Below are 56,077 nucleotides of genomic sequence, written 5' to 3'. Positions count from 1 at the left end.
CTTGCAACCACGCGCCTTCGCAACGCCTACCATGCCCTATGTCAAAAACTGGGGCTACCATGAAAACTTATGATTTTAATCTTCGCGCGAGTGGTATATTCGCCGACGGTTTCGTCGATCGCGACGGCAAACCCGTCCGCGACACCTTCGTCTACCAACTCCGAGCCAAGATGATCGGAGTTGGCGGCCTCAATTGGTCAAAGGCACAGAATGCTGCGCTAGCCAAAAGCCTCTCCAGCACAGAAATGGATGCCATCATGTCGCCCATGGACCATCCACATGTGCAGGTCGAGTACAACACCAGCTACTACGGTGGCAATCACTCAGGCCAAGACATGTGCGTCCATGTTCCGGAAGCACTGATCGACCTGGCCAATGGTGATGTGGTGGCAGCCTTCGCCACGATGACGCGGATTGACCCGGTGCACGTTCTTGGATATTGCTCCGATAGGCGTTTTGATGGTGACGGGACAGCACAGAATGAACCTGAGTCGCCGGCCCCACCCTGCGCATAGAAAGCCTTGCTATCGTGTTGGGACTGTCACAATCACGATAGATTCATACGTTGAAACCGCGCAATGACGAATAATTATATTGATCGCTGCGCGGTTCGACGGCAATGGGGCTGAGGGCAGACCCCCAGGAAGGACTGTGCCTGCCTGGCGCCTAACGCTTTCTTACATCCATTGCCGCAAAACTTCTACGCGTTCCGCCAACAGCTCTTCCAACACCAATACCCCGAGGCGAGGGGCTTGTATCATCCCGTCAAGCATTGCTCCACCTAGCTTAGCAAGTTCCTGATCATTTCCGGAAAATGTGTCCGGGCCCATCATCGCCGAGAATTTTTGGTCCGCCGCAAGTGTCTGTGCCAGTGTCATGGCCACCACCAGGTTCTGGGTAACGCCGATAGCCTTGAGATGAAAGCCTGGCTCCCCCCTAAGACGATCCGCCAGACGCTCGTCGCCCATTAAGGTGGCAGTCTCACGAATCATCGTTTCGATGTGATGATGGGAAATTCGGATGTCCGCGAGCGCGGCATTCACTGTTGTGTTGTGCATAATTGGGATTCGAAGAACAAATTCCTGGCGACCGGCCAGCACGGTGCGCCAGGTAGCGCGGGGTTATTCATGTTAGTCGTAGACGGGGGGGACATCGCTGGCCAGGCACCTCGCCCGAACTTTTTAAACGCCCCATGGTGTCTGGGGCGCCAGTTGAAGTATGACTTTAGCGGCTGCTGTAGCTTTCTCCACGCACGCTTTCGCCTTCCTTGTAATCATCGCCGGTCCGTACGCCGCGCGTGACCCTTTCCACGTCCCCCCGGCGCATGTCGCCGGCAGTAACTCGAGACTGCGCAAGTTTGTGGCTATAGGCGAAGTCGTGCACGTCATAGCCACGCGAGCCCATGTGTTCGACTGCATTCACGAAGGTGCTCCGCGCCGATTCAAAATCGGTCTGCGACTTACGCTGCTGAGCGCGCGTAGCAGCCAGCTGCTGCTGTACACCACGGCCATCTGGATCGAGTACCGAGTCGTCAACAGCTTGGTCGGCAGCATATATGGATCGCGCGTAGCTGTCTCTTGCGGCCAAAAATGTACGCTCCAAGGCCACCAGCTTCGCGACTCTATCGCCGCCAATCTGCGTTGTACCACTCTGCAATACTTGCCGCTCCACGGTGCGGCTTTGAAATCCACTCGCGTCAGCACCGGGTACGCGGGTATTACTCCAACCCGACGATATCACGGGGCCTATCGAACCAATGTCCCGGCTTCCGCGGGAACGGCTTACGGGCATGGACTCCTGCTGCTGTAATGCTTCAGCGGCCCAAACACCTGCAGCGACGCCGGCGGCCGCTGCCGCTTTCTTGCCATTGCCGCCGCCAAACTGGCTACCAATCGCACCGCCGACGACACCTGCGAAGGCATCTGCAGCAGTTCGCATCACTTCGTTATTCTGCGCGGCTGCAGGGGGCGGCGCCACCGTCAGGGCAATCGCCAGGCTTGCGAAGACAACGGACGCTCCAGTAGTCATGCGCTTGACCAACTCCGGCTGGCGCGCGACCTGCAGCGCTGTCTCTGACATTGCGGATTTGAATGCACTTGTGAAAGCGCGGGACGCCTTGTTCGACATAGATATTCCTTCAGTTGTGGTTTTGAACATGATGATCGTAAGCAAATGCCAAATGCGTGGTTGCAAACGGTTTTAAGAGAAGATCAAATATCATCTAAGAGTTTTTAAATGTTCTGTATTATAGTTATAACAGCAAACAATCCTGAAAGGAATCAGACAGCATGTTTTTCAAAAACGCACAAATTTATCGCCTTCCACCAAATTACGATATGACCGCCGAGCGCCTTTCTGAGGTGCTGAAGCCTCAGGAATTTCGTCAGGCCACAAGCGCGGAACTGTCCACCATGGGTTGGGCATCGCCAACGAAGGATGACACTCTGGTCCACGCAGTAAACAGACAACTCTTGATCAACCTTCAAACTGAGAAGAAATTACTTCCGGCAACTGTCGTTAATCAGGTCGCGAAATCCCGGGCACTTGAAATGGAAGAGGCTCAAGGGTTCGCACCCGGCAAGAAGGCAATGAAGGAATTGAAGGAACGTGTAGCAGATGAGCTCCTGCCCCGCGCATTTTCACTGCTCAGTACCACGGCCGTTTGGATCGACCCGATTAACGGTTGGCTCGTCGTTGATGCGGCCAGCCCAGCCAAGGCTGATGAGGTGGTCAAGTTACTACTGAAGGCGATCGAGAAGCTGCCCTTGGAAAGCCTGCGGGTGATGCGTTCGCCCGTAGCGGCCATGACCGAATGGCTTAGCTCGGACGAGGCGCCAGCGGGCTTCACTGTCGACCAGGATGCGACCATGCGCGCCACAGGTGAAAGTAAAGCTGAAGTGGCTTACAAACGTCACACCCTGGAAGCAGACGATATTCGGCGCCACATCGCCGCCGGGAAGCAATGCACGCGCCTCGCCATGACCTGGAACGATAAGATCAGCTTTGTGCTAACTGAAAACTTGGCAATCAAGAGTATCAAACCCTTGGATGTAATCCGGGAAGGCGAAAATGCTGCCCGCGATAATATCGAGCGATTCGACAGCGACATGATGCTGATGACTGCGGAATTGGGACGGATGTTTAATGACCTGGTGATCGAGCTCGGCGGCGAGGCCAAGGCCTAAATGAAACTACTCGGCCCTTTATTCCTTACTGCTGGCCTTGTGGCCGGCGGCGCTGAAGCCGCGCGCATCGACGCTGTCTACATAGACAAGGGACTCCTTGGTCCGCGCACGGCAGAGGCCGGAGCGCTAGCACCGCCGTTCCTCGAAAGTAAATTGGCGGCGTTATTAACCGATGCGCTAGTCAAGCGCCGAATACCAGTGATCGAAGCGCCCCTTTCGCCAGATCCGCGCCTCTTCACAGCGAGCACACTTTACTTGTCACTGTCCTATGCTCGAATACCCGAAGGTACCGTAGGTCCACAACGGTACCGCGGATATGCTCTCTACGTGTCCCAGCATGATCCGCGTTTTGAGCAGAGCCTGGCGTGTTCATGGCAGATCGGGAACGCTCTGCGCAATGCGGGTGAAGTCCCGTGGTCCCAACGCGTTGGAGCGGCGCCGATCTCGCTCGACCCCTCTGGAATTCGCGAAAATAGCTCGCTGACGGCACCGAAGATCGTTGAAGGCCCAGCAGTTTTCCTTGAAGCAGGTGTCCTTGTCGACGATGATGAGATTAAACGACTGGGACAGAAAATGGTGCTCAGCAAATTCGCTGACGCTATCGCAGAAGGCGTCGAAAGCTGTCGCCTCTAAAAAATCCGAGTCCGGTCGCACGATGCTTTCAAGCATCTGGCGCCGGACCAACTCAATAAACGGGGCCATGCTTCCTTCAAAAAAACACATTTAACGAGGATGATTGTTTTCTTCGTCACCTTCATCAAAGCCGCGGATCACTTCAGTAAAATAGCGGGTTAGATCACCTTTGCTACGTTTCGACCAGAGGGCAGCATCCTCAACCATCGTTCCCTGCTCTAACCGTCCGCTGCCGCGCCAGTCCTCTTGGCTCAGCCCGTTCAACTCAAGTACATCAGAAAGTAACACGCCGATCGTCTCTTTCTTCCCCGAACCTGGGATTTCGAGTTCGACAATAAAATCCATATCTGCAGTTTCTGCTGCTTGGGATTGTTGATGCTCCTTGGCCACCTCCTGAAAACTAAAGGTCTTTACGTTCGCTTCAAGGATAGCTGCAGTGTAGGCTGTGAAATCTCCCAACTTGTGACGTGACCACAAAGCATATTCATTCACGTACTGGTGTTGTTCGTTCACCGGTTCCTGTTCCCAAATATCAGCGCTAACACCATGAAACGTTAGAACGTCCTTCAGGAGCACGGAAACTGTTTTATCGTGACCATTTGACGACACCAAGCGAACGCGATAGTCCGGGATCGGCATGGGGGATGCTTCTAGAACCTTCCTATACTCCTCCCAGTTCGCGTGGCCGTTTTCAGAGGCGAGCTGCGCCAACGCAACCATATATGATTTCGCCTGGCCGGAACGTGTTCGTTTCTTCGCCTCGTGTTTGGCCAGGTTGACCGCACGCTCGTTCTTCACCATCACTGCAACCCAGTGAATTCAGTCATGGCGGAATCGAACACGACGAGTACGGTCGCGTAGTAAAAAATAGGGTGTTGGTTGATTGCTGTCATGGCGAGGTATTCCTTTTGATTAAGGTGAGTCGATTATGTAAAAAGGACCTCGGCGTGGTTGCAATCAATACATGCTCCCTCCAGTTACACGGTAACAATCACCCGCTACATGCATTTTTTTTGCAGCAATGGGAGCCACACTCTACAATGGTTGAATGCGAAAATTGATCCCTGCCGCCCAGCTTTGCCAGCAGTTAACCCATCAACTGCAAAAAAATTTTCCGCCCGCACTTACTGTGTTGGGTATTTGCGTGGCTCATATTCAGCTTTTCGAATTGCAGGTGTGCAAAGTCACAGAAGGATGCCAAAATGAATGATGGTGAGTTGATCCCCTATACGTATGTATCGTCAGAGATGGTCCCGGCCGGCGCACTTGCTAAGGACGACCTAAGTGCAATCGTGGCTTGGGTGGCTTCAAAGGAGAACTCAGCACATACTCGACGGGCATTTAGCCTCGAAGCGCGTCGTTGGTTGGCCTGGCTAATCTGGGTAAAAGCAGACCAACCTTTAGACCGGTGGCTCGATAAAGGGACCTCCTTGGACGCAGCCGTATACGCAAGATTCCTTTCCACTAAAAATATGCCAGCTATGCCTGTAACTGCGCTCGATCGAGCCGGACTTAGCCGTCAGCCGTTTAAGGTGGGCAAACAGCTTTCCTCAGCAAGCAAAGATCGAGCAATCAACGCACTTAAGGCAATGTATGCGGATATGATTAAGATGCGCCTAGAGGGGGATTACGCCATTGAAAAAAATCCATTTAATCTGTTTAAGGCCAGTTCCCCCGTCGACAATTGGTCCCCTCGAAAAAAGGCTCTGACTAAGCTCGAACGTAAGTACGTAGAAATGGCACTTTCGGAGCTTCAGAGAACCGGCAAAATCGTTGAGTACCAACAAATCAAGTGGATATGGACAGCACTACTTTGGAGCGCTATGCGACGGCACGAACTCGCGGAAGCGGTTGCGGGAGACGTTTACCAGGACATTGACGAAGACGGTGAGAGCACATGGATGCTCCACGTGAGGGGTAAAGGAAATGTGGTTGCTTCCGTTCCTCTGTCTGACGAATTCATGGACGGGATGCGAGAATATCGCGTGGCCAGGGGCCATCCGCCATTACCGGTGGGGACTTATGAAGGCAAGGATCAAACGCCGTTAATTTTGCCCTTGCGTGGAAATACAAGGAATGTTCATCCTGAGACGATTAATCGGTCAGTCAAAAAGCTCGTTGCGCTCGCAAGCGGGATCGCCCTTGCTGAAAACGACCCTTTTGCGGCCGGCCGCCTTGCAGGATTCGCATCCCACAGTGCTCGCCACACACAAGTCACAATGATCGTTGACGCTACTGGCGACATTACCTTGGGCCAAGATATGGCCCGTCACAGCTCGATTCTCACCACACGACGATATAAAGCGCCGTCAACATCACGTCTTAAACAGGCTCTCAAGAGCGTAAGCTCGAAGTAAACAAATCACGGAAGAATTAGGGTGCAACCACGCCCCATTCTCTTCGGCACCATGATCGCGAATCCACTGACGCGATCATCATGTACCTCGACCTTTTCCCATTATCCACGCCTCAACCCATCGGAACCTTTCATGACCTGACCATTTTTGCCGAAGGCCAGGTTTTTTTTCCTCCCCGCGTGCGCTCAATGTTGCTCGAAGACGATGACCGCTTTTCTGACCTGTGCGGTCGCACGGCAGCCTTGGTTATTCCGTTGCTCGACTGGCGTGGCCGGCGCCTCCCCTTCTGCGTGACAGCATGCCAGGGTGACCTGGTCGTTGCTGCGGCATGGGCCGGTTCAATTTCCAGCAAAGATAACGGCACCATTGGCTGCAACCTTTCCTTCGGTCTGCAACCCAGTGTTGCTGGCCGGGGCTTAGCCACACTATTGAGCGCGCTCGCGTACCAGCAATGCTTGGCGTCTACTCCAATGATGGAGTTTGTCAACGTTCAAACTGAGGCCGGGAATTACCGTGCACAAGCTGTCGCGCAACGACTACAACTGTCCCGCGCTCCTATGTTCGACCGGAATGCACCAGGTCCAGAATCGCGACGATACGTGACCTACCGTGCTGAAGCCGAGGTGGTCACGGCTCGATGCACGCAGATCTTGAGTAATTCGATGCTCACCGTCCGCGCCCGAGATAAAACCGTGCAACCACGCGTTGAGCTCAGTCCTACCATGCGGAGGTTACCCCATCATTTCATAGGTTCCCCAATGCCACTTCCAACCAACCAGCACAGCCACGGTTCAGACGAAACGGATTACGCCGCCACCATCAAGGCACTTCGCGACAATGTGACACTCCGCACCGCCTTGGATGGTCCACATGGCCTTCTTGCAGGTATTACCCTGATCGAAGAGAAGTTGAAAATTGCCGAGCGCCGCCACCCAGGCGACGTGCCGTTCCCCCTGGTCGGACGCGAGGCTAGCCTCTACCATGAGGCGTCTTATAACGCCTATGCACACAGTTTGGAGATGATATCAAGCCAGTGCATACGCGAGATGCACGACAAACTCGGAGCCGTCCCGTCGCGCGATGATGATGTTTGCAAACAGAATCTAATGATCGCTATCGCTCTTTTCGGCGAGTACGGTGTCACCAGCGGTGCTGCAATCATAGAGAAGTGCCTGCAAACCGCCACGCGTGGGTCTCATCTTGACTCGCCCGTTCCTTTGTCTCCAGAAGAGGGCAAAACATGGCACCGAGCCCAGCAGTCCGCCTATCAGTACGCCTTGGAAATGCTGTGTACGGGTAGACTGCAACGAATCGAAACCCAATTCTTGGCCTTGGTTCACGTAGAAGCACCCGTCGATGTCGATGCACCGGCTGCTCCAGCAATGTAAGGAGGACTCACTGTGCCTATGGACATTACCCCAAATCAACACCTGAAGTTTCTTATCACGATCGATGCCGCCGACGAAGTGAAGATCGATACCTCGATTATGCGGTCAGGTATTGCGCAAGCACTTGAGATCGCCCGCAACGAAGGTCTATTGACTGCCATCGACAATGAAACGACCTTACTCGGGTCGATCTCCGTCATTGATCCACCAAATGCCGCTGAATCACTGTTCCATCTTCTGGCGCCGAACCTGGTAGACACGCCCGATGCACGCCGTGCGATTGAGCTCGCCATCGCCTCCATAACCAGAAAGTTCGCGCGCGACAACATCAACGTTCTGACTAGCGATGAACGCCAACACCTCATCGACGGCATCGCTATAGAGCGCAAGAACTGGGAAAAGTCCGGTGAGGAGTGGATAAGCGAAATCGTTCATTATGGCTACGATGGTTATGCAGACGAAGCTGACATCGTGTTGCTCGAAAGCGCTTTCTGCGACAACCCCATCTTCACCAGCCTCGATGATGATTCCGCCCGCCTGGCGGTTCTCCGAATCCTGTCAAAACCGGAAGTGATTGACCTCATTTGTTCACCTGAACGGATACGCCCGGTCGTCGACTTAGAAGGGTTTGATCGAGAGATCCAGCATGCTGTAGGCCCGATGACTGCATCAAATCGAACCTCACGGTATGGCGACACTCTCGAAGCTCTACAACTGCAGGGTGTGATTCTATCGCTGCTGGAGCAGCGGCTTGGCGGGGACGATATGATCGATGACTCCGAAAGGCCCCGCTGCTAAACCAGTTCGAAGCGGAAAGTCTGGCTCAGGTATGCCTGTAGCCAGGCTTCAACGCTTTTCCTCCAGGGTGGAGCTGGCTGCCCTATAATCGCATGATTCCTTCGGTCGATACCTGCCAATCGCTATGCATTCCATTCCAAACACCCCTCCCAATATCACCAGCATCAGCTTTGAAGTTTTTCGCCTGGGCTCAACGCGTCCCGACAGCCAAGTGTTTCTGTACGACCCTGAAGAGAATGTCACTGGTGAGTCGCTTAACGATCCTTCGCTCGACTGCAACAAGTACCTGCAAAAGCTTGTTGTCGACCCATCTGTGAAGTCCGCGAGGACATCGATTTCGTTCGACCATAGCGTGCGCCCTCTCTTGCCTATTCCTGGCCAAGCGAAGTGTCCTCAGTTGAACAGTATTGGTGCTCTCATCGGATTGGTCGTGAGCATGATGAAGGAAAGCGGAGAATTCGCAGACTCGACACCGGAGAATGAACTGATGCTTCATCTCGCAGCATTGACGGGGTGCCACCTGGTGCGCCCAGGCGCAGCACAAGCGTTGTAACTTCGGCGCGCAGTTACTTTGTCTGGTTGACGAAGTAACTCTCGAATGCTTCCGCTCGAATCGTCCCAGTTGCACGATCGCCACTCTTAAAGTGCACCGCTGGCGCAAGCCGATCAAGAATGCATAAAGCCACAGTTTGGGTCTACAAAGGTCACGATTGTGCGCTTGCCATTTCCTTGCAAATTCATTACTGCGTCAATCAACTGCAGATCTGCGAACCTATAGCGTCGACCATCCAACATATTACTTAAACTTTCTAGCTAGTAGAAGCGCGCGCTGAGCATCTGTTCAGTGACGCCATCGAGGCGCGCCGAGTCGATCTGAACAAGCAGTAGGCCCTCATGGTGCGTGCGAATTCGTTTAAGAATGGCCGAACTGCACGGGTAGGCAGCCGAGCCCAGAACTTCGACAACCGCATCGTGCCCGGTGATCTCAATGGAGCCCGCCGCAGTGACGACTGATCGCTGAATCGGGAAGCGGCCACGTCGATGGTCCAATACGATGAAGGTGGTTTGTTCGCCATCGGCGAACTCAAAGTAATCGACAGGGATCTTTGTTGTTGTAGTGGTCATTGGCAATAGTTCCGCTGGACAACCTAATGATATATCATTAGACTAGGAGTTACGAATCTTTGCCATAATACGTAACAGAATCACTTTGGGCAACCTCCTTCTTATGCAACGCGAATCCCTCGATGACACGATACGCAGCCTCAATCACATGTCCGACGCCCAGATTGCGGCACTGACGTTCCCTTCGGGTGGCCTAAGAATCGAGACACCGCTCTGCATCACTGAACGTTACGCTGGATCATCTAAATTGCCCCCAGGGCCGCCCAACGGTATGGAATTACACACCGACGGACGCCATTATTTAACCAGGGTAGCAATTGTTCGCATACAGCCTGATGAGAGCCGTCATATGGCGGCAGCGATGATTAAACGAGGAATACGACAAAGCATCCTGATTGGCGTGGCCTGCGGCTTAGCAGTCGCTGCCGGCACCTTTGCTGCAATGACTTATCTCCAGGGTCAATCCGCAACCTTAGCTCAAGCAGCATCGGCGCCATGCCTCATATCTTTGATCAGCACAAAAGGAGTTGTCTGTCGCATTGGAGATCACCTGGTGCAGGTTGAAGTCAAAAAATTTTTTCCGGACGGCCGCTTCTTTCTAGATGCTGTTGATCCAGCCCAACACGCATTCACCGCAACAAGAATCACAGATCGCCTGACGATCGTTTTTCAAGCCGATTCAAACCATCCTATCCCACAACAAGGAACCATAGCAAAATGAACAACCAAAGTCTCCACTTATCCGATCTGCCGCCACTTGACACACCTCATTTGCAGCAGCAGCGTCCACCAGCGCAACCTACTCCGCGAGTGAGCAATTTTAATCCTGGCGGAAATCCGAACGAGTCCAGTTTCGCCGACCACGTCGGGAACGGCACAACTGCGGAGGTTCTTTGCGACACGCTCGATATCAGCATGGCTATCGGTTCGGAAGACGTAATCGACGGTAAAGTGCGAATTGGCGGAAAAAAAAGCCTTGTCATCCGCGGAACCGTTCTAGGCCATGTCGAATGCGCTGGCCGCGTTCTGATCATGCCGGGCGGCTCAGTCCAAGGGAATATCCGAGCAGCAGCCTTGTGGGTAGAGGGGGATGTCGGAGCCAACGGCAAGCCCGCAATTGTCGACGTCGGAGACCTGCACCTGGGGATCAATTCTAAGGTCGTTGGAGATTGCACCTACGACACACTCAGTGTCGCGGTGCCCAACCGTGGCATTCGTGGCCAACTTATCCCACGCGCGGAAGCGGACCATGCGTAATTGCACGCCAAAGCCACCGACGTATAAAGTGGCCGCTCGCATTGCTGTAATGGTCATGCTGGCTTCATTTTCAGCTTGCACTCAGGGCAGCGAGCCGCGTCAACTACTCAATCATTTGCCGCGTGAGGTGCGAGATGCCCATCCTGGTCTTCGCCCGGTAGGAGCCGACCAGGCAAATCAGGGCCCTATTCTCTCACCCGGCTCTCAATCCGATCAATATGCTGGCCAAGACGGAAAGCAAATGCGGAGTGTTGCGAACGTGGAGGACGTTTCAATCCCCAATCATCGCACCATAGCTCCGATTGTTCCGCCGATCAAGCTGGCCACGGAAAGCCAATCGCTTACGCCCAACGATCAACTGGGCGCCACCGAAATCATGGATACTGTGGACCCTCCGATCGCGGTCCAACATAAGGATTCGTTACGCATCCAGCCCAAGGTGGCTCCTGCTCCTACGGATAACACGGCCATACCCTACTTCCAGGTGTATGTTGGGATTATCGGAGTTGGCCTATTGATCCTGGTCCTCGCCCTGCTGCGTATTCGCGATCGTAAAACCGCCAAACTGGAACTAGCGAATGGACTTTCGCGGATCGAAAGCACACTCAAGGCGCACCAACAAGAAGAAGCTGCAGAGATCGAAGCACTGCGTCTCAAATCCAAAGAAGACGCACAAATCGCAGAAGCGGCTGCTAGTCAGGCTCGCGCCGATGAAGAGAAAGAACGCGCTTTGGCAATTGGTCTTGCTGCTGCGCAGACTTTCAGTGAGAAGAAGCAAGATCCGCGGCTTGAGGCAGCACAGCGCCTACTTGATTTGCTGCACCGAGCTGAGCGGGATGTCGAGCCATTCTTCCGATTGATTGGCGATGAGACTGGCGATGATCCACTGTCGAAAGCCCCACGCAGTGTCGTCGCTGCGTGGCACGAGGCAATCTTGAACACCCGAAACCGGTTGTCCGAAGCATTACAACACAACAATATGCCCTTTGAACTACAGGCCGTCGACCCCGCGAGCGACCTTCCAACTGCAGTTTCCCGTTTAATTGACCACGCCGCCCGAATGAGCTCATTGATGTCAACACAGCAGCAACCAGATTCGGCGATCCAACATTGGTCCCTTCAACTTCCAAACGCAGTGATTCGGCTGTTCTGGCATGCACAAACCGCCATGTATTCATCGACACTGACCAAACTACCGCGTGTACCTGATATACAAGCGCCTGCAGCTGTCACTCAAACTGCTCAACGCCAAGTACCCATCCAGGACAAAGCCGTCTTAAAGGCCATCCATGGCAAGCAACGCAGTGCAGTCCACAGCTAATTTTCTAATGGCCGCGGAAATGAATGAGCAGCACGAGGCCGGTAGGACTTCCCAGGTTTTGGACGAATACATTTGTACTCCCAAAGCAGCCATGCTCATGAATCTGTCCGCGGCAACACTTCGCAACTATTCCTGGCTCAACACGCTGAGTCCGGAAGAACGTGTGGCCCGTAAACTGCAGGATCCGCCTGCACGATTGCCCGTACCAGTTAGAAACCGTGGACGTCTCATGTGGCCATTAGCAATGGTCACTGAGTTTGTGCACCAAAAATCGAGACAGGTACGCGGGTGAATCAACTTAACCTGTATTGGGCCGAAGAAGCCCTTAACGAACCGTACCCCGTCCCAGACTTTCGGGCTATGAAATCTGCTCATCGACTCGGCCTGATGCTGGGCGGCGCAACGAGCGCACTGACAGCTGCAGCCCTTGTCGGGCTGGTGGTTCATCAAAGCATCGATCGATCCCACCACGTGACAATCGCCTCCTACGAGCTGGAAAAGGCGAAATCGATCAGCAGTTTACTGCCGAAAAAACTGCTTGCCGCGGCCCCCGCCCCTACAGCAGATGCTCACATCAATGAGGAAATGCCTACGACGGAAACGCTCACGCTCACGCCTAGAAAAACCGCCGATCACCCAGTTGAAGTGAAGACCCCTGATCCAAAACCATCCATTACTGCTCAAAAGTTGGTGTCCCGCACCCAAACAGCTCAATCTCGTCTTCCTGTGGAGCCGGCCACTAAGCTTGCTTTAAAACCGGTGAAATTAAGTGATACCGCAGTAACTCCTGCAACGGCTGGTCCCTTTAACAAGCCCCAAAGCACAACACAGAACACGACAATCGACCAAGTCGCGAGAGATAACCCAACAAAAGGTACCGAGTACAAACCGACCGATATAGCAAGTGGTGAGAAATTGGGTATTCGCGAAATCCTTGTGGACGGAATAATCATGCACAACGGCCGAAAGATCATTAACGGGCATGAGCTGCCCAACGGCGAGATTTTGATCCGCACCGATGTCGGAAAAGGAATGGCTGAAACTGACCGGCGTGTACTGGTCCTAACACCTTAGGAATTGCAACCGAGGAAAATACCGCGCCGGTTTGGCGCACCGTACTGGCCGGCCGCCAGATACTTTGCAAGGCCGCCTAGTTAGCGGGTTAAAACATGGAATACATCACTTCTCTCCTGAACAATCCAGCATTCTCTGCGCTGGTAAATACGCAGGCTTTCACCGCAATCCTGCTCGCGCTGATCGTGTATCGCCTCATGTCACCAGTCATCGACATTCTCAATCCAATCTTCATGCTGATCAGCATAATCAACAAGATCAAGACCGCACTGCTGCGCAACTCGCACACCACTGGCGCTGCGTGCTTACCGAGCGGTCGTGGTGGTGCATTGAAATCGACCAACTGATTACCGAAAAACGCCCAGTAGCACCACACGGCCCACATCGATGGGCTTGGTGCAATGAGAAGATCAGCACGGTGCTGGCCAGCGAGGACGCTACCGGCGCTGCAAGGCGCCACCGCACCGGCCGGCAGCCGGGATTCTAGAAAGCCCGCCTCGAGCGGATTGAGATAAATGAAAATTACGAAACAACAACGCGCAGCGAAAGCCAAGGCCGTGAATCAGGCAGCGGTTACGGCTATCCGTACACACTTCAAGGGGCCAGGAGCGCAAGCACGCATCATGCGTTTCACCGGCGACAGCTTGTACTTATCGTGTAGCTGGTTTGTGAAACTACTGTGCCTCGGCTCATGGAGCATCGTCGGTGGCTTGTTGATCGGACCTGAGCACGATCTACTCCTGTCTCAATTACATGCATGGTTGATCGAAACGCCAGTCGACCAGGTTTCGTCACAGTTGCAGTCCGGATTTATGTCCGTCGCAGAAGCATTCGTAAAGCTTAGTCTGCTCCTGGGGTTTGGTCAAAAACTACTGGCTGTGATTAAACCTGCCACAGAGGATGCCAAACGTTCCTTTTGTGAATCGCTGGCAAGTGGTTAACTTCGAATTGGAAAACGCTATATGAACGACAACCAGCTTGATGAAAGAATATTCGCTGCGATCCGCGAGGGAAACTGCAGCCGCGAGAAGCTGATGGAAATCGACGTGCTGAGAATGAGCACCTGGGCAGTTGTGGGCGGACGCCTGAAGGTGCTGACGAAGTGCGGCGTCTTGATTGCCAGTAAAGCCGGCTGGCGATTGGCTAAATAATTGGGTAAATCCACTGCTGAACCCCATGCCGCACTCGATGCGGTGAATGTCGAACAATTTTTCATCGGCTCCGATCCCCTGCATCCTGAAACTGTCCTCTAAATCCGAAAAATTCCGCGCTACCAGGCGCACCGTGCCGGCCGGCTGCCGGTGAATTAGAAAGGCCGCCGAGTAGCGGAACAGACCATGAACACTTGCAATTGCGCGACCGCTTGCCGTCCTTGCGGCTTGTTTCAAGTTATCGCTGGCCATCAGTATCCAGCGCCAAAACACCTTGAGAGCTGTGGTCTGTTCAAGCGTGAGCGCTTCGTCCGAGTCGAGTATGACGACGACTGGATGGTAGTGCTGCCAGGCGACGCCGAATCCATGCAAAGCGACAACGAGTACAAATACACTAAAACGGACGTACTTTTGACCCAAGATCAGTTCGAATCGCTGCCAGAGCATACCGGATTCTAACGAGGAAAATTTATGAAATTGTATTTAAGTGCCTTTATATTACTCTGGATTATTTCTGGCTGCGCGCCAAAAAACATCAAGCCAGAGGCAACTGCCACGAAATACACGGCACCTGATGAAAGTTCGTTGCCTCCAAGCATCCAGCACGTCGCGCCCGATATCGATATTAAGGAAACGCTATTTTACGCAACCGTGATAACCGATTCGCCCAACTTGGCAGTCAGAAAACTTTCTGAAGCCTTCAAGCCTATGAAAGGGCGGAGCTATGAGGTAGAAGTCAGGGTTATATCGCAGGGTGATGGTCAAAAATAGCACCACAAAAAATTCCCTCTCCCCAACTGCTAGGTTTGTTAGGCAGAAGGTCAGATAAATATACAAAATATGTCGTTGATTGCCACATTTACGTCAACGAATAAGGCCGAGGAATATTAATATGTCTCAGAACAGAGAGATTTTGGCACGCATGTTTGCTTTGAGCGCCATCGCCGACGCCCGCCGCGGCCCCCAACTGTCACCACATAACCAGCTGATGGCCGCATTGCTGGATGCCATAACTGATGCGCGTGAACGTCGAGATTTTCTCGTGGCTTCAGGCGATGCTGGTAGTCGCGCTTACCTGCAAATCAATGACCAAATCAGTCGGTGGGAATCAGCGCGCCGTAACAACCGATAAGTCCGAAAGTCGGCTGTAAAGCCCTATGCGGCAAAGGCATTGAAAGCTTAGCGTGGTGCTTGGCTTCGTCAGTAGGGTAGCCGGCGCCGCGCGCGAACACCGCGGTGGCCAGCACCAGGTCGACGGCGTGCTCCAGCTTCTGGTCAGCGCCTGGCCGGCGCCACCTTGTTCCTGCAGCTGATCATCACCCTGCCCTTCGCTGGTGCCGCCGGCGCACCGCGCTCGAGCACCGCGGTGGCCAGGACCACGTCGACGGCGCGCACCAGCTGCTGGCCAGCGCCTGGCCGGCGCCACTTTGATCCTGCAGCTGGTCATCGGCTGGATCCTCGCTGGCGCCATCCAGTTCCTGCAGCGGATCTCCGGCCGGAACCACCCGGGCGCCGCCGGCGCACCGCGCTCGAGCACCGCGGTGGCCAGGACCACGTCGACGGCGCGCACCAGCTGTTGGCCAGCGCCTGGCCGGCGCCACCTTGTTCCTGGAACTGATCATCACCCTGCCCCTCGCTGGTGTCGCCGGCCAGCCATCCCTCAACTTTAGTCGGTCGAATAATTTACACACGCCCAGAATATATACAGCGCGCTATACGCAGTCGTGACGGTCTAATTGACCGCATGCATCTAGCGGAAAACCCACCACAGGATTTTTGGGCGGCTACATGGTGCAATACGACATGCAAGACTTTTTGGAGATGAAAACGATGGGCAAGTTGATGAAAGTGGGACGCGTGCTGCGCGTATGGGCGGCGATTGGTGCCAACGTGGCGAAGATGTTGTATTACGTGGGGCGCGTGCTTGAAAAAGTCTAACGCCTCAGAATGAAGGCCACAGCCATTTTCCGGCCGGCGCCCCGCCTTAGCTACGAGGCTTGCGGCAGCTGCCGCACCGCCGCACGTTACCGTACTTGGGTCATTCCTGCCGGACTGCACAAAACGTTCTGTTGCCGCAGATTGTTTACCGGCTCTAAAGGTTTGCGATATACTGTACATTCATACAGCATATTGCGATCCAGCAACGGCAACGGCACATCATGATTGGCACTATATTCCCTTCCACTGCCGGCAGCAGCCCCAGCGATCCAGCGCTGTTGCCAGATATTTGGCGGGCAAGCGAGCTAGCCGTCTCGCGCGTGCCGACGATGTCCAGCGGCCATCTGGAACTGGATCAGGAGCTGCCAAACAAGGGCTGGCCGAGATCGAGCCTGGTGGAGTTGTTGTTGCAGCAATCCGGCATCGGCGAGCTCCAGCTGCTCAAACCAATCCTGAAAAAACTGTCGCGTTCGCGTCGCATCGCGTTGATCCAGCCGCCGTATATCCCGCATGCCAAGGCGTTGCAGGGCTGGGGCATCGAGGTCGACCGGCTGCTGTGGATGCGCGCCTCAAGCACCGGCGACGCGCTATGGACGGCCGAGCAAATCCTTAAAAACGGCAGTTGCGGCGCAGTCGTGCTATGGCAGACCAACGTCCGCGCCGAATCCCTCCGGCGCCTGCACCTGGCGGCGCAGGCCGCCGATACCCACTTCTGGCTGCTGCGGCCGATGGCCGGCCGCACCGAGGCCTCGCCGGCGCCGCTGCGACTCGGCCTGCGTCCTGCCCTGGGCGGAATCTCCATCTCGATGGTGAAGCGGCGCGGCCCGGCCGCCCAAGAAGAACTGTTCATACGACTGCCAGAAATGCCGGTCGGACGCCATCCATTCAAACACGATCATGCGGTTCCTCATCAGCCTATACCTACCCCTGCTATCGCTCGAAGCGCTGCGCCCCTGCTGGTCTGAACCCGGCAAGTTCGCCGTCATGGAGCATGGACAGGTGCGCGCCGTGTCGGCCCTCGCGGCCGCCGACGGCGTCACACCGGGGATGCGCCAGGCCGGCGTCGCCGCGCTCTCGCCCGACACCGTCACGCTCGAACGCAACCCGGCGCGCGAGGACGAAGCCATGAGCGCCCTGGCGCTCGCCTCGATGCGCTTCACGCCGGAAGTCGCGCCGCAGCCGGACTTCGGCCTGCTGCTGGACGTCGGCGCCAGCTTGCGACTGTTCGGCGGCCACCGACCACTATGCCGGCAAGTGCGCGAAAGCGCCCGCCAACTCGGTTTCACGGTTAGCTTGGGCGCCGCGCCGACGGCCGGCGGCGCCTGGCTGCTCGCGCGCGCACCGATCGGCCGGCGCCCGCCGCGCCGGCGTTGCGCGCGGCTCGACACGCTGGGGAAACTGCTCGACCGCCTCGGCGCGCGATCGCTCGCGGCGGCGGGGCCGCACCTCGATTGGCTGCGCGGGATCGGCGCGGCCGACCTGGCGGCGCTGCGCCGCCTGCCGCGCCCCGGCCTGCAGCGACGCACCGGCGCCCAGCTGCTGCAGGAGCTCGACCGGGCATATGGCGATTCGCAGGAAATGCATCGGTGGATCGCCGTCAAACCCCAGTTCGCGGAGTACATCGAAACGTTCGAGCGGGTCGAGCACGCGGAGGCGCTGATGCACGGCGCGACGGCGCTGATTCTTCAGATGACGGGATGGCTCACGGCGCAGCAGCTGGCGGTGGCGGCGTTCGCGCTGGATCTGGAACACGAGCGCGGCCGCGCGGCCGTGGCGCCGACCACACTGGAGATACGACTGGGCGAGCCGACGTGGAAGGAGCCGCACCTGCTGCGCCTGCTCAAGGAGCGCCTGGCCAAGGTCGAGTTGACCTCGCCGGTGATCGCGCTGCGCCTGCGCGCGCTGGACCTGCAACCGATGCTGCCGCCGACCGACCAGCTGTTCCCGGAGCCAGGCGGGTCGCCCGAGGATTTCACCCGTTTGCTGGAAGTCCTGTCGGCCAGGCTGGGGCCGGAGAACGTGCTCACGCCGGCGCTTGCGTCGGACCACCGGCCGGAGAATTGCAACAGCTGGGTGCCAGCGACCGCCAAGCCCGCGCGCGGCGCTGGCGATCCCGACCAGCTGGCCCGCCCGTCGCTGCTGCTGCCCAAACCGATCCGTTTGCTCATGCGCGATAACCGACCGTTTTACACCAGCGCGCTGCGCCTCATCAAGGGGCCGGAGCGCATCGAGGCCGGTTGGTGGAACGACCAAACCGTCGGGCGCGACTACTACATAGCGCAGGGCGCCGATACCACCTGCTACTGGATCTTCCTCGAGCGCAGCCAAGAGGCACAATGGTATCTGCACGGCCTGTACGGTTGAGCCATGGATTCCCCGACGATCTTACCAGCCTACGCGGAATTGCAGTGCGTAAGCCACTACACCTTTCTGCGCGGCGCATCGTCGCCGGAGCAGCTGGTCGACCGCGCCAAGGAACTGGGCTACAGCGCGCTGGCGGTGGCCGACGAGTGCACTATGGCGGGCGCGGTCAAGGCGCACATGGCCGCCAAGGCGGCCGGACTGAAACTGGTGATCGGCAGTCAGATGACAGTGACGCCGGCCGACGGCAGCGCGCCGTTCGCGCTGCTGATCCTGGCCATGAACAAGGATGGCTACGGCAATTTGTGCGAGCTGATCACAGTGGCGCGCATGCGCGCGCCCAAGGGGGAGTACCTGTTGCGGCCCAACGACATCGCGGCGCCGCCGCCGGATCTGGCCGCGCTGCGCGGCATGCCAGGCTGCCAGCTGGTGCTGCTGCCGCGCTACGGCGCCGGCGTGGTCGAACTTGAACCACAAGCTGCCTGGCTGTTGCACTGCGCCGCCGGCCGCGCGCGCATCGCCATGACGCTGCATTTCTGCGCGACCGACGACGAGCACCGCGACGCGGTCGAACAGATCGCCGCGCAGTACGGTCTGCCGATCGTGGCCACTGGCGACGTGGTCATGCACGTGCGCTCATTCAAGCCGGTGCAGGACACCATGACGGCAATCCGCCATGGCCTTCCCGTGGACCAGTGCGGCCGGCTGCTGGCGCCCAACGCCGAGCAGCACCTGCGCCAGCGCCTGCGCCTTGCCAACCTTTACGCGCCGGCGGCGCTGCGCGAGTCTGTGCGCCTAGCCGATCTATGCAACTTCAGCCTCGACGAACTGAAGTACGAATATCCGCAGGAGATCGTACCGGAGGGTGAAACGGCCACTTCCTACCTACGTGCGCAGGCCTACCTCGGCGCCCACTGGCGCTTTCCCGCCGGGATTCCTGACACCGTGCAAGACCTTCTTGAAAAGGAGCTGTCGCTGATCGCCGAGATGGCGTACGAAAATTATTTTCTGACCGTGTACGACATCGTGCGCTTCGCCAGATCGAACAACATCTTGTGTCAGGGGCGCGGCTCCGCCGCCAACTCGGCCGTGTGCTATTGCCTCGGCGTGACCGAGGTCGACCCGTCGCGCGGCACCATGCTGTTCGAGCGTTTCATCTCCAAAGAGCGCGACGAGCCGCCCGACATCGACGTCGATTTCGAGCACCAGCGACGCGAGGAGGTGATCCAGTACCTGTACGCGAAGTACGGCCGCACCCGCGCCGCGCTAACGGCGGTGGTCACCTCCTACCGGCCGAAGAGCGTGCTGCGCGACGTCGGCCGCGCGCTCGGCGTGGACCTGTCGATCGTCGACAAGGTCGCCGGCGCCGGCAGCAGCTGGAGCGGGCAGGCCGACCTGCGCGACCGGATGGTGAGCTGCGGCTTCGATCCGGACTCGCAAGTGGCGCAAAAATGGGGCGCGCTCGCCGAGCACATGATGTCCTTCCCGCGCCACATGTCGCAGCACCCCGGCGGCTTCGTGCTGGCGCGCTCGAAGCTGTCGCGCCTGGTGCCGGTGGAAAACGCCAGCATGGAGAACCGCACCATCATCCAGTGGGACAAGGACGACATCGACGCGGTGGGACTGCTCAAGGTCGACGTGCTCGCGTTGGGCATGCTAAGCGCCATCCAGCGGACGTTGGAAATCGTCAGCACCGAGCGGGGTGAACGCTTCGAACTGAAGGACATCCCGGCCGAGGACGCGGCGACCTACGACATGATCAGCAAGGGCGACACCGTCGGCGTGTTCCAGATCGAGAGCCGCGCGCAGATGGCCATGCTGCCGCGCATGAAGCCGCGCACCTTCTACGACCTGGTGATCGAGGTAGCTATCATCCGGCCCGGGCCGATCCAGGGAGGCATGATCCACCCGTACCTACGCCGGCGCGAGGGCGTCGACCCGGTGGTCTATCCCAGCAAGGAAATGGAATGCGTCTTGGCGCGCACCTTGGGAATTCCTATCTTCCAGGAACAGGTAATGCAGATTGCGATGGTGGCGGCCGGCTTCACGCCCGGCGAGGCGGACCAGCTGCGCCGCGCGATGGCGGCGTGGAAGCGCAAGGGCGGCCTGGAGCATTTCGAAGCCAAGCTGATGAGCGGCATGGCGGAGCGGGGGTACACGGCGGAGTTCGCCGCCGGCATCGTGGCGCAGATACGGGGCTTCGCCGAATACGGCTTTCCGGAATCGCACGCGGCCAGCTTCGCGCTGCTAGCGTACGCGTCCAGCTGGCTCAAGCGGCACGAGCCGGCGGCGTTCCTCGCCGCCCTCCTCAACAGCCAGCCGATGGGGTTCTATTCACCGTCGCAACTGGTGCAGGACGCGCGGCGCCACGGCGTGGTGGTGCTAGGCGCAGACGTCATGGTCAGCGCCTGGGAGGCGGTGCTGGAAACCACGCATCCTGGCGTGCGCGGGGTGCGGCTCGGCTTCAACACCATCCGGGGCATGCAGCGCGAAGCCGCCTGGCGGGTCGAGGAGGCGCGCGCGGCCAGCCCGTTCGCCAGCGTGCACGACCTCGGCGTGCGCGCGGCACTCGACGAGGAACTTCTCAAACTGCTGGCGGCCGCCGACGCGCTGGCCGCGCTCACGGGCAATCGGCGCCAGGCGATGTGGGTCGCCGCTGGCAGCGCTCCCGACCGGGGCTTGCTGCGCGAGGCCGCGATCGCCGAAACGGAGCTGGAACTGGCGGCGCCCACCGACAGCGAAAACACGCTGGCCGACTACCAGAACCTCGGACTGACGCTCGGGCGACACCCGCTGAGCTACTTGCGCGAGCGCCTGCACGCGATGCGCCTGATGACGGCCGACGTCCTGCACCACTACGACGACGCGCGCCTGGCGCGCGGCTGCGGCCTAGTGACGGTGCGCCAGCGTCCGTCGACCGCTAACGGCACTGTGTTCATCACCCTGGAGGACGAGACCGGCAACGTCAACGTGATCGTCTGGCCGTCGCTGGTCGAACAGCAGCGGCGCGAGGTGATGGGCGCCCGGCTACTGGCCGTCTATGGTCAGTGGCAATCCAAGAATGGCGTGACCCACTTGGTGGCAAAGCGCTTGGTCGACCTGACGCACATGCTGGGCGAATTGAGCACGCGCAGCCGGGACTTTCATTGAGTTCCGGCTTTTCCGAGGACTTGGCTCCGCGCCTTGCCTGTGGCGGGTATTCAGCGTATTCTTTCCATAATTAACTCTGAATACCGCACAATATGGCTTTAAATGTAATGGCAAAAACCCCCTACGTTGAAGATCACGATCTGAAAAAAATGCTGAAAATCGCCGCCGTCAGTGGAGAGCTTCCAGTGCGCAACGTTCCTATGCTGCGCACGTTATACGGCACCGGCATGACGCTGCAAGAAATTGCCCGGTTGCCGATTAAAGCTTACCTGAGCGTGAATGGCGATGTACTGGATGAATCCTATGTCAGCGAAGACGTCGCTTACAACGGTACGAGCCGGCCCGTATTTTGGTCAAACAAGGAACTGATCGCCGCATTGGATGAGTACCTTGCCTACCGCATTGAGAACCGCCAGATGGTGACGACTCGCAAGGGTGCATACAGAGGTCTTGACCCTGATAGTCCTGTTTTTTTGACAGATGAAGGGGAGCCGTACAAGCTCACGAAGCGCAAGACGTCAGCGGGCACCATCAGCTATTCATGCGACTCACTGAGCCAGCTCTTTCGCAAGCTGCACATGCAAGCGGGAGTCAATGGGGCAAGTGCCACCAGCGCTCGCAGAACGTTTGCCGTGCGCCTGCATAACAAGGGCTATGACCTCAAGAGCATCAAGGTCCTGCTGGGTTTGAAGACTCTACGGTCCACGAAGAATTTGATCGACGCCGATCCTGTGCGCCTTGGTGCGATCGCTGCGGGGGTGTTTTGATGAAGGCAGCACAATTCGATGCAATTGCGGTTCTGATTAGCTCGCGTGAGCCAACTAAAAGTGCTGCGCGTCGGGTGCTCGTAGACGGCATTACTCCGGCAGATGCAGCCCGAGAGTTCGGCCTTCTCCCCCAGTCAGTCAGCAACACGCTACGACGCTTTCGGAGCGCGGAGGAAACGATTCTAACGGCATATGCACCGCGTAGAAATACCGCTTGACATACACGTTTAAAGGTTTATACTTTTAAACATGGAAGCGCAATATTTGCGCTATAAATCAAGGGGAATCACAGTGAGTTTTTGCACTCAAATGCGTCGCAAACTGGTGACGCGCAAAAGCTTCAACATGGGGACCGGCGTTTCCGTCGAAGTAGGCCAGGACTGGGTAACGGAACCCTGCAATGCTCCGATGTTTACGGACGTAGAAACGCAGCGCGGTACGTGCCGTAGCTGCGCGAACGGCTGGACGCATGAACACAACTTTCCAGTTGCCGCTACCGAAGTTGCGGTCGCAACCTGATAAGGGAAAATGTTCATGCCACGCGCTCACGTCCGCCTGTGCAAAAACCCGATCTGCGGCGGTGATCTTGCAGACAAGACGAATGCTTATGACGAAGTAGATGGAGAAATCGTAAGCCGTCCTGTGTGGAAATGCCGGTGCTGTGGCCAGGAGTCTAAGCGGATCGTGCGCAAGTCAGCGAAGGCAAAAATGATTGAGGCGAAACTGAACGCTTATGTGGCTTTGGCCCGAATGCAAAGGAACTGACCGTGCAAAAGACAAAAGGATTTTTCGTGGATTGGGATGGTAAAACCCGTCGTACCGACGCTCCTGGCTCCGGCTTGAGTTGTCGCGTTGTTGAACGTGGCCATACCGGCGTCGATGTGATTGATGCGGACGGTTTTGTCATCCATGAGGCCAGCTTCTTTCCAACGTTGGAAGCGGTTACTGCTGCCGGCGTCGTCGTTGAATTGGTTTAAAGGGAAAAGATGAAATACCTAGTCAGTGGTTATTGCATGGTGCCGATGAAGGCAGAAACGATGGTAGATGCCGAAACACCGGAGCAAGCATTGGAGATAGCTAAAGCCTTGTGGAAGAAGAACCCGCGAAGCTTGATCGTGCCTGGAACTGACGACGAAGGCGCAGCCTGCGACTGGCGCCCTTTAGCAGAAGCACACGAAGACTGAACTCAAGGAAATTCCCGCCGCTTTTTCGCGGAGACGGAAACGGTATAAACGATTTAGGAAAACCATGGCAGATCATAAATTCACGAAGGTGTTTTTTGCCGTTGAATTGGGCGGGCAGGCCTTCGGCGTCGAGCTGGGAAACGCCCAGCTACTACAACTGCTTCAACGCGCGGCCGAACTTTCGCCAAACGGCAGCTTGTCGCTCAGCCCACTGCCGAACCAGCGTATTTTCGAAGCCGTTTTCGAGAAGACTGATCAACACTAAACGCCGAGGACAACGCTATGTCGTCTTGTACGCTGACAACTCTCGCTAAACCTTGTCCATCGTGCCCCTGGCGCGTCAACCAGGACGCGACAGACATACCGAATTTTGATTTAAGTTTGGCAGAAATTCTTGCGAACTGTTGTCCGGATACCCGCAACATGGGACCAAACTTCGGTGCGAGCATGTTCGCCTGCCATCAGTCCAAGGATGGCGCCGAGATCGCATGTGCGGGCTGGATGGCAACCGTAGGCCATCGTCACCCTGGCGTGCGCCTAGCGGTCGCTTTGGGCCGTTTGGACGCATCTGCGCTGCGCCCTGGAACCGGCTGGCCAGATCTTCATCCTAATTACCAGCAGGTGCTGGAAAAACTCCGGGCAACTGATCCGGCCGTCGAACTGAATTGATACTGGAAAAGAGCATGCCACGAACCGTAGAATCTATTGTATCGAACCATCAAGCAGCTTCTGCTCTACGCGCAGCAGGAAAGCCGATTTGGTCTCGCAAGGTCGATATCAAAGCAATCCTCCGCGAGGACCAATCCAGCGAAGATCCGACAGTTATCGCGTTGAAGGCAAATCGAATTGCAAAGCTGTTGCGCAGTCATATCCCCGCGCTTATGTTTGATTGCAGCGATCCTGACTGCAACTATGATTTCGTCGATGCTGTAGAGATGATGGAAGAGTGCACGGTCGCGACACTTGCCAGCGACTTGGAGAACGGTGTCGAAGCCGTTGAGATGTTGAACGCCTGGCTTGAGACGGTTTATGACTGGGCCGACGCCAACCGCGTTTGGCTTGGCAACTAATACAAGGAAAAATTATGTCGCTAATCGCATTAGAAATGCCATATGCCACTGCTATGGACCATGAATGGGATGACCTGCTTGGAGCCGGCGGCCCGACACCCGGCCAAGAGCATGTGTTCGAATGCCTGCTGTCCGATCTACAGTGGCCAGCGGTACAGGCGAAGCTGGATGAAAAAAAGGTCCCGTACAAAGTGCAGCTGCCAGGCAGCGTCGAACGCGAGCCATACAACAATCCCACCTGGTAGGAAAAGAACGCATGAATCAATCGAACGAAGCCGCTCCACTGGACGCTGAAGGCTATCCAAAAGACACGCTATCCCCTTGCCCGGTGAAGCACTGGCCGAATCACCCAACGCATGCCTTGCGCGTGGTGGATAACAGCCAGGGTGAGGCGACGCCCTATACCACGCTGGCCTTTGAGTTTGACGGCGTGATGTATCGCCACGAGAACGGTGAAGCCGTGCTCCAGTACGTGGGCGACGCAATCATCAAACAGTGGCCGTTGAACTCTGCAACAAACGAGAAAGAACTGGTAGCACTCCAGAAAGCTGTCAACGTTGCGATTAAATTGACGACGCCTCCGCGTGATTTGCTTGGGCCTGCAACTACTGATATGAAGGCACGTGCTGATCTTGGGAAAAAAATAGCCGCTGCGATCTTTGCAATCGGTTCACCGCAGTACCAGGAAGGGTGCACTGCCTGCAACACAGGAAAGAAGCGCGACCAAAACCCTTACGAGCGGGGCTCGAATGACAGTCGCACTTGGGGAATGGGTTTCGACTTCGAGCACGAAGCCAACGTTGCTGACTGATCAAAGGATATGAACGTGAGTTTACAACGACCATTGAAAGACGTTGCAACCGGCGAGTTGCAACTCGAATTAGCGCTGCGCTCGGGGCCGCGCTACCAGTGCCAGGCCAGTGAGTGTCGCTCGATGGAGGACTCTCCCGCGCCATTCGATACATGCCCAGCATGTGGCCGTAAGGGCTTTTTGGGTGGCGGGTTCGAACGCAATACTGAGTCCGCACAGTGGAAGGCCTGGGAAGAACGTACCATCGCCGGCTACCGCGACAAAGCAGCTGTGTCCGCGTGAAGGAAATGAAGCATGCTTAAAGCGTTGAAGTATGAAATTCTGCGTGACGTTAAGGCTGGTGGGCCCGCTGTTCTGCTAGCCGTTCGACCGATCCGTGTTGCCACCATCATTAATGAAGCCTCATTCAATGAGGATCAGGTTTTAACGCATGCCAAAAACGTCTTCCTGGAGGATTACGTCCACGACTGGAACTGGGATGAAAAAAACGGTGGTCAGTTCCGTTATTTCTCCAGGGTGGCTGAAAGTGCAGACGTGTTGATCGTGTACGAAATCGACGCCAACTTTAATCCACCGTCGAAGTTCGACCCGATGACCGGTAAATCGTTGATCGGCGCATAAAGGAATAAACCATGTATACACAAATCACAGGAATGATGGAAGCCGAGGATGCCGCTGACGCTTTGGTCTTCCATGCCACCAATATCGCTGACGCAATCAAGCGCAACGACAACTGCTTTTTCGAGAGCCGTGAAACCAGTCTGAAGGCCGTGCTCAAGTTACTGGGCCAGTACGTGCAGCAAGATCGTGCCGCCAAACCGGCCGACTCACAACCAGCTGCCGTCGCAGCGTAACGCCCGGGAAAATAGTCGTATGAGTATCAGTCTCCATCTGTATTGCGCCGCCACCAATGAGTGCGTAGAGGCAGTCATCATAGGTTCGCGGCCGCTGGCACGCCTGCAACCTACTGCGATGGGTGCCTTTCTTGCATATCACTCCAATCTGGAGGCTAAAGGCGCGATGGACTTCTCCCTGCGAAATATTGATGACCATGCGCTTGAAGAGTCCATAATTTGGGACGATGAAAATTACCGTGATCTGCTGAGCCGCAACCCAGCAGCGGCCAGCGCCCAAACCGAATTAGAGAACGCGCCCAGTGGTGGCATTTGGACCCTTATTCAGCTCTCTTCGGAAGAATAGGAATTCGCAGCAATGTTTGAAGGACGCACGTACACGCAGAACAGCGGCTACAAGGGCTGGGGAATCCGCTTCGGCGACCATGATGGCGGCGTGGCCACGACAGCCTACAGCTACAGCATGTCAGAGGCCGAGCGGTATGAGATGGCCCGGCGCATTACTGCCGCGCTGAACCTGACCCGCTTCTTGAGCATCGAGCAGCTGGAAAACATCGCGCCGATCGGCGCACTGAAGTAAAGGAAATTATCCATGACGAACTTGGTGGAAATCAATGGTCACTGTAATGAATCGCCACTTGCGCTGACTCCGGTATCCGAGCAGGGTATTCGAGCGCTGTTCGAAGGATTGGCGGCGGTCCACGATACTTTGGTTTTTAGTGCCCCTGCAAAAGCTGCAATCGCGATCACGCCAAGTCTTTTTTCGTTACTGGTGCAGTACTGCGGCGCTGATCCCCGATTTGATAGAGTGATGGCTAATACCTGGCCAATGGAATATCGAACCATGCAGGATCATCACATACGCACTGACGAGGAGCAGTTTGAGGTTCGGAGCAAGACCAAACCGTCGATATTCTCGCGGCTCCTGGGTAGGTCTTAAATTCAAGGAAAAGTGGCCATGAACTACAAGCTTGCACCTGGCGTCGCCTACTGCATCGGCTGCGGTTGCCAGGATCATCACGCATGCGAAAATGGCTGTTGGTGGCTTAGAGTAGATTATGAGGTCGCCTCCGGCGTATGCAGCGAGTGTGAAAAGCACGTCAACCGTTGGGATGCTGGTGAGCGCTGGCGTAATACTCAAGCTCCGGCTGACATCGCCGGTCAGAACATCGCACATGTCGTTCAGGAACGAATTGCTGGCCGGCTTGACGGCGAGCAGTTTCAACAAGCCTTGCAAGCACTCAATGGTATGAGTAAAGAGGAATAGATGAAGATTGATTTAGGAATGGTGCAGCTGGAAGTTGGTGCGGGCGGGGAAACCGAAGTGCAATACAACGTCACGTTGGTAATGGTAAATGCAGCGTTGGCGGAAGCTCGCCGGTTGAAGCTGAGCATCGCTGAATCCGACATGCACAAGCTGCTCCAAGCTGCACTCACGGCGGGATAGGAAAAGACCAGCATGCCTTTTACCCATCAAGACCTTTGCAGCCTGGCCGTAAACTGGCTCCAGCGCGCACCTGGTCGAAGCGGCCCGGCGTGCCAAGTGGCCTTTTCGGAAGCCAAAGGCGGCTGGAACGGCGAGATTCCAGATGCCATCGGATTCAGAACGGCGGCTGAAGATGAAGGCTCCGTGGTTGTGGAGGTAAAGGTTAGCCGCAGCGACTACTTGGCAGATCGCGCCAAAGCCCATCGGCAAGATGGTGCAGCGGGCATGGGCCTCTACCGCTACTTCATGGTTCCAGAAGGCATTATTGCTGTGCACGAGCTGCCTCCGCGGTGGGGACTAGTTGAGGTAACACCCAAAGGCATTTTGCGCGTCCTTTCAGGCCACGTGACAGTCAAGCGCGCAGAACAGCCGGCTTGGCGACATGAGCGGGCCATCAGCCGCGAATGGTTGTTGCTGGCCTCGATGCTGTCCAGGGTGGGTAACGTCGAGGCGATGCACACCGAGCTAAAGAGGGTCAAGAACGAACAGGCACGGTTGGCGAGGGAACTCGATGCGTTGCGCGCGCGCGAGCGTGCAAACATGCTCAGCCGAGCCGTCGCCGGCATCGATACGGCACAACCATTAATCGCCCGACGCAAAGCTGCGTAGGACTGCAAGAAAAAGACCGGCGCAGACTGGCGGCACCGTAACGACCAGAAGCAAGCGAAAAAGAAGGAGCTAATCAATGCTGCAGACAGTAATCACACATCTCCTCGCTGTTGGACTGGAAGTCCATGAGGTTTCCGGCGCGTCCGGATTCGTACCCGGTTGCCGCATTGTGTCTGGAGCTTTGCATGTCGATCCAAGTTGCGCGCCGTCGGCGCTGCTGCACGAGGCCGGCCACTGTGCCATAGTGCCGGCGAGATTCCGGGGATTTATGTCAGACAATTTGTCCATCGGCATGAAACGCATGTTCGACGAACTGAATGCTATGAACCTAGATCCTGACCATCCACTTGAGCGAGCAGCCATTCAGTGCAGCGATCCGGAAGCGACGGCCTGGGCGTGGGCGGCCGGTTTGGCGATCGGTCTGGCGCCGGATAACATCATCTTGGACGAGGAGTACAACGGATCGGGAGCGGAGATCAGGTCAATGCTTCAGACAAACCAGTATATCGGTATCAACGGTCTGGCGCACGCCGGGATGTGCAAACGTGGAATTTGGGTTGCTGAGGATATTCGCTACCCTAAAATGGAGCACTGGCTGCAAGCGGCCTAATTCAAGGAAAAGACATGCAGATAATCAACGCGACCCCACCAGCCGACTTTCCGGCCCAAGTCATCGTGGCGCACGATGCGAAATTCGCAGCAAGTCACCCGAATGACGTGTACTGGTTGCGTGTTAAAGGCGTCGGCGCTGACGTTCGCGCTCACCAATTGACCGGCGCCATCGGGCCTGGCCACGCGCGTCAAATTGCCCGCACGATGGGTTTTGAGCCGACGCACTGGACGCTGCCTGGTGATGGCCGCGCCTATTTGTTCTGATCAAGGAAACGGCAGATGTTTGATCACGTACAAAGCGAACTGAACGAGCTGCTGGCTATTATCCAGGAGACCGCGTATATCCGTGCAGGCCTGGCGCTAGATCCTACGGCAAAACGGTCTGAGGCAACGATGCAAGAATTTGCCCGCAAAGAAGTTCGGAAGGTCGATCTGATGATCAAGTACAACCTGACAAACAATATCGTATACGAGCAGCGCGATGCGCAATCTGCCGCATAGAGGAGAACTGATTATGAAATCTAGCGTACCAATTGATCCGGCAACCATCCGTGAGAAGGATAAAGTCAAGCTGATCGCACTCTACGGTCGGGTATGCCCGAACGACGTACTCACAAGCGACGATCCGCGCCGCGATTGCATTGCTGCCGAGATGCTTGATATCGGCTTGGCTAATTCGTCCGACTCGGCGTTGCAAGTTATCGCCTGGTGGGACCCTTTGATCGAGAACTTAAAGCCGATAGTTGCAAGCGTCCGTCGGTCCTTCCGGAATCTGAAACTGGAAGGCCACTACCGCGCTTGAGCTTGAGAGGACAACGCCCAGTAGCACCCCGCGGGCCATGGGGCATTGAGAGGACTGGGCGAGGTGTCTGGTCAGCGAGGGGAAAACAGCGTGGCGACACAGCGAAAAATTTATGATCTGCCGTCAGACGGCGGCCGGTTTTATATTAAGGTCGTCAGTGCCAAGCGAGGTAGAACTTTACGCAAACGCGGCATATTAGTGCTGCCTGCAGGCAGAACGGAAACAGGCAAGGTGCTCTACTGCTACCGCCGATATATTTGAATGGAAAAAGCGCCCTAGTGGCGCCCGCAACCGGCCGGCAGCCGATGGAGTAGTGATGAATGCCAATTGAACCCCTCACGTATGAGCAGTCGGTCCGGCTCGCTGTTGTTACGATCCGCGAGGCCTTGAAGCTTGGCCCAGAGCGTTCTAGCGTATCAACGACCGAACGTATCCTGGTCGCGTTCGCTGCCTGTGATCGCTCGTTGTGGTTGCCGGAATCGACGTCGACCACAGCGAAGCTTTGGCAGCAACTGGATGATCGCCAACGCGAAGCACTTACGGTCTACCTCAAAAGCTAATCGCAGACAGAAAAATTCCGGCGCGGCTTGGCGCCACCGAACCGGCCGGTAGTCGGTAATTTGAAAGGCCGCTCTCAGCGGAGATATATGTATAAAAAGATTGGTGATTTGATGTACCAGAAGAAAAATCTGGAAGAAACCGTTCAATTCTGTAAAGCACGCAACGCAATAATTTCTGGCACTTCAGAAGACGAACTCGTTAAGGAATTTCTTCAGGAGGTCGAAAAAAAATCTGGAGGACTAGCTAACAGCGATCTGGATAAACACGTAGGTACAATGAACGTCGCTTTCAATTCCTTTTACGTCATCGACCCGTTTTTCCCAAATCAACAAACGCTACCAATGGAACCAGGCGTTGAACCGGGCACACACGTTATCAATTTCTTTGTCCGATTGGGAAGGAAACCACTTTCGGCCACAGGTGAGTAGGCCAAGGTGAGCACGCATTTCCCAAGCCCAGGCGGCGCAATGCGGCTCAATTACAACGTGAAGTCTTAGACAAAAGATGCGCTACTGCGTCCGCTGCAAAATTCCCGGCGCCCTGGGCGCCCCGCACCGGCCGGCGCCGGCAAGGAAGAATCATGTTAGAAAAAACTGTAGACGTAGCTTTCTCATACTGCTTCGGCGTGCTGGACGTATTTTGTGCGTTCTTCGAGCGCACGCACGCTGTTGTTGGGTTAGGCATTCCAATGCTGTTCGTAATCCTGGTGCATGCGTACCTGCCGGCTTGGGTAGCGGCAGCGATTGCGGTGTTTGTCCTCGCGCCAGCGGCGGCCGCTATGGGCATCGTGTTGGTTGAAGGTTTGCTTCTCACCCGTCGCCGCTAAATGTCATCGGAAATCGCACAGCAGCACGCACGGCCCGCATTGACGGGCCTGACGCAATGAGAAGGCCAGCACTGTGCTGGCCAGCGAGGACAAACCAAATGAGTGCAACGAACGCAAGCCGTGCCTACCGCAAGTTCAAGCGCGCGACCAACGGCCTTTTGAAGCGAAACGGCGCTGCCTACCTGGTGGCGGGTAAGCGTGGGGATGATGAAGCGTCGAAGTTTCTGCGCAGCCTGGCTCGGACGGTAGCTGACCAGATCCGCAGCGAAGCCCTGGCCTAATCGGAAAAGATTAGCCATGCTACTCCAGCCAAAACCCGCTTTCTCTGCGCCGTGCAACCACTACGGCCTGTGCTGCAAGGAGCCGCTGTGCGAACTGGGGCAGCTGGCTTTCCCGGGAGCGTCAGTGCCGTGTCCTGGGCTGGATGTGCGCGACGACGTCGCCCTGTGCAGCCTGGTCATCACTGAGGCAGATACCGGCATGGAGCCGATGTTGGCAAAGTCGCTGGGTATTGGGTGCGGGTGTTCGATGCCGGACAAGGATACGACCGAGGCTCAAATCAAAGAGTTCGATCGTGTTTCGTTCATCAAAATTTACGGCCGCGCTCGCCAGGTGGCTTGAGCAAGGAAATTACTGAAATGGTCGATTCCCAATTTAGTTTTGCCGAAGTGCCGCAGGAACCCCGCGCCCGCTGGTTTGTAAAACGCGGAGCAAGGACTCAATACGACCGCGGATTTACGACGAAGGACTCCGCCAGTACCTGGATAAATGCATTCGGGCCCAGGCTGGACTGGCGAACTGGCTACTTGTTTCAACTGCGGGGTGACGCAGTGGAAATGAGCATCGTAGACCGACTCGGCAATCGTCCCGACTCAGTCAGACGCCGAGCGGTATGAGATGGCCCGACGCATTACTGCCGCGCTGAACCTGACTCGCTTCTTGAGCATCGAGCAGTGACTGGTTCATCTTCAACGACCGCAAGAAACACGGCGTGTCGCCGGCGATAGGTCGTTCGACGTTCGTGGGTTGGGCTATCCCTCTTCAACCTCTATGATCGGAAAATATCGTGCGTGCACAAGACATTTATACATTACTGGTCTTGGCCATCAACCAAGCATGTGACTGTGAGGGCTTTATGGAGGTTTGTGAGGTTGCTGAGCACAATGGGATGCGCGGAGGCCGGGTGACAGCCTTTAATGCACTCAAGTACGAATATACGTACTCCGATTCCGACGGTAATATGGTACTGCTCAACATTCGTTCGTATGACCCAAGCGGCCCCTTCCAAAACATACCCGATATTAATCGGCTTACAGTAAAGCTCGTTATAGGAGGTCAAGATATTGCGATCCACGATAGGCAGTATTCTGACTGAGGAGAACGTAATGGTGTGTCTGGGATCACAGCACGACCAAATCGTAAAAATCGCTTTCGATGTTCGTATGGCGATCGAGGCTTGTAAACCGGACGAACTGCCTTGGAGAACTTTTCCAAAGGGTGCTTGCGGCGATACTTGTTTGGTTCTCGGACAGATACTTCATGAGGCAGGCTTCAAAGGTGCCGAGTACGTTTGTGGTAACAAGTACCGGGATGATGGAAAGCCGTATTCGCACGCCTGGCTCCGATACGATGGACTAATCATAGACATCACTGCGGATCAATTTCCGGAGGTCGGATCGAAGGTAATTGTCATCCGCGAAAGTGACTGGCACAAACAGTGGGAAGAAGACCGTCCAGAATCAGGAGTACTTCAGGATTACGGAGTAGCTAACGTACAGCCCCTCTGGGAACTCTATTGGATATTGAAGCCTCAGTTGGATACTCCGCCCACAATAGCGCCTTTGGCCCACACGACGAACCCCGGACGTTGAGAAGGTCCAGATATCGCCGGTTCGCCGTGCGCGGCCGCCGCAGTGGCCAACGCCACGTCGATGGCGTGCGCATGCTGTTGGCGGCGCCTGGCCGGCGCCACCACGTTCCTGCAGCTGATCATCGGCCGGTACCGCGCCAGCGCCGCCGACGCGCCGCACGCGGCTGCCGCGGTGGCCAGCACCTCGTCGACGGCGTGCTCCAGCTGCTGGACGGTGCCTGGCCGGCGCCACCCGGTCCTGCAGCTGATCATCACCCTGCCCCTCCCTGGCGCCGCCGGCGCGCCGCGCGCGGCCGCCACACTGGCCAGCACCACGTCGACGACGTGCGCATGCTACTGCCGGCGCTTGGCCGGCGCCATCCAGTTCCTGCAGCTGATCATCGGCCTGCTTCCCGCCGACGCCCCCGGCGCGCGCACGCAGCCGCCGCGGGGGCCAGTACAGGTCGACGGCGCACACCAGCTGCTGCACGGCGCTCAGGGGCAATTGTTGATGGTTACCGTTCGGGCTGCAACAAAACTGATTTATAGGGACGCGCGAGAACGTCGTGATGTATGACACCCTGTCCATCAGCAAATGCAATTTGCTGACCGCCATAGAGCGTATAGGTTTCGGTAGTGCCGTTGGGACGAGTGATGGTGATGGTGTCGCCGATGATAAACGTGAACATGATTACTCCTAGAATTGCACGGAGTCAGACCATTCCGACCCCGTGTAATCTATTTATGTTGTAGTCACGATTGGCGAACAAGTTCGTTAATGCTACTTCAGCGCGTCGCCGTTGCCCGCTTGTGCTGAGCAGCCAACTCAGGCATAAAGTCCTTATTGAGGGATGCTTGGTAGACGGCACCGAGCAATGCATTTGTCTTTTGGGTCTCCATCAGACTCTTTGACATAAGGCTGGCCATCTGTGCGGAAATCTGCAATTGCTCTCGTTGAAGAGTAACCGCGTCGCCGGAACCAATCTCCTTAATCCACTCAGGGTTGTCGTAGCGACGCGCTGCATCAATGTACTGCAATTGGTGGAGTGAAATACCCTTTGATTGCCAGTCAGGGGCCGCTTGGGGGAGGTGCTTTGCAAGATAACGCGAAGCGGCACCGCCTCCTTCCTGCATCGCCTGCAAAATCGGGATCGTCGCTGCGTACTTCGTACGATTACTTGTCCATTCTTCAATCGGGCGCATCGCCAAATCAACTCTTGCCTGAAAGCTATCGCGAAGCGCCAGATACCTCCGCCCTTCATCAGTCTGGGATTCGACCTTTGTCAAATCACGCAGCTGGACTGGTGCCGAGAGGTTTCGCACATATGCAGTCGCCGCTGCCAGCTGCTTCTCGTTAAAGGACAGCGATACCTTACCCTGATCGGCTTTTGTTTGCGCCCCGTCGAACACGGTTGAAGCACGGATGTCTGCGTCAGGTAGGCCAGTAGATACGGCAGGGTTCGTACCAGCCCAGGTACACGATTGCGCACGCACCTTACCGCTGGCGTATGCCTCGCACGCGCCACGCTGCGCCATCACAGCTTGTACTTCAGGCGGTGGAGCAAATTCGTCATTGCGCGCGATCGCTACTGCCTTGTCCATCGATGGTGAACCAGTCGACGGCCTCCCTCCTCCACCGCCAGAGCCGCGCGGGCCAAAGGCACCACCACTTGAACCGTTGAAACCCGGATTAACCCTGTCAAAACTCGGATCAGACAGGCCGCGAGATGCATTGGCGCACGGGTCAAGCGGCATGCGCGTGGATTTCTCCAGCTCGTATGCCTGCTTTGAACGCTCAACGTCGATGTTGCGCTCAACCTGGTTCTGATTTGACTCCGCAATTTGATTGGCAACTTTAGCCGAGTTGGCGCTCATTGTGTTCTCAATGCGCAGTAATGCCTGCATCACCGTTGTGAATCCCGATGTGACCGCGGCAGTGGTGCCATTCACAGCTACCGTTGTCAATTTGATCAATGGTGCCAATATCCCAGCATCGCTCAGCGCAAACGAAGGGGAAGATATTGTAAAGGCGGAAAACACTGCAACCGCCAAAATCGTCTTTTTGTATTTCATCTCATCCTCACGGCATGATCATATTTTTCAGCGAATCCCACGTGTTTGCCACGTAGTCAGCAGCCTTATTTGTCAATGATGGTGGGTTTGCCACTGATGTAGCCTGTTGAATTGCGCCACCCACACCACCCTTAATAGCATCATTGAGCGTACCAGGAGACACACCGGGGATAGAAGCGCCATTGATCGCGCTGTTAATACCTTGCGTGGCCTTCTGATTTACCTCCTTGATCTTGTCGGACAGTTCTTGCGATAACTTTTGGCACGCTTGATTAGCTAATTTGGTAACCATCGCCGACGCACCAGGCGTAAATCCGAACGAGGTCATGTCGAGTGCAGAGAGCTGGTCAAGGCAGGATGCCTTCACTATTCGTGATGCCTGCTGCACGGCATCAAGGCCAGAGGACGAGCGGTTGTACTCGACCTGTCGCACTTGCTGCTGGATGGATTGCATGTCCGACCGAAATTCAGAGCAACTGGCAGCGATTGCAAATGATGTGCTATGCACATAAAACAGAACAACAAACGGCAAAAAAAATCGGCGTTTCATTTTGGGACCTTTTGTAATAATGCGTCAGTGTCGCACGGAAACATTTCTCGCGCTACTGGGGATGCCCGGCCTTAGGCACTTGCGGTTCAACGTTGGGAGCCTGTAAAGAACCGTCGAAACCAGAAATTCCCACTAAATCCGATAGAATATCGATCGTAACAGTCCGGGTTTTTTGAAGGACTTCCGGTAGACTTTTTGTTGCTCGAACGAAGCGGGTCTCAAAGTCAACTTGGGATATCTCCTGACCAGCGCGAAACCAATCCATGACTCGCTGAGTCCTAGAAACATACTCGGCCCTATAAATTTCGGATGCTTGCCTTATCCAAGATTGCATCACCGTCGTTCGTTGGTCATTTGATAGGACCGGAGCAAATGACATCTCCGACAAGAATGTGTTGATGGCCTCAGCAAAATCCGCTTGCATAGCAGCCACGACCTCAGCTTTCTTGCAACCAAACGTAAAGGCTAGTCCCTTACCGTTGCACAGCCGTTCATCAGTTACACCTTCGAAAAATCGCAGCATCGCTTGGTGCATCGACAGTTGAATGCGTGTGTGCATCGTCTCAGGCGAATCGACTTTCAAATAACCGACTTTCTCCATCATCCGTTTGGCATGATTCGTATGGCTTGACAAGAAACCAGGATCTGAGAACGCAGACGACACGGTCCGAACAAAGTCGTCGACATGTGCCTGTTCATTCTCGCTGCTGGATTTTTCCCATATCCTACCGACTATATGCGCCAGCAGTGAGTTTAGCTCGACGCGCTCATAAGCCTTGGCTTCCGGGCTAACGGCGAGCCGCTCAGCCATGACCTTTGCCAGAGCATCAGTCGACGCGATCATGAAGTTCAACGCCACTTTGCGCTCAGTCAAGCTAGCATTCGTACCCGGCCGTTGGATAATGCCCAACATCAGTGGGCTCATGTGGTTCAAATACCGGATCGATACCCTTGCATCCGTCCAGGCCGGCGAGAAATCGACCTTGGAATCGTCTGCGGCAGAGCGAAAGTGCCGCTCAAGCGCATCACCGACTCCCCCCCCTACCTTGGACTCGGTCACGCCGCCTGCGACTGGAGTTGCTCGTACAGTGGCCATTGTTTCAACTCCTTGTCTTCTGCCTGTTGCAGCGCGTTTCGCTGATCACGCGACATACCCTGGAAAAAATCGAACACTGGAGTGATATTAATAATGCCAGGCTTGCCCATACCCAGAACATCGCGTGCTGATTCTGCCAGTGCAGCCAAACGCAGGCCATCTTCCAGCACACCACCAGTTGACGGCGCCGCAGAAAAACACTCACCGAGTAATCCTGCACGATCTGGAATGTATGAGAAGCCGCAGCGGATATCCGGAATGGTCAACGTGCGCATCAGCTTGCGTTCAGCCATCCGGCCGAGCAACGGCATAAAGCCCTGTGCCGAGAAAATTTCATCGGGATAAACGATGCCGCCATCGAGCCAGTATGTCGTCCGCTGGTCTTCAGGCAGATCATCGCGCTCAGCGGTTGCGAGCAGTGCTTCCATAATATTCAAAGTTTTTTCTCCAAGTTGACCTGCCGAGGCGACGCCCGGCCAGTATTGTTTGCAGCGACGACGTCGCGGACCAGCCCTGACCTAAACGTTCGAATAACTAGCCAATTCGAGAACATCTCCGTGTTCGTCCCAAGCATCTAACGAGGAACCCTGTCCTATGGTATCCATCCCCATCGCACGCATGAACCGGTCAAGGCCACCACCAGTACGCGATGCAGAGCGAGACAGGTACTCGCAAGCGACTTTAAGTTCGCACGGACGCTCAAGAAAAGCAGCCTGAAGCACTGGAACGACCATCACCGACGCGTCGACGATCTGAACCCAGGACTCCAGATTGGACGAGTCCATCACCCAAGCCAACGTCTCGTCGTAGCGATCATTGCCAGGCGCCGCAAGGTCAGAAGCAACGTCGGCAATCATCTCGACGAACATCATCCCTCGACCGCGCTCGGAAAACGCGTCTACGCCCTCTGTGACCATTAGTTCGGCAGGGAACTCTCTATCGTTAAACGTTGTTTTCGGCATATCGTTACCTTCAGGCATTGGCCATAAGACGCGGTGTGGCTGCTACCATCAAACGTAAGGAGCGCAAGGTGTCCTTCAGCAGTTGGTCGTATCGTTCTGGCGCGATGCCCAAGCGATTGCACGTCACGTCGCGCGCCTCCTCAGCAACGTACCGTGCGCGAAACACAGCTTTCTGCTCATCCGGCAGTTCGTCCATGGCGCGCACGGCGACCGACAAGCCTTTGTTGATGTCACTCATGAAGGCGCCCGATCAGTTTGGACGGCCTGGTGCCATCTCGTCCGGGCCATTTTCTTCACGCTCCGTCACCGCATCAGCCATTTCCTGCGTCAATCGCATTTTCACCTGGGATCGCAGAGCATTGATCTCCGACAGCGAACTGGCGGCGACCTTTTCCGACATCGGGGCCTTCTTGTCCAGAATGCTGGTGAGCGCGGCTACAGTAGTCGGCAGCGCTTCGGCACCAATCCGATCGATCTGCTTGAGCATGGTGGCGACTACGACCGGGCTGCAGCCGAGTCCTTGACCACTCAGTCCAATGGCGCGGCGTGCGCCGTTCAGCGTCCTCATCGTTTGCTCCGTATTCATGTGGTTACCTTCGAAATAGTTACGGCTATACCGTTTGTTAATTTTGGCCTACCCGAGACGACGTGGTTGCACTCCGACCACTTGCCTTGCGCTTTTTCACGTCATCAACCACAGCTGTCACAAACTTGCGAATTACAACCAAGAAGTGTTCCGCTGAAATTTCTCCGCGCTCAATCCGCCGGCAAAGCATTTCCCATTTTGCCGTTAAACCAACGCTTTTCAACTCTGCTGGTAGAGCAGCTTCAAGCATCGCGCCGGCTTCGGTCAGCAGCACCACTGTGGCCGGGCGCCCTTCTACTGCGCCCAGTTCACGCACAAGTGATTTGTTACGTACCAAATCGACAATGCCCTCGCTGCGTGTACGTGCTGTGCCAATCCCATTCGTCGCATCAAGTACCACGGCGTCAGCTTCATTTTTGGCGTGGCGAGATGCAAAAAGCATGTCACCAAGCAAGCTCGCCTCAGTGTACCTTGGCGGCGGTTTGCTCTGTGTAACATCCACCCGCGCCGATACGGCGCCTATGATCACGCCGACCCTGATCTCGCTGATGTTAACAGGCTTGTTCAAACAACCTCCGTTGAATGTTCATCTTCCAAGTCTGTCTCATGTGGCAATGCGGCCAAAGGCTCATCGTCAACATCCATCTCTGGCGGTCCAGGTTCCGTCTCAGTCCAACCGTAGCGCACCACCTGCGTCGAGTCACTAGCAAACAAATCGTTCCCGAACACGGCTTCAACAGTTGTCACGTCATATTCGAAGTCGGGATAGAACTGTGCGGCGAACCTATTCGTGATCATTTCGAAGACTTCTCGCTCAGTGGAGTTCAGCTCACGGCCTGATACGGGGAGCGTTCCTAAAGGCACAATCGCATGATGCTCATTCTCACCTATCTTCCCATCGTCAACCGAGTATGGTCGCGTGCTCGCGTTAGCTCCGCGCATAATCTTTCCAAACATGGGAGACAATCCCGCCATGATGGCGCGGGCCTCCAACAACATCGTCTCAGGTATGTAAGGGCAGTCTGTACCGATATACGAGATGAGACGATGCTTCAGATATAGATTGTGCATCGCTTCAGTTACGTCTTCCATCGGGATACCCAGGCGCTGGCATGCATCCATTTCAAGGGTGGTTTTTGTATATGGCATCGGTGGCGCTTTTCGTTTGCGTCGCACTGCCGCCTTGTTGTACCGGCCCTCTAAACCGCCGTTTATCCGCTCCACAATTGAACGTGCAACTGATTCTCGCGTAATCCGTCCTTCTGCATCAAACCCTTCAGATGCAGTGGCGCCTTGCCGTGCTTTCCACCGTAACTCGGTTCCATCCTGGAGAGTGATCACCGGCGTAAAGAAATCAATCGGCTCAAATGCAGTGATTTCATCTTCCCTCTTCTTTACTAACCATAAAATTGGCCCTTTTAACCGTCCAACTGCAACCGATTTTTCGCCCAAAAGTGACTGGTAGGCGCGGGACCCATTAAAGCCCAGCAGCCAATCCCCTTCTTGTCGAGCGCGAGCTGCCTCCCCGGAAAACTGCCACCGTGGTAAAGCGTTGGGAGTCAAATTGCCGAACGCCTTTTCCAAGGCGGAAGGATGCATATCCGCGACTGCCGCGCGAAGCACATTTGCTCCTGATGGATCAATACTGAGAACACGAAACAACTCATCCATAACCAGTTGCCCTTCGCGCCCCTTGTCGCCAGCATTGATGATGATGTCCGCAGTCCGCAACTCTCGCTCGATAGCGACAAATAGCGAGTCCGGCACAGGTGCGCCGTCCCGCATCATCATCGACCCGTCCTCATTCCGGCGCGGCCGAGGCATACGCATGTGAACAGGGGGTAATACGGGCAGATATTCCAAAGGATCGACCCAATCATGCTCAGGAGTCAAATAATGGTCAATTGGAGCCATTTCGACCAAATGACCGTTTGTATAACCGACGAAATCGCCGTTCGGCAGTCGATAGCCGCAGTCTTCGCGCTTGGCCCGGCCGCCCTGCTGCTTAGCAAGGAAGGAGGCAACTTCCTTTGCTACCGCCCCCTTTTCGACCAGGATCACAGTTCGAGGCATTTCTTTTTTTTTCCAAGTATTGTTGCGTACGATGGCTATGGTACAAGAAGAAATGCCGAATTGAAAGCGCACTACTTCTCGTACACGAATGAATTATGCTGATGATCGAAGAAAGCCAAGGTATTTCCGGCCTCCTCGCTTCAGGCAGCCCGTGATTGAAGCACCGCCCCGTCCTCGTCCTCGCCCCCATCAGAATCTAGACCACTATCATCCTCATACTCGTCTCCATCTCCACTTAAGTGCAGGCGTTGCATTTGGCGACGCATCAACTGCGATTCGTATGCGGCCTCCCGTAACGCTCGCGACTGTTCTCGTGTACGCTCAGTCACTGCCATGGCCAACAAGCGCATTGCGGGCGAAGTTGAAAAGAATTGACGTGTCTCAGTTGCGCGCATCACTTGGCGGGTAAAAACTGCCAGTTTATTGCGGATTTTCTCGTCACTCTCGCGGTTACCCTCTTCGTCTGTAAAACGCAACAATACACGCACCGTTGCCGCTCCCGGCTTCCCTCGCTCAATCTTGACGACTTCGGCCCCGAGTTCCTCATTAATGGCACTGGCCAGAGCCGACTGCTCATTACGATCGAGGCGTGACTTTCGGATCCTGGCTCCCACTCCCGATAATAGGTGCTCAACCTGACCGGTATTGCGAACATCCCGCCGCTGATTCAACTCTTCCTGACTTAAATCCTCCTGTAGGTCATTTTGCCAACTCGACCGGACCGGCAACCAATAGATCGATACATCGGCATTTTTTGAGTCGGCCGATGAATGCAGCGCTCGACTCTCCAGGTTAGAACGCAGGAAATCTTGCCAGTACTGAGCATTCTTCGACGGAGGACGGTTTAACGCCGACCAGGTCGAGCAGAATAGGGTTGTCACGCCTTCAGGCGCTAGTTCGACTGGAACTGTCGAGTAGATTGATTCCTTCGTCATATTTGGACGAATGTTAATGACTCGGCGCGGTGCCTCTGCCGGCATCTGCAGCACGGCGCCGGCGCCGATCTTGTGCTTAGCTGCGATAGATGCAGCGCGGAACAAATTCCCACAAAGAACATAGCGCTTTGAAATGTGCTCGCGCTCAAGGAATGAATTGAACTCCTCAGGCACCTCTCGACTCAAAAGCCCGTCGTCAATGCTCGCAGCACCAGGCAACCAAGTATCGAGGCCGATCAGTTGCTTCTTGTAGAGATCTGCCAAGGTAAAGCGATGCGGCGCGGCAAACCCCGCCATTTGGATCGTTACCACCCAACGTGCAAGATTTGTTTCGCGCCCGCGCGGTGGTAGCGTGAGGGAAGTCACGGCCCCCCTCACTACTCGCTCTTCCCCGATGCCGAAGTGTCGCTCACGCACTACAACGTACTGACCGGGCATGAGATGCTGAAGGTGAGATAACACCCAGTTACGCCTGCGCTCAATCGCCTGAGTCGGGGTGATCAACAGATTTCCGTTTTCGTCGGCTGTGCGCGATGGATCGACGGTAACATCAGCTCCCTGGCGCGCCGCTTCCGATGACCGCATCATCAACAACATCGCATCGAACATTTTCTCGACGCGGTCACGCAGACCTGACGGCACCATACGAAGAGCACCCATCATTGGGCCGACCACATTTTCACCAGCCGACTTGTAGATGGCAGCTGTTTCCAGATCAGCTACGAAATCCGGCACCTGCCGCGCTGTACGTGCCGCACGGGATTCGAAGAACATCCGGTGCGTGTTGTTTTCAATCTCGGCTAATACATCGTTCCATTTGCGTGCTGTGATCATCGTTCGCGTGGTAATAGTCTGTAACTCCACCGCTTCGTCAAACACCGAATCAACGTCACCATGATCATTTAACCGAGCGGGCAGTAGATCCTCTGAACCTGTAATTGCAGCCGCGTCCCAATCCGCCATATTCAGGACGTTGGTGCGCAGAGGGTTAATGCCCTGCTCGTTCAGCTCTGCAACCACCTCGTTAAAGTTGAAAGTGATCTCGTGATAAACGACTCGCGATTCTTTGTCTGGTAACAAGTCTAGACGCGAAACGGTTCGCTTGGCCAAACCATGCATTGAGATGTTCACCTCTGTACCATCGTCGTGGACCGCCGTTGGCATGAAGGAACGAAACTCAATACCCAGACGGGTAGCAATACCGGGATTAGCCTGAAGGAAATCACGCACTGAGGCATCGCCCACGTTATTGAACAGGTCGGGCAATTCGTGCAACTCAAAACGGCTCGAACGATTGCTTGTCGCAGATGCGTACAACTTTCGCAAATGGCCATAGTGAACCATCATAATGCGCGCCTCCGACTGAAGACCCGACGCCAGCATCTCAACTTCCGGAGGTATTACCTGACCGCGACGATCAGCTCGACCGATCGCCTGCACATAATCGACGATATCACCAAATACTTGGCAGAACATCTCGGCACGCTGACGTTGGTCCGTAAAATCTTCCGATGCGTGCAAGCTCATGCCCGTCGACATAGCCTTGTTGCCAACCAGGGCATCATAATCACCAAAGTTGAAGCCCCGTTCGATATTGCTGATCTTCGACTCACGCGCGGTCCTTGGCGCCACAACCCAGTGAGAATCTGTCATCTCAATCACTTTGAACTTGCGGCCTGTGGCTTCGCCGACAGAATACCCTGCCTGCCGAATGGCATTGCATATCGTATCGATCGGTGAACAGTACAGATCGTCAGGTAGTTGCTCGATCATCTCGTCCAACGTTTGGAGTCCCTCTTTAATAGCGTTGCGCTCGGCCTCCGACGCCATGAATTGAGAGTCAAGAACATTGCCCTCAATTCGATTACCCTCAGCGTCGACATGCGTCATGCGAACAACCGTGTCATACATCGCACGCAGCGTTAGCTTGAGTGTTTGAGGACGAATATGGTAGGTACCATCTGCGTTCTTGGCCGTGTCAGGGTCATCCAGTGCATCTTTGATACGTTGCTCAAACGTCTGCTCGAGAAAAATAATCGGCTTCTTTCCATCACGGATTTTGGCAACTGCCCGCTCCCCGGCGAAACGCGCCTGTAGAGCAACATTTAACGTACGCTGGGTTGTGAAGAGCAAGCTGCCGAAGCTGGTGGTATGCGTTTTCACACCGTCTATCATCTTCTTAATCCGCCGCATCTCGCCTTGGAGACGCTTGACCGCATCAGCGTCTTCGGAAAGCATCCCAATATCCGCTGACAGCTTCGAAGCGAGATCGCCGGTCAGGCCAAGATCCTCAACCCGAAGGTCCAGCAAACTCATAAGGCCTGCATTCCCTGGGTATCGCCCATCAAGTAGCGCCTCGGCCGACTCGGCTTCCAAGGATTGTGCGTCAATGACATGCGCGGCATGGCCGGCAGCCAGGAATTGCTCATTCTCAGCCTCTGCCTGGCTTGCCAGGGTATCTTCATTTGCAACCTGCTGCTGCCCGTAGGTACTTGCAACCAGCGCAGCGGCTTGGCGAGCGGCTTCGTCAAGCGCATTATTCTGGTCACCATCAACCTCGCCATCTGGCTCATTGGCATCCTGCGCAGAGCGTGCACGCAACGCCTCAATCGCCTGGCGGGAGGAGTTATTGGCGCGTTCCAGCGTAGCGGCAATAAAGCGCTGAGCCATGTCTAACTTTTGAATCTGGGCCCGGGTTAAGCGGCGACCTACCTGGTCGGTGACTCCGCACAAGCGCTGCAGGCCTTGCAAGATTACTGCTACTTGGTCGGAAATCTTTTCATTCGCAACAAGACGGCCGTCATCTACCGCCATCATGATGTCGAGCTGAGATGCGTCGCGTTCACGGCGGATAAAGAGCCCGTCCTCGGCAAGCATGGACGTAAATACTTCCTGAATACTCTCACCACCGGCTTGCATCGCTTCAGACACCATTGCTGTGTCGATCGACGATGGCAGCATACGGCTGTAGAAACTCATCTGGCGCGCATCCTTGAGCCAAGTTGCCGATGAGTAGACAACCGCCTTTGCCGCGTTTGCCATTGCTGTACATACGATACCCAGCTGCGATGTGTCTCCGGCAGCAATATGGGATTCGTCGAAGATGACGATACATTTCGGCGCGATCGATTTAATCCACTCGCTCTTGTCAGAATCCTCGCCCTTACTAAACTGCGAGTATGTGCAAAACACCAGGTTTGGATTTCCGAAACCTTCGAGACCGAATTGGAAGTTCTCACCAAATTTCTTCGCCGAGATGCCACTCGCAATTTTGTCAAGGTTATCCGAAAACTGGTCGACCACCTGCGCGCCATGGTTGAGCACCATCGGTCGTAGTTGAGTATGTAAGCCTGTCTTCTTCAAATCCCGGTAAAAGTCAGAAAAAAGGCTGTCTTGTTTGGTCACAAAGATCACCGCCAGTCCACGCTGCCAGGCATACGACACTGCCGTTGCAATTGTCGCTCCCTTGCCAGCACCGGTCTGGTCCCCAAGAACAAAACCCTTGTCCCGATCCATCGCACTCACCATCAGCGCCGAAGCATCTACCTGCTCGGGCGCCAGGTAGGCGAATTGCTCTTCGTTGAAGCCGATAGCGTTGCGAACATACTCGTCGATATTGCCGCTGCGGTCCTGCAGGCTTTGAAGTGCCTTATAGGTAGGTCCGGCAAGGTTACGCGGGATCATCAATTGAATGTCGCCATTTTGCGAGAATGCCTCATACGGCAGCTGATAGCTGTTCTCAGCATTTTCGTTCGCGCGCATCGCGGCCTCTTCCTCAGCCGTCAATTTATGTCCGGCCGACTCATGCACACGCACCAGTACATCATTTGTGAACGTGCGAAGCGCATCCCAGTCGTACATTGTCTCCTGGCGACGCGGTACCCAGTCCTCGCCACGCAGTTCGCGTTCTTTGGCACTGAACTTTCGGCCTACGGAGACCATAATCAATCCCGACGAGAGGTTCATCTTCCGACGCATTACGGGCGAAAGTAAGCCGATTCCCAGAACGTCATAATCAACTTGCAGAGCATGAAGAAATGCAACCACCCGTTGCTTCTCCGTGTGGCGCTCGACTTCAGTGGTACCCACATGTTCCGGAAATGTGAGAAGGGACAACCCATTCATGTGCCTACGCGCCATCGAAGCCCGCATCTCGGACAGAGATTCAGCACTCACATCATCGCTAGTCAACAACGACTGGCGATGCGGCGGCACAGTTTCATTTAATTCTCGCTCGACGAAGTTGACAGCAGCAGGAACGAGTTCTCGCATGCGCGCACTACCACTATCCGGCGAGACAGGATCCGTCAGGGCAACGTAGGACGATCCTAAGAATGACGCAATCGAACCATCGCTCAGCTGCGGGATATAAATTGGGATTTGCCCTTCGCCACCAAACGCCCGGACCAGTTCCTGTGCAGCCACAGCTGCAGGTAGTGGAATCGCGCCGGCGCCTTTCTTCGGTCCGACGTACATTGGGGAATTTTCGTACAGTAGCTGTGCCTCACGATACGCAGCATCACCGGCTAGCTCATGGCGCTCGCGCACATAATTGACCATTTCGACTTCAATGGTCTGGGCCACCGATTCAACTTTGATGCTGTCCAGCGAGGTGCCGCGGCCGTAAAGTACATCGACGAATCGGTTCACGTCAGCGACGTCAGCATGCGCGCCTGCCATTAGCCCAGCGATAAATCCTCGAGCGCAACTCACAAGATTGGAGTTGTCGGCTCGCAAAATATGCGCTGGTGACAAACGGGCTTCTTCAACGCGGTTTCCTTCGGTATCGACAACGAAACGACTCCCATCCGGCAACTCAAAAACTCGATGACTGCTCATGTTCAAACCAATTGGTACTGCCACCTGCATTGCCGCCGCTATAGCCATTTCCTGGGGAGATAGCCTGGCCCCCCCCTGTAGTCGCAAACGTACATCCTGGGGTGAGGCAATTTGAATATGGCGCGCAAGCGGAAAAACATCACGAATCTCCGATAACATTAGGGTTTTGGTTGGCGAAAACGGTCGAATTAGAAACGGCTTTCCGCTTTTTACTGGTGCAAAGTTCATGGGCGCTTCCTGGCACGCTACCCATTCCGATGACCCCCTTGTCAACCCAATCAGAATCAGTAGGTTTTCCTTGAAACCCTCTTCCTTGATGAAGCGAAGCTTTACTTCCGGATTACCGAGATCAAACCAAAGGGGCATATCTACTCCTAATTAAGAATACTGGTGGTTGCATAAAACATATAGCGCTACGGTAATTGAAGTTCTGTGGCGTGGTTGCGCCGCATCCCTGTAAACGAAGAAAACCCCGCACTAGGCGGGGCTTTCAAAACGAAAACTGCTTTTTCGTATGTGTACGGTGTTACTGGCCTTGGCCAAAGGCAGCGGCGTCGGCTGCACCACCGTCGTCTTCGCCCAGGATGTCCGTAGCCGACAACGCCTGGTCATCATCAACCGTCGAAGCCGGAGCCGGCTGTGCTTGTGGCGCTACCGGCGCCGGCTGCGAGCCCGAAGCGGCTTTGACCTTGGCATCGACGTCGCGTGCCAAGCCCAGCGTGAATTCCTGCTGGGCAGTAAAATCATTGACGGTTTCGATGATCTTCTTGGTGACCGGGTGCACCACTTCGATCTTGTCAATCTTCGGGATGACAACTTCACCTTCACCGTACTTGTTGGCCAGTTTCTGCTCACCCTGGTAACCGACCAGACGAACTTCGTCCTTCGCGCGGACAACATCGTTGCCGGCACGGTCTTTGCCCTTGGTGCCGGCCGCAAAAACGTAGCTTTTCAGCGTAATTGGCTGTGTCAGGTCAGCGGCGTTGATGGCGCCCAACACCTGCAGCGCGCTGCTGCCCAGGCTAAACTTCACGAGCGCATCCTTGCCGTCCGGACTGCGAAGGGATACCAGAATCTTGCTTTCTTTTTCGCCCGGCTTCTGGTAAACATCTTCTTCCTTGATCAGGACGCGGCGCACAAAGGCCGAAATCATGTCCGGGTACTCTTCCTTGTACACCATGCGACCACCGCTGGTCTTGTGTTCGCGGAGAGTTCCTTCAGCGTTTTGGGCTTTGTGGTCGATTGTGAACAGACCGGTCTTGCCGTTGTAGTTCACGTAAGTGGTACTGCCATTTGCGTTTCCGTTGATGCGACCAAACATGATGTTTCCCTTCAAGAATTAGGCCCAGATCAGAAGGACAACGTCTGGGCCGACGACGATGCCATATCGCTAAAAATATTACTTCGAATACCCGCCTCATATGACCGCAATATGCGATCACTGATGCCTCCATCATAAAAATATCGGCAAGGCGTGGTTGCAAATAATCTGATTTACAACCGGGCGCCGCAATACCATACCGACCTTGCGCGATCGCCGGCGCGTTGACCAGCACCATGTTTAGGGCGCGCACAAGCTGCTGCACGGTGCCTGGCCGGCGCCAACACGTTCCTGCAGCTGATCACCGGCCGGATCCTCGCCGACGCCGACGCCGACGCCGACGGCGCGCCGCGCGCGGCCGCCGCAGTGGCCCACACCGGGTCGATGGCGCGCTCCATCTGCTGCACGGCGCCTGGCCGGCGCCAACACGTTCCTGCAGCTGATCACCGGCCGGGCCCACGCCGGCGCCGCCGGCGCCGCCGCGCGGCCCCCGCAGTGGCCAGCACCGGGTCGATGGCGTGCTCCAGCTGCTGCACGGCGCCTGGCCGGCGCCAACACGTTCCTGCAGCAGATATCCGGCCGGATCCTCGACGGCGCCGCCGGCGCGCCGAACGCGGCTGCCGCGGTGGCCCACACCACGTCGACGGCGCGCACCAGCTGCTGCACGGTGCCTGGCCGGCGCCAACACGTTCCTGCAGCTGATCACCGGCCGGATCCTCGCCGACGCCGACGCCGCCGGCGCGCCGCGCGCGGCCGCCGCAGTGGCCCACACCGGGTCGATGGCGCGCTCCAGCTGCTGCACGGCGCCTGGCCGGCGCCAACACGTTCCTGCAGCTGATCACCGGCCGGGCCCACGCCGGCGCCGCCGGCGCGCCGCGCGGCCCCGCAGTGGCCAGCACCGGGTCGATGGCGTGCTCCAGCTGCTGCACGGCGCCTGGCCGGCGCCAACACGTTCCTGCAGCAGATATCCGGCCGGATCCTCGACGGCGCCGCCGGCGCGCCGAACGCGGCTGCCGCGGTGGCCCACACCACGTCGACGGCGCGCACCAGCTGCTGCACGGTGCCTGGCCGGCGCCAACACGTTCCTGCAGCTGATCACCGGCCGGATCCTCGCCGACGCCGACGCCGCCGGCGCGCCGCGCGCGGCCGCCGCAGTGGCCCACACCGGGTCGATGGCGCGCTCCAGCTGCTGCACGGCGCCTGGCCGGCGCCAACACGTTCCTGCAGCTGATCACCGGCCGGGCCCACGCCGGCGCCGCCGGCGCGCCGCGCGCGGCCCCCGCAGTGGCCAGCACCGGGTCGATGGCGTGCTCCAGCTGCTGCACGGCGCCTGGCCGGCGCCAACACGTTCCTGCAGCAGATATCCGGCCAGATCCTCGACGGCGCCGCCGGCGCGCCGAACGCGGCTGCCGCGGTGGCCAACACCACGTCGACGGCGCGCACCAGCTGCTGCACGGCGCCCGGCCGGCGCCAACACGTTCCTGCAGCTGATCACCGGCCGGATCCTCGCCGACGCCGACGCCGACGCCGCCGGCGCGCCGCGCGCGGCCGCCGCAGTGGCCCACACCGGGTCGATGGCGCGCTCCAGCTGCTGCACGGCGCCTGGCCGGCGCCAACACGTTCCTGCAGCTGATCACCGGCCGGATCCTCGCCGACGGCGCGCCGCGCGCGGCCGCCGCAGTGGCCCACACCGGGTCGATGGCGCGCTCCATCTGCTGCACGGCGCCTGGCCGGCGCCAACACGTTCCTGCAGCTGATCACCGGCCGGGCCCACGCCGGCGCCGCCGGCGCGCCGCGCGCGGCCCCCGCAGTGGCCAGCACCGGGTCGATGGCGTGCTCCAGCTGCTGCACGGCGCCTGGCCGGCGCCAACACGTTCCTGCAGCAGATATCCGGCCGGATCCTCGACGGCGCCGCCGGCGCGCCGAACGCGGCTGCCGCGGTGGCCCACACCACGTCGACGGCGCGCACCAGCTGCTGCACGGTGCCTGGCCGGCGCCAACACGTTCCTGCAGCTGATCACCGGCCGGATCCTCGCCGACGCCGACGCCGACGCCGCCGGCGCGCCGCGCGCGGCCGCCGCAGTGGCCCACACCGGGTCGATGGCGCGCTCCAGCTGCTGCACGGCGCCTGGCCGGCGCCAACACGTTCCTGCAGCTGATCACCGGCCGGGCCCACGCCGGCGCCGCCGGCGCCGCGCGCGGCCCCCGCAGTGGCCAGCACCGGGTCGATGGCGTGCTCCAGCTGCTGCACGGCGCCTGGCCGGCGCCAACACGTTCCTGCAGCAGATATCCGGCCGGATCCTCGACGGCGCCGCCGGCGCGCCGAACGCGGCTGCCGCGGTGGCCAACACCACGTCGACGGCGCGCACCAGCTGCTGCACGGCGCCCGGCCGGCGCCAACACGTTCCTGCAGCTGATCACCGGCCGGATCCTCGCCGACGCCGACGCCGCGCGCGGCCGCCGCAGTGGCCCACACCGGGTCGATGGCGCGCTCCAGCTGCTGCACGGCGCCTGGCCGGCGCCAACACGTTCCTGCAGCTGATCACCGGCCGGGCCCACGCCGGCGCCGCCGGCGCGCCGCGCGCGGCCCCCGCAGTGGCCAGCACCGGGTCGATGGCGTGCTCCAGCTGCTGCACGGCGCCTGGCCGGCGCCAACACGTTCCTGCAGCAGATATCCGGCCGGATCCTCGACGGCGCCGCCGGCGCGCCGAACGCGGCTGCCGCGGTGGCCAACACCACGTCGACGGCGCGCACCAGCTGCTGCACGGTGCCTGGCCGGCGCCAACACGTTCCTGCAGCTGATCACCGGCCGGATCCTCGCCGACGCCGACGCCGACGCCGCCGGCGCGCCGCGCGCGGCCGCCGCAGTGGCCAACACCGGGTCGATGGCGCGCTCCAGCTGCTGCACGGCGCCTGGCCGGCGCCAACACGTTCCTGCAGCTGATCACCGGCCGGATCCTCGCCGACGCCGACGCCGACGCCGCCGGCGCGCCGCGCGCGGCCGCCGCAGTGGCCCACACCGGGTCGATGGCGCGCTCCAGCTGCTGCACGGCGCCTGGCCGGCGCCAACACGTTCCTGCAGCTGATCACCGGCCGGGCCCACGCCGGCGCCGCCGGCGCGCCGCGCGCGGCCCCCGCAGTGGCCAGCACCGGGTCGATGGCGTGCTCCAGCTGCTGCACGGCGCCTGGCCGGCGCCAACACGTTCCTGCAGCAGATATCCGGCCGGATCCTCGACGGCGCCGCCGGCGCGCCGAACGCGGCTGCCGCGGTGGCCAACACCACGTCGACGGCGCGCACCAGCTGCTGCACGGTGCCTGGCCGGCGCCAACACGTTCCTGCAGCTGATCACCGGCCGGATCCTCGCCGACGCCGACGCCGACGCCGCCGGCGCGCCGCGCGCGGCCGCCGCAGTGGCCAACACCGGGTCGATGGCGCGCTCCAGCTGCTGCACGGCGCCTGGCCGGCGCCAACACGTTCCTGCAGCTGATCACCGGCCGGGCCCACGCCGGCGCCGCCGGCGCGCCGCGCGCGGCCGCCGCAGTGGCCAGTACCACGTCGACGACGTGCTCCAGCCGCTACCCGGCGCTTAACCATCGTCCAGGCGTACCTGAATCCTTGCGGTTTAACCTGCCTCTTTTTTGGATCGACCGATAGAAGCCGCATGAATACATCGTTTGGGCATTAAAAAGACCAAGTTATCCACATTTCTGTGCATAACTTGGTCGATTTCATGCTGAGTGGAACTGTCGAGCTTGATCGTGATACTTCTCCGCCAACTCACGCGCAAGAATAGAGGTGAGTGTGGTCGCTTTATCTCCAATGCGTTGAGTACCCATCAACCGGGCACGCTGTTCGATATACCCAGCCGCCGAACCCTTCGGGAACTCGCGTGCCAGAAGCTCAATGGCTGGACCTTCACCGATTAGGGTCTCCAGTTCTGTTCGCAGAGGCGCATCTGTGTCGTCAGTCGTGTAGCACCACGTCTCTATCGGGCCAACTTCATTATCAAACACGGCCGTCACCATGCCATCTTTCAGTCGGAACCATGCCCAGATGCGGCCCTGGCGGTCGAGTCCGTTCCGCAAAATATCGAGGTCAGTATCGGAGAGAGCCAACTGGTCACGCGCATATACGTTCTGTGCTTCGGACTGCTGGCCAACGACCATCACCGTCGTCATACCGTCCAGAATCTCTTGTGGATAGTCGGTGATGTACTGAGTTACAAAGTTCAAGTAGACCTTGAACTTCCTAGTCTCCCGTGTCTCCTTGATATTCAGACCCACCAAGCCATCGACAGAATTCACGTTGTGCCACTCTTCATAAGTAAGCACCTTCGGCGTTTGCTGAATCTCGCGCACTCGCCGGATTTGATAATCGCGATACTCTGGCCGTACCAGCATCTCCATCTCGTCGACGTCGAGGAAGAAGTTTCGCGCGCCCAGATGCCGAGCGTAAAGGTACATCATTCCCGCAAACTCTTTACCGCTTGACGACGATCCGCCCAACACGTTCTGCAGATCCACCACCATAATCCTGGCATTATCCGTATTGACGCGCGTTACACCTGCCAGGACCGCATATTCGTTGGTGGCATTCAACAGTGCCCGTGATGCTCGCTCAGTCAGAAGTTCATCGCCCACCTTGGCGGTACCGTAGATTGCTTGGACACGATCACTCTGTATGACCTTAGTCATATCCTCCATGCGAGGTACGGCAAATCGCTGCGCAACGCGCGCAGACTCGATACGGCCAGCGGCAAACAATGCATCGACCACGTGAAAGACAGTCGGTGAACGCTTCGTATTTATATCGTACCCAATCTCGCGCAGTTCCTCCGTGATCGCCTCGCTGTATGCGGCCTGCCATACGCGAGCGTCCGTAGACTCTGGAGCGAACATTCGATACGCCTCATTCAGCATGGTCTTGATGAAGGCCCCTGTTTCATCGCCTAAGCCTTTAAAAATTACCTCATAGACCGCCACCTGAAAGTCCATCTCGGCTCCTGTCGGCCGCGTGCATCCCAACTGTAAGTCATGCGGATTCGCACAATTTGAAGCATCATTGATGACCTTGAAATACAATAGTTGGTCATGCAACTCTGGCGGCAGTACCCGGCGCAAATGCCTCAGGAATCCTTTCCCGGAGTACGCAACGTCAATGTATAGCGCATAAGGCAATTGCTGCGCACCTGGAGTCAATGAAAGGCAATACATGACTCGATTCATCAAGAATGACTTGCCCGATCCAGATGGAGCACACCAGCCAGTGACAAACGACGCATGTTTTCGCGACCCGATAGCTACCGGATAGATCACCCCATCGCTGGTCTTGAACTGCAACTGGCCTGCTTCCCAAGGCGAAGCAGGACGCATCAGGGGAGACATATAAATCGCGTCAGATAGCGGCGCAGGCACGACTGGTGCGCAACTGGCGGAGGTATATTCTGGAATGCAAGACAGGCGCGCGACGTCCGGCTCGCCTGTCTCATGGTTCGCCTGCATGCCTCCCCAGCTTTTCACAGCCAAATCGAGTTCCAGTAGCGCACTCTCCGCGCGATCCTGAGAACGCGCCCAAGTAGAAAACGACACGCGCAGCCCAACAATTGGGTCAGTTGCTGCTCTATGCTCGTGATGCGCTCGCAGCTCCTGGAATGCATTTCGGATCTGGCGGTTAGTTGCATTAATAGGCGCCAGGAACGAATTGAGAAGCTGATTTAGTCGGTTGTATTCAAGCCCCTTGGGGAGGATTTCATAGGAAATGCTCATCGGGATACCGACTGATCGTATTTTCGTCATTAATGCAGAAAATATCGTCTGCGAAGGCAGATTACGCGGTGATACAGGTCCAATCTCCATGACCGCAGTTCCATACCACGTATGGCCGAGAGTTGCTGTCTCGTAGTTGCTGATATGGCCAATGACCTTGCGAGTCAGGACTTGCATACCCAATGAAAGCGGCGTCGGCGCCCCCTTATCTGCAGTCGACGAATAGATAGCCCCCTCCTGCCCCAGGAGTCGCGCTGTCCAATCGGGCTGGAACGGTACTTCGCGATCGGCAAATCGGCGGACCCGTTCAAAGGATTCACGCACCGCAAGTAGCTGCATCGACAATCCGATTGCGCGACTATTGAAGTCATTCAGCAGATTCTTCACCAAACCTTCGTGACGCTGCAATATTGCAGGACTACGGCTGAGCAAGACTTGACCGAATGGAGAAATCAAAGCTAGCGGAACATTCTTGATCCCTTTTCCAGAGGTCATGATTTTTTTAATCATGTCCTGATACTGATCGGTCGCGCGCTTCATCTCGTCAGGACGAAGCGCTTTCATATGAGTACGCACGGTCAACAGGGTCATTTCTTCCGCCGCACCATTTGACAACCGGGATCCTAAGTCGCGGCGATACGACTCTGCATTTCCACCAAGGCGTTTTGCAGTGGCCAACATCGGAGCGATCTTCTGCTCGAAAACCTGCGCGGCCGTGTTTGGATCATGCAAAAAATACAATCCGAAGGAATAAGAACTTCCGCTTCCACCTGCCATATAAGCAGCGACCTTTGTCGAAACCAGCTCTGCCATGCGTGCAGCATCGGCCTCACGAATATTGTTGCGTGCACCACGCACTAGAATAAACGACACCAGGGTTCCATCTGCCATTTCAAGCGTATACGGCTCGGCGAATGGTTCGGATTTCTCGGCAAGTCCACCAGCATGAACGCTTTTTGGCAAATGACTGTCTTGCAACAACTCGCTGATATACGCTCCCTGATCAAGCCGCTGCGCCGGCACCACGGCTCCGCGCCACTGGCAATGCGTATCAGCGCTGCCTCCACCAAATGTATCGTGCGCAGATTCAGCAAGATTAAGCAAGAAATTGGTCATGTCATATCTTTATAATTGGGTTTAGGCGCGGTTAACCAGCCCGCACAGACTGACGCAGCTCTACTGCTTCCTGCTCAAGACGGCGTTCGTGTGCCAGCTGTTTAAGGCCTGGCAAAACGTCAGGTTCGCGCAAGATCTCAACGATCTTGGGATCACTCTTGGCAGCTGCCGTGATGATTTCCATCAAGCGCGTGATGCGGTTCACTGGGGCAAGTTGGAAAATGCAGTCCATCTCAGCAGTCAGTTCTAGTGGCAGGCGCCAGACGATCTGGCTAATTGCCCTATCAAGTGGGTCAATGGGAATGATCGGGACTGACATAGCCAAACTCCTGTAAAAGTGCGTTCCACCGTGGCATCGTGAAGTCCATAGCGACTGCTGCCTGCTCCAACGCCACCAACTTCTCACGATCGACGTTGACGATTACAGACCCATTCCCGTAACCGGACACTTGAAAACCTGCATCTTGTAAGCGTTGAGCCCCCTCGAAACAAATAGCGCGGTCGTGTGCACGCAGCCATGTTCCATGCACATCGTACTCATTCGAATTTGTTACGCGCGAGTATTTAGCCGACATCAGTGCCTGGCAATGCATATACGAAACTAGTCCCGAGGCAGGAAGCGCCTTTACCAGTCTGTCCTGGGCCAACATTGGCGGCAGCTGACAACCGGTTGGTAAGGGCAGGCAGGCGGCCGATACCAAGTATGACTTCACGTGAACACGTGCGTACTTGCTCATCCACCTGTATTCAACATCCGTCATCCACGTACGCTTGGCGCGCTGACGTGTTGCGCCGATGCCATATGCAATGAGCGCAGCCAATTCCGCCGGCACGCCATCGAACTCGACAACCGCCTGGACCAATGTTGGGGGAAATGTCCCAGCCATCACCGCGTCATGATCAAAGCCGAGATCCGACAATGCATGAGACCAACCTGCATCTGGCACTGGATTGCTCAGTAGCCATTCAGCGTACTGCATGCGATTGAATCGCAATCTCACACGCACGCTGTTATCCATAAATGGCGTGTATCTTGATGACCAACTCTGGTAGGCGGCAGTCAACTTTTGCAACAACATGTCCTTCGACGGTGGGGCCGGCGGAAGGACCTTGCTAATAGTCGCAACCAGAGTGTCGTCCTGCAAATTTCGCATCGGGTCATCGAGTCCATACACCTCGACGGCCATGCGAACAGCGTGTTGTACGTATACAGCAAGCGCCTGCCCTCCCTTCAATGCATGATGACCGTCGATACGAATACCAAAATCTATAGCGATTTCGGACAGCTTCAGTCCAAGATAGCCAGTCCGCCGCACGTGATGCATTTGCGCCTGGCCGAGTTTGCGAAAATCCTGAAAGTCGCCCGAAGATACCCACATTGCGTCGTTTGGTAAGTCGTAAAGTCCCCTCACCCGGAACGGAGCGCGGCCAGGCAAAAATGCCCACCCTTCCGCCAGGGTATTGCGATTATCATGAAGGACAATCCCCACCATAAGCTTTTCTGCAACTTCCCGGGGTGTCGGTTTTGGCTCGGCCAGCGCGGCACTACGTTGCCTCACATTCTCAAACATCATTTCCTTGATCTAGGGGT

At 56.7% G+C, this 56,077-nt stretch carries 65 protein-coding genes; 46 read left to right on the top strand and 19 right to left on the bottom strand.

The genetic code is table 11. From position 1 onward, the window contains the following. The first annotated feature begins 59 nt into the window (after positions 1-59). The gene (locus tag JAB4_RS29025; RefSeq protein WP_139143809.1) at positions 60-515 is read left to right on the top strand and encodes a hypothetical protein; all 456 of its coding nucleotides are present in this window, start codon (positions 60-62) and stop codon (positions 513-515) included. Positions 516-677: 162 nt separating this feature from the next. Here the strand turns inward: JAB4_RS29025 and JAB4_RS29020 are convergent, their stop codons facing one another. Together JAB4_RS29020 and JAB4_RS29015 are read right to left on the bottom strand one after the other, a co-directional pair. Then, complete coding sequence (locus tag JAB4_RS29020; RefSeq protein ID WP_070221208.1) at positions 678-1,058, bottom strand: hypothetical protein; 381 nt, start codon at positions 1,056-1,058, stop codon at positions 678-680. A gap of 166 nt (positions 1,059-1,224) precedes the next feature. Further along, entirely contained in the window at positions 1,225-2,157 is a 933-nt protein-coding gene (locus JAB4_RS29015; protein ID WP_139143810.1) for a hypothetical protein, read from the bottom strand. A gap of 131 nt (positions 2,158-2,288) precedes the next feature. On the opposite strand from JAB4_RS29015, the gene JAB4_RS29010 reads away from it, so the two are divergent. Together JAB4_RS29010 and JAB4_RS29005 are read left to right on the top strand one after the other, a co-directional pair. Further along, positions 2,289-3,185, top strand: coding sequence for a recombination-associated protein RdgC (locus JAB4_RS29010; RefSeq protein ID WP_070221212.1), 897 nt, complete (start codon positions 2,289-2,291; stop codon positions 3,183-3,185). Then, on the top strand, positions 3,186-3,818 hold the full coding sequence (locus JAB4_RS29005; RefSeq protein ID WP_071650194.1) for an N-acetylmuramoyl-L-alanine amidase: 633 nt from the start codon (positions 3,186-3,188) through the stop codon (positions 3,816-3,818). 90 nt (positions 3,819-3,908) lie between these two features. Here JAB4_RS29005 and JAB4_RS29000 read toward each other — a convergent pair whose 3' ends face one another. Beyond that, complete coding sequence (locus JAB4_RS29000) at positions 3,909-4,619, bottom strand: hypothetical protein (protein ID WP_070221216.1); 711 nt, start codon at positions 4,617-4,619, stop codon at positions 3,909-3,911. A gap of 401 nt (positions 4,620-5,020) precedes the next feature. Here JAB4_RS29000 and JAB4_RS28995 point away from each other — a divergent pair, with 401 nt between their 5' ends. From JAB4_RS28995 to JAB4_RS28980, 4 genes are all read left to right on the top strand, one after another. Next, positions 5,021-6,175: a site-specific integrase gene (locus JAB4_RS28995; protein ID WP_083287396.1), complete on the top strand. Its 1,155-nt coding sequence runs from the start codon at positions 5,021-5,023 to the stop codon at positions 6,173-6,175. Between the two features lie 80 nt (positions 6,176-6,255). Beyond that, complete coding sequence (locus JAB4_RS28990; RefSeq protein ID WP_070221220.1) at positions 6,256-7,563, top strand: hypothetical protein; 1,308 nt, start codon at positions 6,256-6,258, stop codon at positions 7,561-7,563. A gap of 18 nt (positions 7,564-7,581) precedes the next feature. Next, a complete protein-coding gene (locus JAB4_RS28985; RefSeq protein WP_070221222.1) occupies positions 7,582-8,361 on the top strand; it encodes a hypothetical protein in 780 nt (259 codons plus the stop codon). A 124-nt stretch (positions 8,362-8,485) separates the two neighbouring features. Then, complete coding sequence (locus JAB4_RS28980) at positions 8,486-8,914, top strand: hypothetical protein (protein ID WP_070221224.1); 429 nt, start codon at positions 8,486-8,488, stop codon at positions 8,912-8,914. Positions 8,915-9,174: 260 nt separating this feature from the next. Here JAB4_RS28980 and JAB4_RS28975 read toward each other — a convergent pair whose 3' ends face one another. Further along, on the bottom strand, positions 9,175-9,486 hold the full coding sequence (locus JAB4_RS28975; RefSeq protein ID WP_070221226.1) for a hypothetical protein: 312 nt from the start codon (positions 9,484-9,486) through the stop codon (positions 9,175-9,177). Positions 9,487-9,589: 103 nt separating this feature from the next. Between JAB4_RS28975 and JAB4_RS28970 the strand changes: the two genes are divergently transcribed. The 6 genes from JAB4_RS28970 to JAB4_RS28945 all read left to right on the top strand — a co-directional run bounded on the left by JAB4_RS28970 (position 9,590) and on the right by JAB4_RS28945 (position 14,079). Then, positions 9,590-10,207, top strand: coding sequence for a hypothetical protein (locus JAB4_RS28970; protein ID WP_139143811.1), 618 nt, complete (start codon positions 9,590-9,592; stop codon positions 10,205-10,207). Continuing rightward, a complete protein-coding gene (locus JAB4_RS28965; RefSeq protein WP_083287397.1) occupies positions 10,204-10,743 on the top strand; it encodes a polymer-forming cytoskeletal protein in 540 nt (179 codons plus the stop codon). The genes JAB4_RS28970 and JAB4_RS28965 overlap by 4 nt, the downstream gene beginning before the upstream one ends. Continuing rightward, positions 10,736-12,064, top strand: coding sequence for a hypothetical protein (locus tag JAB4_RS28960; protein WP_139143812.1), 1,329 nt, complete (start codon positions 10,736-10,738; stop codon positions 12,062-12,064). The genes JAB4_RS28965 and JAB4_RS28960 overlap by 8 nt, the downstream gene beginning before the upstream one ends. 288 nt (positions 12,065-12,352) lie before the next feature. Next, positions 12,353-13,138 carry a hypothetical protein gene (locus JAB4_RS28955; protein ID WP_139143813.1) on the top strand — a complete coding sequence of 262 codons (786 nt, stop codon included), beginning with the start codon at positions 12,353-12,355 and terminating at the stop codon, positions 13,136-13,138. Positions 13,139-13,233: 95 nt separating this feature from the next. Beyond that, complete coding sequence (locus JAB4_RS28950; protein WP_139143814.1) at positions 13,234-13,485, top strand: hypothetical protein; 252 nt, start codon at positions 13,234-13,236, stop codon at positions 13,483-13,485. A gap of 168 nt (positions 13,486-13,653) precedes the next feature. Next, positions 13,654-14,079 carry a hypothetical protein gene (locus JAB4_RS28945; protein WP_070221237.1) on the top strand — a complete coding sequence of 142 codons (426 nt, stop codon included), beginning with the start codon at positions 13,654-13,656 and terminating at the stop codon, positions 14,077-14,079. Here JAB4_RS28945 and JAB4_RS28940 read toward each other — a convergent pair. Then, positions 14,008-14,736 carry a hypothetical protein gene (locus JAB4_RS28940; protein ID WP_139143815.1) on the bottom strand — a complete coding sequence of 243 codons (729 nt, stop codon included), beginning with the start codon at positions 14,734-14,736 and terminating at the stop codon, positions 14,008-14,010. The two genes, JAB4_RS28945 and JAB4_RS28940, sit on opposite strands and share 72 nt — an antisense overlap. 24 nt (positions 14,737-14,760) lie before the next feature. Between JAB4_RS28940 and JAB4_RS28935 the strand changes: the two genes are divergently transcribed. From JAB4_RS28935 to JAB4_RS28780, 33 genes are all read left to right on the top strand, one after another. Then, the gene (locus tag JAB4_RS28935; RefSeq protein ID WP_070221243.1) at positions 14,761-15,060 is read left to right on the top strand and encodes a hypothetical protein; all 300 of its coding nucleotides are present in this window, start codon (positions 14,761-14,763) and stop codon (positions 15,058-15,060) included. Positions 15,061-15,181: 121 nt separating this feature from the next. After that, complete coding sequence (locus JAB4_RS28930) at positions 15,182-15,421, top strand: hypothetical protein (protein WP_139143816.1); 240 nt, start codon at positions 15,182-15,184, stop codon at positions 15,419-15,421. Positions 15,422-16,092: 671 nt separating this feature from the next. After that, positions 16,093-16,227 (top strand): hypothetical protein, encoded by a 135-nt coding sequence (locus JAB4_RS31010; protein WP_265334733.1) that lies wholly within the window; start codon positions 16,093-16,095, stop codon positions 16,225-16,227. Between the two features lie 221 nt (positions 16,228-16,448). After that, the gene (imuA, locus tag JAB4_RS28925) at positions 16,449-17,192 is read left to right on the top strand and encodes a translesion DNA synthesis-associated protein ImuA (protein WP_070221245.1); all 744 of its coding nucleotides are present in this window, start codon (positions 16,449-16,451) and stop codon (positions 17,190-17,192) included. Next, entirely contained in the window at positions 17,125-18,591 is a 1,467-nt protein-coding gene (locus JAB4_RS28920; protein WP_083287398.1) for a DNA polymerase Y family protein, read from the top strand. The genes imuA and JAB4_RS28920 overlap by 68 nt, the downstream gene beginning before the upstream one ends. A 3-nt stretch (positions 18,592-18,594) precedes the next feature. After that, positions 18,595-21,738: an error-prone DNA polymerase gene (locus tag JAB4_RS28915; RefSeq protein WP_070221247.1), complete on the top strand. Its 3,144-nt coding sequence runs from the start codon at positions 18,595-18,597 to the stop codon at positions 21,736-21,738. Between the two features lie 107 nt (positions 21,739-21,845). Beyond that, positions 21,846-22,505: a site-specific integrase gene (locus tag JAB4_RS28910; RefSeq protein ID WP_070221249.1), complete on the top strand. Its 660-nt coding sequence runs from the start codon at positions 21,846-21,848 to the stop codon at positions 22,503-22,505. 767 nt (positions 22,506-23,272) lie between these two features. Beyond that, a complete protein-coding gene (locus tag JAB4_RS28905; RefSeq protein WP_071650196.1) occupies positions 23,273-23,482 on the top strand; it encodes a hypothetical protein in 210 nt (69 codons plus the stop codon). A 9-nt stretch (positions 23,483-23,491) separates the two neighbouring features. Continuing rightward, on the top strand, positions 23,492-23,689 hold the full coding sequence (locus JAB4_RS28900; protein ID WP_139143818.1) for a hypothetical protein: 198 nt from the start codon (positions 23,492-23,494) through the stop codon (positions 23,687-23,689). A 64-nt stretch (positions 23,690-23,753) separates the two neighbouring features. Then, entirely contained in the window at positions 23,754-23,954 is a 201-nt protein-coding gene (locus tag JAB4_RS28895; RefSeq protein WP_070221253.1) for a hypothetical protein, read from the top strand. 17 nt (positions 23,955-23,971) lie between these two features. Next, a complete protein-coding gene (locus tag JAB4_RS30845; protein WP_227742194.1) occupies positions 23,972-24,358 on the top strand; it encodes a DUF6283 family protein in 387 nt (128 codons plus the stop codon). Positions 24,359-24,372: 14 nt separating this feature from the next. Beyond that, a complete protein-coding gene (locus JAB4_RS28885) occupies positions 24,373-24,759 on the top strand; it encodes a hypothetical protein (RefSeq protein WP_070308525.1) in 387 nt (128 codons plus the stop codon). A 14-nt stretch (positions 24,760-24,773) separates the two neighbouring features. After that, a complete protein-coding gene (locus JAB4_RS28880) occupies positions 24,774-25,004 on the top strand; it encodes a hypothetical protein (protein WP_070221259.1) in 231 nt (76 codons plus the stop codon). 11 nt (positions 25,005-25,015) lie between these two features. Further along, positions 25,016-25,570, top strand: coding sequence for a hypothetical protein (locus JAB4_RS28875; protein WP_070221261.1), 555 nt, complete (start codon positions 25,016-25,018; stop codon positions 25,568-25,570). Positions 25,571-25,864: 294 nt separating this feature from the next. Then, complete coding sequence (locus JAB4_RS28870) at positions 25,865-26,191, top strand: hypothetical protein (protein ID WP_070221263.1); 327 nt, start codon at positions 25,865-25,867, stop codon at positions 26,189-26,191. An 11-nt stretch (positions 26,192-26,202) separates the two neighbouring features. After that, positions 26,203-26,424 carry a hypothetical protein gene (locus JAB4_RS28865; RefSeq protein WP_070308526.1) on the top strand — a complete coding sequence of 74 codons (222 nt, stop codon included), beginning with the start codon at positions 26,203-26,205 and terminating at the stop codon, positions 26,422-26,424. Between the two features lie 19 nt (positions 26,425-26,443). Next, entirely contained in the window at positions 26,444-26,770 is a 327-nt protein-coding gene (locus JAB4_RS28860) for a hypothetical protein (protein ID WP_070221267.1), read from the top strand. A 12-nt stretch (positions 26,771-26,782) separates the two neighbouring features. Continuing rightward, the gene (locus JAB4_RS28855) at positions 26,783-27,004 is read left to right on the top strand and encodes a hypothetical protein (RefSeq protein WP_070221270.1); all 222 of its coding nucleotides are present in this window, start codon (positions 26,783-26,785) and stop codon (positions 27,002-27,004) included. Between the two features lie 12 nt (positions 27,005-27,016). Beyond that, entirely contained in the window at positions 27,017-27,364 is a 348-nt protein-coding gene (locus JAB4_RS28850; protein WP_076572342.1) for a hypothetical protein, read from the top strand. Between the two features lie 18 nt (positions 27,365-27,382). Continuing rightward, positions 27,383-27,691 (top strand): hypothetical protein, encoded by a 309-nt coding sequence (locus JAB4_RS28845; protein WP_083287400.1) that lies wholly within the window; start codon positions 27,383-27,385, stop codon positions 27,689-27,691. Beyond that, positions 27,692-27,871, top strand: coding sequence for a hypothetical protein (locus JAB4_RS28840; RefSeq protein WP_070221275.1), 180 nt, complete (start codon positions 27,692-27,694; stop codon positions 27,869-27,871). 12 nt (positions 27,872-27,883) lie between these two features. Continuing rightward, positions 27,884-28,519 carry a hypothetical protein gene (locus tag JAB4_RS28835; protein ID WP_070221277.1) on the top strand — a complete coding sequence of 212 codons (636 nt, stop codon included), beginning with the start codon at positions 27,884-27,886 and terminating at the stop codon, positions 28,517-28,519. Positions 28,520-28,595: 76 nt separating this feature from the next. After that, positions 28,596-29,129, top strand: a complete 534-nt coding sequence (locus JAB4_RS28830; protein WP_070221280.1) for a hypothetical protein — start codon at positions 28,596-28,598, stop codon at positions 29,127-29,129. Positions 29,130-29,143: 14 nt separating this feature from the next. Continuing rightward, positions 29,144-29,395: a hypothetical protein gene (locus tag JAB4_RS28825; protein WP_070221282.1), complete on the top strand. Its 252-nt coding sequence runs from the start codon at positions 29,144-29,146 to the stop codon at positions 29,393-29,395. Positions 29,396-29,410: 15 nt separating this feature from the next. Continuing rightward, positions 29,411-29,632: a hypothetical protein gene (locus JAB4_RS28820; RefSeq protein ID WP_070221284.1), complete on the top strand. Its 222-nt coding sequence runs from the start codon at positions 29,411-29,413 to the stop codon at positions 29,630-29,632. Positions 29,633-29,645: 13 nt separating this feature from the next. After that, complete coding sequence (locus JAB4_RS28815) at positions 29,646-29,933, top strand: hypothetical protein (RefSeq protein ID WP_070221286.1); 288 nt, start codon at positions 29,646-29,648, stop codon at positions 29,931-29,933. Positions 29,934-30,253: 320 nt separating this feature from the next. Next, positions 30,254-30,493, top strand: coding sequence for a hypothetical protein (locus tag JAB4_RS28810; protein WP_070221287.1), 240 nt, complete (start codon positions 30,254-30,256; stop codon positions 30,491-30,493). Between the two features lie 87 nt (positions 30,494-30,580). After that, complete coding sequence (locus JAB4_RS28805) at positions 30,581-30,922, top strand: hypothetical protein (protein ID WP_070300541.1); 342 nt, start codon at positions 30,581-30,583, stop codon at positions 30,920-30,922. A 152-nt stretch (positions 30,923-31,074) separates the two neighbouring features. After that, positions 31,075-31,320 carry a hypothetical protein gene (locus JAB4_RS28800; protein WP_070221288.1) on the top strand — a complete coding sequence of 82 codons (246 nt, stop codon included), beginning with the start codon at positions 31,075-31,077 and terminating at the stop codon, positions 31,318-31,320. A 98-nt stretch (positions 31,321-31,418) separates the two neighbouring features. Beyond that, positions 31,419-31,601 (top strand): hypothetical protein, encoded by a 183-nt coding sequence (locus JAB4_RS28795; RefSeq protein ID WP_070221289.1) that lies wholly within the window; start codon positions 31,419-31,421, stop codon positions 31,599-31,601. 16 nt (positions 31,602-31,617) lie between these two features. Continuing rightward, positions 31,618-31,941 carry a hypothetical protein gene (locus JAB4_RS28790; RefSeq protein WP_070221290.1) on the top strand — a complete coding sequence of 108 codons (324 nt, stop codon included), beginning with the start codon at positions 31,618-31,620 and terminating at the stop codon, positions 31,939-31,941. Between the two features lie 445 nt (positions 31,942-32,386). Continuing rightward, on the top strand, positions 32,387-32,695 hold the full coding sequence (locus JAB4_RS28785; protein ID WP_070221291.1) for a hypothetical protein: 309 nt from the start codon (positions 32,387-32,389) through the stop codon (positions 32,693-32,695). A 538-nt stretch (positions 32,696-33,233) separates the two neighbouring features. Then, positions 33,234-33,746 carry a hypothetical protein gene (locus JAB4_RS28780; RefSeq protein ID WP_193725223.1) on the top strand — a complete coding sequence of 171 codons (513 nt, stop codon included), beginning with the start codon at positions 33,234-33,236 and terminating at the stop codon, positions 33,744-33,746. Between the two features lie 209 nt (positions 33,747-33,955). Here the strand turns inward: JAB4_RS28780 and JAB4_RS28775 are convergent, their stop codons facing one another. From JAB4_RS28775 to JAB4_RS28710, 14 genes are all read right to left on the bottom strand, one after another. Then, on the bottom strand, positions 33,956-35,242 hold the full coding sequence (locus JAB4_RS28775) for a hypothetical protein (protein ID WP_070221293.1): 1,287 nt from the start codon (positions 35,240-35,242) through the stop codon (positions 33,956-33,958). A 7-nt stretch (positions 35,243-35,249) separates the two neighbouring features. Continuing rightward, complete coding sequence (locus JAB4_RS28770; protein ID WP_139143819.1) at positions 35,250-35,792, bottom strand: hypothetical protein; 543 nt, start codon at positions 35,790-35,792, stop codon at positions 35,250-35,252. Positions 35,793-35,844: 52 nt separating this feature from the next. Then, positions 35,845-36,888, bottom strand: a complete 1,044-nt coding sequence (locus JAB4_RS28765; protein ID WP_070308528.1) for a hypothetical protein — start codon at positions 36,886-36,888, stop codon at positions 35,845-35,847. Then, a complete protein-coding gene (locus JAB4_RS28760; protein WP_070221296.1) occupies positions 36,849-37,316 on the bottom strand; it encodes a hypothetical protein in 468 nt (155 codons plus the stop codon). Before JAB4_RS28760 ends, JAB4_RS28765 begins: the two co-directional genes overlap by 40 nt. Before the next feature lie 90 nt (positions 37,317-37,406). After that, complete coding sequence (locus JAB4_RS28755; protein ID WP_070221297.1) at positions 37,407-37,850, bottom strand: hypothetical protein; 444 nt, start codon at positions 37,848-37,850, stop codon at positions 37,407-37,409. Between the two features lie 10 nt (positions 37,851-37,860). Next, positions 37,861-38,088 (bottom strand): hypothetical protein, encoded by a 228-nt coding sequence (locus JAB4_RS28750; RefSeq protein ID WP_070221298.1) that lies wholly within the window; start codon positions 38,086-38,088, stop codon positions 37,861-37,863. A gap of 12 nt (positions 38,089-38,100) precedes the next feature. Next, positions 38,101-38,436: a hypothetical protein gene (locus JAB4_RS28745; RefSeq protein ID WP_139143820.1), complete on the bottom strand. Its 336-nt coding sequence runs from the start codon at positions 38,434-38,436 to the stop codon at positions 38,101-38,103. A 37-nt stretch (positions 38,437-38,473) separates the two neighbouring features. Continuing rightward, a complete protein-coding gene (locus tag JAB4_RS31005) occupies positions 38,474-39,004 on the bottom strand; it encodes a DNA topoisomerase (protein ID WP_070221300.1) in 531 nt (176 codons plus the stop codon). Then, entirely contained in the window at positions 39,001-40,581 is a 1,581-nt protein-coding gene (locus tag JAB4_RS31000; RefSeq protein ID WP_139143821.1) for a DNA topoisomerase, read from the bottom strand. The genes JAB4_RS31005 and JAB4_RS31000 overlap by 4 nt, the downstream gene beginning before the upstream one ends. Positions 40,582-40,649: 68 nt before the next feature. Continuing rightward, positions 40,650-46,649: a strawberry notch-like NTP hydrolase domain-containing protein gene (locus JAB4_RS28730; protein WP_070308529.1), complete on the bottom strand. Its 6,000-nt coding sequence runs from the start codon at positions 46,647-46,649 to the stop codon at positions 40,650-40,652. 160 nt (positions 46,650-46,809) lie between these two features. Beyond that, a complete protein-coding gene (locus JAB4_RS28725; protein WP_070221303.1) occupies positions 46,810-47,604 on the bottom strand; it encodes a hypothetical protein in 795 nt (264 codons plus the stop codon). Positions 47,605-51,333: 3,729 nt separating this feature from the next. Then, the gene (locus JAB4_RS28720) at positions 51,334-54,486 is read right to left on the bottom strand and encodes a hypothetical protein (RefSeq protein ID WP_070308532.1); all 3,153 of its coding nucleotides are present in this window, start codon (positions 54,484-54,486) and stop codon (positions 51,334-51,336) included. A 31-nt stretch (positions 54,487-54,517) separates the two neighbouring features. Then, a complete protein-coding gene (locus JAB4_RS28715; RefSeq protein WP_070225036.1) occupies positions 54,518-54,805 on the bottom strand; it encodes a hypothetical protein in 288 nt (95 codons plus the stop codon). Continuing rightward, on the bottom strand, positions 54,780-56,060 hold the full coding sequence (locus JAB4_RS28710; protein ID WP_139143824.1) for a hypothetical protein: 1,281 nt from the start codon (positions 56,058-56,060) through the stop codon (positions 54,780-54,782). The genes JAB4_RS28715 and JAB4_RS28710 overlap by 26 nt, the downstream gene beginning before the upstream one ends. Positions 56,061-56,077 lie beyond the last annotated feature (17 nt).

It is taken from the genome of Janthinobacterium sp. HH102 (assembly GCF_001758625.2).
GTDB lineage: Bacteria > Pseudomonadota > Gammaproteobacteria > Burkholderiales > Burkholderiaceae_D > Janthinobacterium.
The sequence above is the reverse complement of the archived record's forward strand: the minus strand, read 5'-3'. Positions and strand labels throughout refer to the sequence as shown.

Coding starts and splice junctions, on each gene's coding strand:
- JAB4_RS29025 (WP_139143809.1), top strand. CDS start 60: ATGAAAACTTATGATTTTAATCTTCGCGCGAGTGGTATATTCGCCGAC.
- JAB4_RS29020 (WP_070221208.1), bottom strand. CDS start 1,058: ATGCACAACACAACAGTGAATGCCGCGCTCGCGGACATCCGAATTTCC.
- JAB4_RS29015 (WP_139143810.1), bottom strand. CDS start 2,157: ATGTTCAAAACCACAACTGAAGGAATATCTATGTCGAACAAGGCGTCC.
- JAB4_RS29010 (WP_070221212.1), top strand. CDS start 2,289: ATGTTTTTCAAAAACGCACAAATTTATCGCCTTCCACCAAATTACGAT.
- JAB4_RS29005 (WP_071650194.1), top strand. CDS start 3,186: ATGAAACTACTCGGCCCTTTATTCCTTACTGCTGGCCTTGTGGCCGGC.
- JAB4_RS29000 (WP_070221216.1), bottom strand. CDS start 4,619: ATGGTGAAGAACGAGCGTGCGGTCAACCTGGCCAAACACGAGGCGAAG.
- JAB4_RS28995 (WP_083287396.1), top strand. CDS start 5,021: ATGAATGATGGTGAGTTGATCCCCTATACGTATGTATCGTCAGAGATG.
- JAB4_RS28990 (WP_070221220.1), top strand. CDS start 6,256: ATGTACCTCGACCTTTTCCCATTATCCACGCCTCAACCCATCGGAACC.
- JAB4_RS28985 (WP_070221222.1), top strand. CDS start 7,582: ATGGACATTACCCCAAATCAACACCTGAAGTTTCTTATCACGATCGAT.
- JAB4_RS28980 (WP_070221224.1), top strand. CDS start 8,486: ATGCATTCCATTCCAAACACCCCTCCCAATATCACCAGCATCAGCTTT.
- JAB4_RS28975 (WP_070221226.1), bottom strand. CDS start 9,486: ATGACCACTACAACAACAAAGATCCCTGTCGATTACTTTGAGTTCGCC.
- JAB4_RS28970 (WP_139143811.1), top strand. CDS start 9,590: ATGCAACGCGAATCCCTCGATGACACGATACGCAGCCTCAATCACATG.
- JAB4_RS28965 (WP_083287397.1), top strand. CDS start 10,204: ATGAACAACCAAAGTCTCCACTTATCCGATCTGCCGCCACTTGACACA.
- JAB4_RS28960 (WP_139143812.1), top strand. CDS start 10,736: ATGCGTAATTGCACGCCAAAGCCACCGACGTATAAAGTGGCCGCTCGC.
- JAB4_RS28950 (WP_139143814.1), top strand. CDS start 13,234: ATGGAATACATCACTTCTCTCCTGAACAATCCAGCATTCTCTGCGCTG.
- JAB4_RS28945 (WP_070221237.1), top strand. CDS start 13,654: ATGAAAATTACGAAACAACAACGCGCAGCGAAAGCCAAGGCCGTGAAT.
- JAB4_RS28940 (WP_139143815.1), bottom strand. CDS start 14,736: ATGCTCTGGCAGCGATTCGAACTGATCTTGGGTCAAAAGTACGTCCGT.
- JAB4_RS28935 (WP_070221243.1), top strand. CDS start 14,761: ATGAAATTGTATTTAAGTGCCTTTATATTACTCTGGATTATTTCTGGC.
- JAB4_RS28930 (WP_139143816.1), top strand. CDS start 15,182: ATGTCTCAGAACAGAGAGATTTTGGCACGCATGTTTGCTTTGAGCGCC.
- JAB4_RS31010 (WP_265334733.1), top strand. CDS start 16,093: ATGCAAGACTTTTTGGAGATGAAAACGATGGGCAAGTTGATGAAAGTG.
- imuA (WP_070221245.1), top strand. CDS start 16,449: ATGATTGGCACTATATTCCCTTCCACTGCCGGCAGCAGCCCCAGCGAT.
- JAB4_RS28920 (WP_083287398.1), top strand. CDS start 17,125: ATGCGGTTCCTCATCAGCCTATACCTACCCCTGCTATCGCTCGAAGCG.
- JAB4_RS28915 (WP_070221247.1), top strand. CDS start 18,595: ATGGATTCCCCGACGATCTTACCAGCCTACGCGGAATTGCAGTGCGTA.
- JAB4_RS28910 (WP_070221249.1), top strand. CDS start 21,846: ATGGCAAAAACCCCCTACGTTGAAGATCACGATCTGAAAAAAATGCTG.
- JAB4_RS28900 (WP_139143818.1), top strand. CDS start 23,492: ATGAAATACCTAGTCAGTGGTTATTGCATGGTGCCGATGAAGGCAGAA.
- JAB4_RS28895 (WP_070221253.1), top strand. CDS start 23,754: ATGGCAGATCATAAATTCACGAAGGTGTTTTTTGCCGTTGAATTGGGC.
- JAB4_RS30845 (WP_227742194.1), top strand. CDS start 23,972: ATGTCGTCTTGTACGCTGACAACTCTCGCTAAACCTTGTCCATCGTGC.
- JAB4_RS28885 (WP_070308525.1), top strand. CDS start 24,373: ATGCCACGAACCGTAGAATCTATTGTATCGAACCATCAAGCAGCTTCT.
- JAB4_RS28880 (WP_070221259.1), top strand. CDS start 24,774: ATGTCGCTAATCGCATTAGAAATGCCATATGCCACTGCTATGGACCAT.
- JAB4_RS28875 (WP_070221261.1), top strand. CDS start 25,016: ATGAATCAATCGAACGAAGCCGCTCCACTGGACGCTGAAGGCTATCCA.
- JAB4_RS28870 (WP_070221263.1), top strand. CDS start 25,865: ATGCTTAAAGCGTTGAAGTATGAAATTCTGCGTGACGTTAAGGCTGGT.
- JAB4_RS28865 (WP_070308526.1), top strand. CDS start 26,203: ATGTATACACAAATCACAGGAATGATGGAAGCCGAGGATGCCGCTGAC.
- JAB4_RS28860 (WP_070221267.1), top strand. CDS start 26,444: ATGAGTATCAGTCTCCATCTGTATTGCGCCGCCACCAATGAGTGCGTA.
- JAB4_RS28855 (WP_070221270.1), top strand. CDS start 26,783: ATGTTTGAAGGACGCACGTACACGCAGAACAGCGGCTACAAGGGCTGG.
- JAB4_RS28850 (WP_076572342.1), top strand. CDS start 27,017: ATGACGAACTTGGTGGAAATCAATGGTCACTGTAATGAATCGCCACTT.
- JAB4_RS28845 (WP_083287400.1), top strand. CDS start 27,383: ATGAACTACAAGCTTGCACCTGGCGTCGCCTACTGCATCGGCTGCGGT.
- JAB4_RS28840 (WP_070221275.1), top strand. CDS start 27,692: ATGAAGATTGATTTAGGAATGGTGCAGCTGGAAGTTGGTGCGGGCGGG.
- JAB4_RS28835 (WP_070221277.1), top strand. CDS start 27,884: ATGCCTTTTACCCATCAAGACCTTTGCAGCCTGGCCGTAAACTGGCTC.
- JAB4_RS28830 (WP_070221280.1), top strand. CDS start 28,596: ATGCTGCAGACAGTAATCACACATCTCCTCGCTGTTGGACTGGAAGTC.
- JAB4_RS28825 (WP_070221282.1), top strand. CDS start 29,144: ATGCAGATAATCAACGCGACCCCACCAGCCGACTTTCCGGCCCAAGTC.
- JAB4_RS28820 (WP_070221284.1), top strand. CDS start 29,411: ATGTTTGATCACGTACAAAGCGAACTGAACGAGCTGCTGGCTATTATC.
- JAB4_RS28815 (WP_070221286.1), top strand. CDS start 29,646: ATGAAATCTAGCGTACCAATTGATCCGGCAACCATCCGTGAGAAGGAT.
- JAB4_RS28810 (WP_070221287.1), top strand. CDS start 30,254: ATGCCAATTGAACCCCTCACGTATGAGCAGTCGGTCCGGCTCGCTGTT.
- JAB4_RS28805 (WP_070300541.1), top strand. CDS start 30,581: ATGTATAAAAAGATTGGTGATTTGATGTACCAGAAGAAAAATCTGGAA.
- JAB4_RS28800 (WP_070221288.1), top strand. CDS start 31,075: ATGTTAGAAAAAACTGTAGACGTAGCTTTCTCATACTGCTTCGGCGTG.
- JAB4_RS28795 (WP_070221289.1), top strand. CDS start 31,419: ATGAGTGCAACGAACGCAAGCCGTGCCTACCGCAAGTTCAAGCGCGCG.
- JAB4_RS28790 (WP_070221290.1), top strand. CDS start 31,618: ATGCTACTCCAGCCAAAACCCGCTTTCTCTGCGCCGTGCAACCACTAC.
- JAB4_RS28775 (WP_070221293.1), bottom strand. CDS start 35,242: ATGAAATACAAAAAGACGATTTTGGCGGTTGCAGTGTTTTCCGCCTTT.
- JAB4_RS28770 (WP_139143819.1), bottom strand. CDS start 35,792: ATGAAACGCCGATTTTTTTTGCCGTTTGTTGTTCTGTTTTATGTGCAT.
- JAB4_RS28765 (WP_070308528.1), bottom strand. CDS start 36,888: ATGGCCACTGTACGAGCAACTCCAGTCGCAGGCGGCGTGACCGAGTCC.
- JAB4_RS28760 (WP_070221296.1), bottom strand. CDS start 37,316: ATGGAAGCACTGCTCGCAACCGCTGAGCGCGATGATCTGCCTGAAGAC.
- JAB4_RS28755 (WP_070221297.1), bottom strand. CDS start 37,850: ATGCCGAAAACAACGTTTAACGATAGAGAGTTCCCTGCCGAACTAATG.
- JAB4_RS28750 (WP_070221298.1), bottom strand. CDS start 38,088: ATGAGTGACATCAACAAAGGCTTGTCGGTCGCCGTGCGCGCCATGGAC.
- JAB4_RS28745 (WP_139143820.1), bottom strand. CDS start 38,436: ATGAATACGGAGCAAACGATGAGGACGCTGAACGGCGCACGCCGCGCC.
- JAB4_RS28730 (WP_070308529.1), bottom strand. CDS start 46,649: ATGCCCCTTTGGTTTGATCTCGGTAATCCGGAAGTAAAGCTTCGCTTC.
- JAB4_RS28725 (WP_070221303.1), bottom strand. CDS start 47,604: ATGTTTGGTCGCATCAACGGAAACGCAAATGGCAGTACCACTTACGTG.
- JAB4_RS28720 (WP_070308532.1), bottom strand. CDS start 54,486: ATGACCAATTTCTTGCTTAATCTTGCTGAATCTGCGCACGATACATTT.
- JAB4_RS28715 (WP_070225036.1), bottom strand. CDS start 54,805: ATGTCAGTCCCGATCATTCCCATTGACCCACTTGATAGGGCAATTAGC.
- JAB4_RS28710 (WP_139143824.1), bottom strand. CDS start 56,060: ATGATGTTTGAGAATGTGAGGCAACGTAGTGCCGCGCTGGCCGAGCCA.